A 50491-nucleotide genomic window follows, 5' to 3' on the forward strand; every position below is an offset into this window, starting at 1 on the left:
CCCCCTGAGGGGTGCCGCGCGACAGCGAGGAAAAGCGCGGAACTACGCGGAAGGGCGTGGGACGGCGCCGGTCAGAAGCGGAAGACGGCGCCCGTCGAATGGCCCATCTCGCAGGCGTTGCCGTAGGTCTTCTGCCAGCTGACCGGCTTGCCGCGATAGGTGCCCGTGGCGCTCGCGGTGACCGGGGCGTACTGCTTGGTGCAGATCCCCTTCTTCGCCGGCAGCTTGTCGAAGTCGCCCTTCGCCGCGTCGATGGCCGCACAGGCCTCGGCCGTGTGCGGATGATGCCCGGGCTGCTTGGTCGTGCAGTCGATGAGCACGCCGCGGACCCAGGCGTTGTCGTCCCCGGTGACGGTGAGGAAGATGCCGGTCGACCGCGCCGGAGCCGCCCCGTCGGCCGCGTGGGCCGCGTGGGCGGGCGCTGCCACGGCGAGGGAGACCAACGCGGCGGCGGTGGCCGCGACCGGGCGCAGGCGGGACGTGGGACGGGAACTCATGGGGACCTCCTGGGAGGGGGACGTGCCGTGTAGGAGAGAGGCCAGGCCACCCCCGCGCGCGCCGCTCACCGGGCCGACACGCCGGACAGTCACCCGTACGAGTCCGGGACACGGTCCGTACGGGCGTTGTCGCTGCCGGCAGGACCGAGGCCGCCCGGCTTCGATCCCTTCTCCCGTCGGGATGTCGCACCTAAACTGACCGCTGCGCGCGAGGACCCGTGACCTGCGACGACGCAGCACCAAGGCCGGTCCACCTACGTCAAGGAGCAACGGGTGTTCTACTACCTGCTCAAGTACGTCGTCCTGGGGCCGCTGCTGCGGCTCATGTTCCGGCCGCGCATCGAGGGGCTCGAGCACATCCCGGAAACCGGCGCGGCGATCGTGGCGGGCAACCACCTCTCGTTCTCGGACCACTTCCTGATGCCCGCCATCATCAAGCGGCGGATCACCTTTCTCGCGAAGGCCGAGTACTTCACGGGGCCCGGCCTCAGGGGCCGCCTCACGGCCACGTTCTTCCGCAGCGCCGGGCAGATCCCGGTGGACCGCTCCGGCAAGGAGGCGGGCCAGGCCGCGATCCGCGAGGGCCTCGGCGTGCTGCGCAAGGGGGAGCTGCTCGGCATCTACCCCGAGGGCACCCGCTCGCACGACGGGCGCCTCTACAAGGGGAAGGTCGGCGTCGCCGCGATGGCGCTCAAGGCGCAGGCGCCGGTGATCCCGTGCGCGATGATCGGCACGTTCGAGGCGCAACCGCCGGGCCAGAAGGTGCCCAACTTCCAGAAGGTCTCCATCCGCTTCGGGGCCCCGCTGGACTTCTCGCGCTATGCGGGCATGGAGAACGAGAAGGCGGTCCTGCGCGCCGTCACCGACGAGATCATGTACGCCATCCTGGGGCTCTCCGGACAGGAGTACGTCGACAAGTACGCCGCGGTCGTGAAGGCGGAGGAGGCCGAGCGGGCCGCCGCGGCGAGCAGGCGCAAATTCCCCCGGATGCCGCTGAGTTGACGCTCTGACGTACGGTCCTGCTGATGGGCGGCGACGCACGGGCGACGCCGCTCCGCCAGCACACGGGAGACACGGATGAGCGAGCACGGCCTGTACACGAAGCTGATCGGGCTGCTTGAGGAGCGGGGCGCGGCGTTCCGCGTCATCGAGCACGAGGCCCAGGGCGCCACGGAGGCGGTCAGCGCGCTGCGGGGCAACACGCTCCAGCAGGCCGCCAAGTGCATCGTGGTGATGGTGAAGATCGGCAAGAAGACGAAGCGGTACGTGCTCGCGGTGGTGCCCGGCGACCGGCGCGTCGACCTGAACGCGGTCAAGCAGCTCCTCGGCGGCACGTACGCGGGCTTCGCCACGCAGGAGGCGGCCGAGCGGCTCGCGGGCAGCGTGAGCGGCACGATCCTGCCGTTCTCCTTCGACCCCGAACTGGAACTGGTCGTGGACCCGGCGCTGCTCACGCACGACGAACTCTTCTTCAACGCGGCCCGCCTCGACCGCTCGCTGGCGCTGCGGACCGCGGACTACGTGGCGATCGCGGAGCCGCGTACGGCAGGGATCGCGCAGGAGGCGGCGGCGTAGAAGACGGGGCGGACGCAGAAGAAGGGGGCACCGGACTTCTCCGGCGCCCCCTTCCTTCCAGTACCTAACCGCTGACTGCTACGGCTTGGGCGTGGCGTGCGGGGTGCAGGTCACGTCCTTGCTGTCCAGCTTGCCGGTCAGCAGGTAGGCGTCGACGCGGTCGTTGAGGCACGGGTTGACCAGGTTCGTGATGCCGTGCGAGCCGGCGTCCTTCTCCGTGATCAGACGCGAGCCCTTGAACCGCTTGTGCAGCTCGACGGCACCCTCGTACGGGGTGGCCGCGTCGCGGGTCGACTGCGCGATGAGGACGGGCGGCAGGCCCTTGCCGGTCTTGACCTCGACCGGCTCGTGCTGCTTGCTCTTCCAGGTGGCGCAGGGCAGGTTCATCCATGCGTTGGCCCAGGTCATGAACGGGTTGTCGCGGTGGATGCGGGTGTTGTCGCGGTCCCACTTCTTCCAGCTGGTGGGCCACTTGGCGTCCGCGCACTCGACGGCCGTGTAGACGGCGTTGCCGTTCTCCGATGCGATGTTGCCCGCGGTGTCCGACAGGTCGGGGCTGGCTGCCTCGATCAGCGGCTTGGCGTCACCGGCGACGTACTTGCTGAAGTTCGTCGCGATCTCCACCCAGGCGGAGTCGTAGTACGGAGCGCTCTGGAAGTAGGCGATGAGCTCGGCGGGGCCGACCACTCCGCCCAGGGGCTCCTTCTTCGCGGCGGCGCGCAGCTTGTCCCAGTTCTTGGCGACCTTCGCCGCCGAGTCCCCGAGGTGGAAGGTGGCGTCGTACTTGGCGACCCACTTCATCCAGTCCTTGAGGCGGATCTCGAAGGCGATGTCCTGGTCGAGGTTGGCCTCGTACCAGATCTTCTTCTTCGAGGGGTTGACCACCGAGTCGACGACCATACGGCGCACGTGCGACGGGAACAGCGTCCCGTAGACCGCGCCGAGGTAGGTGCCGTAGGAGACGCCGAGGAAGTTCAGCTTCTTCTCGCCGAGCGCGGCCCGGATGACGTCCAGGTCACGTGCGGTGTTCGGCGTGGTCATGTGCGGCAGCATGTCGCCGCTGCGCTCGGCGCAGCCGTCCGCGTACTCGGCGGCCAGCTTGCGCTGGGCGCGCTTGTCCGCCTCGGAGTCCGGCACCGGGTCGAGCTTGGGGGCCTTGACGAACTCCTGCGGGTCCACGCACGAGATGGGCGCCGAGTGGCCGACACCGCGCGGGTCGAAGCCCACGAAGTCGTAGGCCTTGGCCGTCTTCTCCCAGAGCTTGGCCTTGGTGGCCACGCGGTTGGGGAAGCGGAGCCCGGAACCGCCGGGGCCGCCGGGGTTGTAGACGAGCGCGCCCTGGCGCTCCTTCTTCGTCCCGGTGTTGCCGATGTGGTCCACGGCGAGCTTGATCTTCTTGCCGTTGGGCTTGGCGTAATCGACCGGGACGGTCACCCAGCCGCACGTGACGGCCTTGTCCAGCCCCCAGTCGGCGGGGCACGCCTGCCAGTCGATGCCTGCCTTGGCGGCACGCTGCGCGGCGAGCGCGACACCGCGCGCCTCGGAGCTGGTCCGCTGGCGGGCGTCAGCGCTGCCGCTCCCCTGACGGGCGTCCGCATTGGCGACCGGCGCCATGATCGCGCCCGCTATGAGCGAGCCCGTGATCAGCGTGCCGGCTGCGCCGAATGCTGTGGTGCGTCTCAACTGGTTCCTCCCCCTGTCGATTTACCTGTCGATTTTCGAACAGTAGGAGGATCCTGTCGGTCAACGGGTTCAGTGCGACAGACCGGGCAGGTGTTTCTTTACCAATCCGATAACCGGGTCGGGGGAACCGGTGAGCGGTTTGTCCGGGTGAGGAGCTCTGGCCCCTCGGGCACCAGGCCTCGCCCACGGGCGCCCACGTCGCGCTCGCCTCAGGCGGCGAGCCAAGCGCGCCGATGCCGTGCGACGGCGTACAGCGCATCGATCTCCCCGGCATCAAGCACCCCGCCGAGCGGGCCGAGCGCGGACACTTCCCGCTCGCGATACACGCGCACGGTGAACTGCGTTGCCGCCTTGGTCAGTTCCGTCACGCCGACGAACGCGATGACCGGTTGCACTTGAACCAGGACCCATGCCCGCGCGCGATGTCGAGTCTCAGTTGATGGTTGACGGGTCGGCGTCAGAAGTTGCTTGACGTCCGACCTGGACATCGTGGCTTACTGGCCGGCATGGCGGACCGTTTCCCTGAGATCACCTCCGTGGAGGAGTTCATCCGGCTGCGCGAGAGCGAGGACCCGGCGGAGTACGACCGCGCGGCGTGGGCGACCATGCCGGTGCCCGTCTGGTGGGACCTTGTGCGCAATCATCCCGGCATGCGTTTCTGGGCCGCGCACAACAGGACTGTGCCGTCGGAGATCCTGACCGAGCTGGTCAAGGACCCGGACTGGCGAGTCCGGGACCGGGTGGTCAGCAAGCGCCGTTGCCCGCCCGAGGTGCTGGACCAGTTGGTCGACGATCCGCATGACGGTGTGCGCAGGCTCGTCGCGGGCCACCCTCGCTCCTCGCGGTCGGCAGTGGAGCGATTGGTTGATGACCCGTGGCCGGTCATCGCGCAGGAAGCCCGCGCCCGGCTGGCCGACTGGCCGTCCATGCAGCCGCCCGGGCCTTCCTGACGCAGCGATCACCCGACGGAGCAGGGAACACCGCCGAGCGGTTATGACCGTGCTCAGGTGAGTGTGCGCAGCGCCTCGTCCAGAGTGCGGCGTACCCGCAGGGCGTCGGGGGCGATGGCTGTGACGAGCACGGCGGGGCCTGCGAGTGGAGTGAGTGCCGCCGCGTCGCCGAGCAGCGCCGGTCCGGGACGGCTGTGCTCGAACTCCGGGCGTACGACGACGAGCTGGCCGATGGCGCGGTTTCCCGCGAGGACGGCCGGGCCGTCCCAGCCGCCGGGGGCGCCGGGGCCGCAGGAGAGTTCCTGGTCAAGGAGGAGGCGGCCGGCGCGGCGCACCGTGAGGCGGCTGGTGAGGCGGCCCGCTTCTTCGCCGGTCCTGCCGAGCACCTGCTCCTCCCGCAGGACAAGGCTCGCCCCGGCGTCGAGCTCGGCCCGCGTGGTGACCCGCAGGTCGCTGTCGCGTACGGAGATCAACTGCTCCGGCAGCCAGGTCAGTTCCGCGTCGTCACCGACCGTGAGGCGTACGTCGTAGCGTGCCGGCTCCTTCGACTGCCCGGGCAGGGCCAGCGTGGCGGCGGCCGAGTTGATGTGCAGCCGGGCCCCGTCGCGGGCTGCGGCCTCGACGGTGAGGTGATCGCCCCCGAGGGGGCCGCTCATCGCTCCGACAAGGGTGACGCGGGCGCCGGGTACGGCCGACCGGGTGCGGCGCGGCACGATCGGCCCCTCGCCGTCGAGCACGGGCAGGACGGTGCCGCCCCGCCCGTCACCTCGCGCGGTGATACGGGCGGTGCCGCGCACCCCGGATGCCACGACGGTGTGCACGGTCATGCGGACGCGGTCCAGGCGGCGTACTGGGCGCGCGCCCAGGCGGCGACGGGGCCGACACCCACGTCCGACCGCAGCGACTGGAAGATCACGGGCAGCTCGGCGCGCTGGGCCTTGGCGTCCGCGGCCATCCCGGCGAGGTCGGAGCCGACGTACGGGGCGAGGTCGGTCTTGTTGACGACGAGCAGATCGGCGGTGGTGACGCCGGGGCCGCCCTTGCGCGGGATGTCGTCGCCGCCCGCGACGTCGATCACGAAGATCTGCGCGTCGACGAGGCCCTTGGAGAAGGTGGCGGTGAGGTTGTCCCCGCCGGACTCGACGAGGATCAGGTCCAGCGGCCCGACCTCGTCCTCCAGGTCCTCCACGGCCTCCAGGTTGGCGGAGATGTCGTCGCGGATCGCGGTGTGCGGGCAGGCGCCGGTCTCCACGGCGGTGATCCGCTCGGGCGGCAGTACGGCCTCGCGCAGCAGGAACTCGGCGTCCTCGCGGGTGTAGATGTCGTTCGTGACGACGGCGAGGGAAAGCTCGGCGCGCAGCTCCTTGCAGAGCGCGGCGACGGTGGCGGTCTTGCCGGAGCCGACGGGCCCGCCGAGGCCGATTCGCAGGGCGCGCCGACGGCCGTCGGGGCGGTGGGCGTCGGCGCTCACGGCCTTGGACTCGTCGTGGGAGTGGTCGAGGTGCATGGTGCGACTCCTATGGTTCAGCAGTTTGTTTCGCCCTGTGGGGCAGGGCTGGTGGCCGGTGCGGGGAGGGCCGAGCGCCTTTACGACGCGAACAACCTCGCGGGCCACGCGGCATGCGCTTCCGCCCCGATCTCGAGCAGCGGTGCGGACGCCGCGGGCAACGCGTCGACCCCCGCATCGAGGGCCTCCCGCGCCGCGTCCGCCGCTGCCCGGGCAACGATGTCGAGCTCGGGCGCAAGGCGGGCAAGAACGCCCGTCGCGTCGAACGGGTCGAGGCTCAGCAACCGCACGGTCGCCGTCGCGGGCCCGCTGACGCACTCGTACGCGGAGCAGTACGCGGCATCCTGCGCCCCGAGCCCCGCAGCACGGGCGGCGAGCCCGAGCACGACGGGCTGGTGCGCGCCCTTGGGCCGGGCGGCGGCCAGCTCGTCCAGCGAAGGGTCGGGCCACGCGGCCCGCGCGGCCCGCATCATCTGGCGCCCGAGCCGCCGCCCGGCGACCCGCAGCGCGGCCGAGGGTGTCCGTGCGTCGGCGGCCTCGTCGAGCTCCAGCGGATCGAGTCCGAGCGCGGCTGCCGCCGCCAGTGCGGCCGACACCAGCCCCGTGGTGTGCAGCCGCCCCCGGCAGAAGTCCTCCAGGTCGGCGGCCCCGGTGATGCGCCCCGCCTTGACGGCCTCCTCGGCCCCGCCGGAGTGCGCGTGCCCTCCGGCGGGAAACCGGCCGTCGGCCAGGACGAGTAGTGCGGCTTGCGACATAACGGCGCCCGTCAGAACAGGAAGTACCGCTGCGCGAGCGGCAGTTCGGCGGCGGGGGCCGGCTCGACGAGCTCACCGTCGATGGTGACGGCGAAGCTGTCGGGGGCGACCTCCACCCTCGGCAGGGCGTCGTTCTCGCGCATGTCCGCCTTGCTGCGTCCGCGCGTCGAGCGGATCGCGGTGAACTCCTTGGCCAGGCCGAGCCGTTCGGGCAGCCCGTCGTCGAGCGCCGACTGGGTGACGAAGTTGAAGGAGTTGAGCCCCGGCGCGGTCCCGTGCGCGCCGAACATGGGGCGCGGAAGGACGGGCTGCGGCGTGGGGATGGACGCGTTGGCGTCGCCCATCTGCGCGTACGCGATCTGCCCGCCCTTGATGACCAGCTGCGGCTTGACGCCGAAGAACACCGGGTCCCACAGCACCAGGTCGGCGAGCTTGCCGCTCTCAACCGAGCCGATCACGTGGTCGACGCCCTGTGCGACCGCCGCGTTGATCGTGTACTTGGCGACATATCGACGCGCGCGGCGGTTGTCCGCGCGGTTGTCCCCCGGCAGGAAGCCGCGCCGCCGCTTCATCACGTGCGCGGTCTGCCAGGTGCGCATGACGACCTCGCCGATGCGCCCCATGGCCTGCGAGTCCGACGACATGATCGAGATGGCGCCGATGTCGTGCAGGATGTCCTCGGCCCCGATGGTGGTGGGGCGGATGCGCGACTCGGCGAAGGCGAGGTCCTCGGGGACCGCCGCGTTGAGGTGGTGGCAGACCATCAGCATGTCGAGGTGTTCCTCGATGGTGTTGACGGTGTGCGGCCGGGTCGGGTTGGTGGAGCTGGGCAGCATGTTCGGCAGGGAGACCGCCGTGATCATGTCCGGGGCGTGCCCGCCGCCCGCGCCCTCGACGTGGAAGGCGTGCAGCGTGCGGCCCGCGACGGCGCCGAACGTGTCGCCGACGAAGCCCGCTTCGTTGAGCGTGTCGGTGTGGACGGCGAGCTGGGCTCCCGTGTCCTCGCAGACGTTCAGGCAGGCGTCGATGGTGGCGGGCGTCGCGCCCCAGTCCTCGTGGATCTTGAAGCTGACGGCACCGGCCCGCAGTTGGGCGTGCATGGACTCGCTGGAGACCGTGTTGCCCTTGCCCAGGAAGCCGATGTTGACCGGGCTCGACTCCATCGCCGCGAACATCCGGGCCAGGTGCCACGCGCCGGGGGTGATGGTGGTGGCCTTGCTGCCCTCGGCCGGTCCCGTCCCGCCGCCGATGAGCGTGGTGACGCCGGAGGCGAGCGCCTCGTCGACGATGGTCGGCGAGATGAAGTGGATGTGGGTGTCGATGCCGCCGGCGGTGAGGATCTTGCCGTTGCCCGCGATGACTTCGGTCTCGGGGCCGATGACGAGATCGGGGTGCACGCCGTCCATCGTGTCCGGGTTGCCGGACTTGCCGATGCCGGTGATGCGGCCGTCGCGTATGCCGACGTCGGCCTTGACGATGCCCCAGTGATCGATGATCACGGCGCCGGTGATGACGGTGTCGGGGGCTCCTTCGGCGCGCGTCAGGCGCGACTGGCCCATCGACTCGCGGATGACCTTGCCGCCGCCGAACACCGACTCGTCGCCGGAGAGTCCGGGGCCGCCGGAGCGGTCCTCCTCGATCTCGACGAGCAGGTCGGTGTCGGCGAGCCGGATCCGGTCGCCCGTGGTGGGGCCGAACAGGTCGGCGTACGCGGCGCGGGACAGCTCAGGCATCGAGGGGACCTCCGGTCTCGCCACGGAGACCGGGCACGATGCGCAGACCGGCCAGGGGGACGAGTTCGACGTCGACGGGGATTCCGGGCTCGAAGCGCACCGCGGTGCCCGCCGGGATGTTGAGCCGCTTGCCGTGCGCGGCGGCGCGGTCGAAGTCGAGACCGGGGTTGGCCTCGGCGAAGTGGTAGTGGGAGCCGACCTGGACGGGGCGGTCGGCGGCGTTGAGGACGGTGAGGGGGGTGACCTCGCGGCCTGTGTTGTAGGCGATGGGTTCGTCGGCGAAGAGGATCTCGCCGGGGACGACGGGCTGCGCGGGACTCATCTGGCCGGCCCCCGTCAGACGATCGGGTCGTGGACGGTGACGAGCTTGGTGCCGTCCGGGAAGGTGGCCTCGACCTGGACGTCGTGGATCATCTCGGGGATGCCGCTCATGACGTCGTCGCGGGTGAGCACCTTGCGCCCCGAGGACATCAGTTCGGCGACGGTGCGGCCGTCGCGGGCGCCTTCGAGAATGTGGGACGTGATGAGCGCGATCGCCTCGGGGTGATTGAGCTGCAGCCCCCGCGCCCTTCGCTTCTCGGCCACGTCCGCGGCCACATGGATGAGCAGTCTCTCCTGCTCGTGCGGGGTCAGTTGCACGCGTCCCACCTCACAGTCCTCGCTCCGGACCGTGCGGGGTCCGGCTGCCGCGGCCACCGCGACGGATATAGATGTAACACACAGGCAGTACGCTCGATCTTGCGCACCCCGGTTACGAAAACCCCTGGTGGCGTGGCATTGCAGGCTAGTTGGGAGGAGTTTCAACGAGGTTAACCAGCGCTTGACCGCTTCATGACCATCAGCTGGGGTTCCCCATACCTGCCGGTACCCGCGGGGCTGGTTCGGCCATTTCCGTCAGCCCGGGTTCAGTCACTCGAGCCAGCTCGGACTCGTCCACTCCCGTCAGCTCGGGCCGACCACTTCCGTCAGCCGGGCTCGCTCATGCTCATCAGGCCGCGCAGCCCGTCCTGCAACGCCTCGATCGGAACCTCGTCGAACAGCGCGAGCTGGGCGGCGAACCCCTGGGCCGCGGCGATCATCACCCGCGCCACATGGTCGGCCGGGACGTCGGCACGCATCATGCCTGCCGCCTGATATCCCTCGACGATCTTCACCCAGGCCACCCGCACCTTGGCGTAGCCCTCGTTCATCACGGCGGCGAGCTCTTCGTTGCGCAAAGTCTCCGCCCACACCTGGACGATCAGACGCGGGAAGTACGAGACCTCCCCCTCCAGGACGCCGGGCTTGCGACTGAGCACCTGGGACAGCGCACGCCCGACCAGCTCGTCCGGCGGTGGCGGCGGGGTCTCCTCGGCGGCCGCCTCGAAGGTCGCCTGGATCCACTCGAGGACCTCGCCGACGATCGCCCCGATCAGCTCCTCCTTGCCCCGGAAGTAGCGGTAGACCGCTCCGGCCGAGAGGCCGACCTCCTTGAGCACGTCCTGCATCGAGGTGGCGTGGAAGCCATTGCGGGCGAAGCAGAGGGCGGCGCCGTCGATGATCTGGCGGCGACGTGCGTCTAGGTGCTCCTGGGATACGCGGGCCATACCGCCAAAAGTAAAACGAACATTCATTCTTGACAAGCGGCCGCGCCGGGCGGACAGTAAGGACATCCCGTAAAACGAACGATCCTTCTCTTTGAATCCGACCGCAAGCCTCCCGATCGTCGAGCCCTCGGACCGTCAAACCTTCCGACCATCAAGCCCAAGGAGCTCAGCTCATGTCCACGCCGGTCACCACCCCGCCTCCGCAGGGCCGCCGCATGGTGGCGGTGGCCATCCTGGTCTCCGCGCTGGTAGCCCTCGCCCTGTGGGCCTTCGCATGGCCCGCCACCAGGACCGCCCCGCGCGACCTCCCGCTCGGCGTCGCGGGGCCCGCCACGGCGACGGCTCCCCTCCAGGCTCAACTCAAGGAGAAGGAGGGCGCGTTCGAGATCCATCGGTACGCCGATGAAGCCGGGGCCCGCGACGCGATCGAGGACCGGGAGGTGTACGGGGCGGTCGTCGTCACGCCGCAGGGAATGGAGCTGCTCACCGCGACGGCGGCGAGCCCCGTGGTCGCCCAGCTTCTGGAGCGGGCGGTGGCAGGCCAGGCGCCGGAGGGCGCCCGGGTGACCACCACCGATGTCGTGTCCGCACCCGCGGCCGACCCGCGCGGCGCCGCCCTCGGCGCCAGCGTCCTGCCGCTCGCGATCGCGGGCGTCGCGGCCGGTGCGATCGTGACGCTGCTCGGCCTGCGCGGCATCCGAGCGGTGGCCTCTCTCGTACTGGCCGCCGCACTGGTCGGCGTGGTCGCCGCAGCCCTGACGCACAGCTGGCTCGGCGTGCTGACGGGCAACTGGTGGGCGGAGGCCGGAGTGCTGAGCCTCTCGACGCTCGCGGTCGGCGCCACCGTCGCCGGGTGTGCCGCTCTCCTCGGTCCTGCGGGCATCGGAGTCGGCGCACTGGCCATGGTCCTGCTCGGCAACCCCTTCTCCGGGGTGACGTCCGCGCCGCAACTCCTGCCCGAACCGGTCGGATTCATCGGCCAGTTGCTGCCGCCCGGCGCCGGAGGAACCCTGCTGCGCTCGGTGTCCTTCTTCGACGGCGCACGCGTCACGGCTCCGTTGGTCACCCTTGCCGTCTGGGCCCTGGTCGGCCTGACGGCCGTGCTGCTCGGCGCACTGCGCCGTCATCCCGCTCCGGTGCGCGACGAGGCTCCGGCCACGAGGGAAGCGGTTCCGGTCGCCTGACCCGGCGGCAGGCGCAGACAGCCGTACACCCCTGCTGTAGCGGACGGGGGTGTACGGCCTTCTCTGTCTTCTGTGCCTTCTCTGCGCTCAACTGCCTTAGGGCTTAGAACGGCTAGGACGGGTTGGGGCCCCGGTGTTCGGCGGCGATGCCGAAACGGTGCCGCTCCCCCGGTCCCGACGACGGGGACGACGGGGAGCGCAACGACGAGACGGAGCTGACCACCTGCTCCTGCTCCTGCCCCTCGCTCTCGTGCGCGACCGAGTGCGATTCCGCGTCCGCGTCCGGCAACTTCTCTAGTCGTTCCAGGTCGGCGGCGGAGACAAGGGCCACGAGCGGCTTGCCGTGACGGGTGACGACCACCCGCTCAGCGCCGTAGACGACGCGGTTGATCAGCTCGGCGAGCTCTGCACGGGCTTGCGTCACCGGAATCTCGTAGGCCATGCTCCCCAGCTTAACCGCCGCCCCGCACGGCCATCCGGCACGCGCGAAACGGATACGCCGCAGGTCAGAGGGGGAACAGTCGGCACTGCGGCGCCAGGCACCCGGTCATGTCACGCGCCGGCTTCCTGATCGCGGGCGCGTGGCGCCTCCTGCAACCGCCGGGGCGTATCACCGCGTTCGACGTCGTGCTGGGCCAGGAGCGTCAGCAGTTCCGCCACCGCGAGTCCCGAGTCGGCGGGGTGGCGCAGGATGGTGCCCGCTTCGATGCGGTACGTGTTGGACCTGCCCTGGCGCGTGTGAGACAGATACCCGCCCCCCTCCAGATCGGAAACGATCTTCTGTACGGCACGCTCGGTGAGGCGGCAGCGCGCGGCGATGTCCCGGATGCGGGTGGCGGGGTCGTCGGCGATCGCGGCCAGCACGCGGGCGTGGTTGGTGAGGAACGTCCAACCGCTGTGTGGTTCAGGTACTGCACCCATCACCCCACGATAGGGCGTTTGATTCACGCATTCAAAAGGACGAACAACGTTTCCGGTATCTCTTGACGGGTGAGCCTTGTCGGCCCGACGCTGAGTGAGGTGATGACGCACGGATGCCTACGGAGTGGCCGCCATGACAGAACGTGCACTTCCTGCGCAGCTCGCGGAGGACAGCGAAGCCGCCCCCACCGCGTCCCCCGGCTCGCCGGCCGAGAACCTGCGCGCGCTGCTGCCCGTCGAGGCGCCCCGCACCGGTGCCCGGCCGGGCACGCCGACCAGTGCCGACAGTGCGTACGGTGCGGACACCCCGGACACCTCGAACACCTCGGACATCGACGACGAGCAGAACCCGCACGCCCGGGCCGAGCAGGCCCCGGACGACGAACTCCTCCAGCTGCGGCGGGCCATGCGGACGCGACCAGTCATCGACATGGCGCGCGGCGTCCTGATGGCCTCCTTCGGCCTGAACGCCGAGGACGCCTGGAGCGTCCTGGTCTCGGTCTCCCAGAACACCAACACCAAACTGCACGCCGTGGCCGACGACCTGGTCAGTGCCGTCACGGGCGGAGAGATCCCGCCGCCTTTCCGACGGCAACTGGCCGCGACGGTCGCCCGCCTCCAGACGCCGCCGGCTCCGTCCGGCGCCGACGAGGGATGAGCCCGAAGCGACCGACGGGCCGCGGCTCAGTGCCTCGGCGCAGTACCGCGGCGCAGTACCGCGGCGCAGCGCTCTCAGTTCTGCAGAGCCGCGACCCGCAGCGCCATCGGCTGCACCACGGGCTGTGTCAGCCTCTCCCGTCCGCTGACCTCCGCCCACCACGCCCCGCCGTCCTCCATGTGCCGAAGGAGCACGCCCTCACGGATGGCCCAGGGGCAGATGGTGACCGTCTTGACGCCCGTCAGCTTCATCGCCGTATGCCCCACGATCGCTCCGGCCAGGCTCTGCACGGCCCGCGGCGCCGACACCCCCGGCAGCCGGGCACGTTCGGACGCCGGCAGTGCGGCGAGCCGGTCGCGGCAGTCGCGCAGTTCCGCGCGGGTCAGCTGCCGCGTCATGAAGGGACCGTGGCGTCCGGGGGCCGCGCCCCCGAGCCGCGCCAGCTGCTGGAACGTCCGTGACGTCGCCACCGCGGTGCGCGGTCCCTCCCAGCGGATCCGCGCGGCGACGTCCCGCAGCTGGTGGCGCACCTTGCGCCGCAGCTCCTTGACGCTCTGCTCGCTCGGCGGATCCTCGCCGTCGAAGAACTCCCGGGTCAACCGGCGTGCGCCGAGGGGCAGCGAGGCCACGTAGTCCGGCAGCCGGCCACGCCCGAAGGCCACTTCGAGCGAGCCGCCGCCGATGTCGAACAGCGCGAGAGGCCCGGCCCGCCAGCCCATCCATCTTCGGGCCCCCAGGAAGGTGAGTTCGGCCTCCACCTCGCCGGGCAGCGTGCACAGCCGTACGCCGGTCTCCTCGTCGATCGTCCGCAGTACGTCGAGGCGGTTGGGCGCGCTGCGTACGACCGTCGTCGCGAAGGCCAGCGGCTCGGCCGAGCCCCACCGCCGGGCGGTCGCGGCGGCAGCGGAGACCGCCGACACGAGCTGACCCATGGACTCTTCGGGGATCATCCCGCTCGGCCCGACCTGCTCGGAGAGTCTCACCTTCCACTTGGCGGTGTGGACCGGCAAGGGCACACCGTCCTCGGCGTCCACGACAACAAGCCGGACCGCGTTCGCTCCCACATCCATCACACTCATTCGCATGTGACTCTGAGTACCCATCAGACCAGCGAGCAGTCACCCGCTCTGATCAGAGCAGCCGAACAGAGCCACCGAACCGCGACACCGGCGGAGCCGGCTAGTCCCGTGGAAGCAGCGATCCCAGCGGCCCGAGGTCCAGGTTCAGGTCCTCGGGCCGCAGGCCGTACCGATTGCGCAGTTCGGCCATGCGGTCGTCGAGGAGCATGAGCGTGAGACCGATCCGCTCCTCCTGGTCCTCGTCGAGCTCCCCGGTGTCGAACCGGCGCACGGCCTGCCGCTCCATGAGCTGACGCAGCAGCTCCACGACCGTCAGGACGAGTTTGATCAGGTCGCGTTCCACCGTGTCCGGTTCGAGTTCGAGCCGGTTATTCCCCGTCGTCCGCTCACTCACAGGAACTCCTCGAAGGGGGAGGGAACTTGCTCGTTCACCGAGCTGATCAGTGCGTTCAGGTCGATACGGACGAGATCGACGTCTGCGATGCGCAGGGTGAGGTCGCCGGAGATGACGACCCCGCCCGCGAGCAACCGGTCGAGCAGGTCGACCAGGGCGACCTCCCTGCGTTCGACGACTGTCACAGTCCCGCCTCTCCCGCCGCACCGTCCGCGGCGTCGTCGGCGTCGGCCTCCAGGCCCGCGAAGGAGTACGCGGCCCACGGCCCGGTGAGGTCCACGCGCAGGCCCGCCTCATCGGCCTTCACGCCTTCCACCAGTTCGGCGAAGGCCTCGGACTCCGAACGCGGCACCAGATAGGACGCGTTGAGTACATTGCGGCCCGATTCCCGGGAGAGCGCGGAGTTCTGGGGCGCGTGCAGCCGTGCGTCCTCCGCGTATTCGCAGAGCATGCCGTGCAGCCGTTGCGCGAACTTCTCGGCGCTCTCCCACATCTCTTCGTGGGCCCGGTTGCGCTGTCGCCGCTGGCGCAAGTAGTCCCTGCCGCTCGCGGGCTTCCCCGGCTCCTGCGCCGGGCGCGCGGCCTCCGCCTCGGCATGGATCTTCACGCCCCATTCCACCCGGCCGTCGAGCCGGTCGAGCGTCCGCCGCAGGGAGTTCTCACGCTCCTCCATCATCGCGCGCACGCCCGCGTCGTCCCGGAAGACCGTGGCGAGCCGCAGCGGCAGCGGTGTGGTGACCGCGGTGAGCGCGTCGATCACGGCCTGGTGGGCGCGCGCCGTCTCGCTCAGCCAGTCCAGGTCCTCCAGATGGCGCTTGAGCGGCTCCTCGGCGAAGTCCTGCTCCGGCACCGTGCCGACCACGGCGATCAGGCCGTGGTGCGACAGCTGACCGGGGGGCGCGCCGTCCACCCCGGTCACCTGCGCCTGGAGCGCCGCGTCGAAGGGGCGGCAGATGGCGTAGACGTACCGCAGTCCGCTCATGTGCTTTCCTCCGCCTTGCTCTGCTTGGCCTTGCCGCGCGCTGTCCCGCTCTGCTCGCTCTTGCCTCGCTCCACCGTGCGCCGCTCCGCGGTGCCTTGCTCCAGCTCGGCGACCTGAGCCCGCAACTCGGCGTTCTCACGGGCCAGTTCATTGCGACGCGCGCCGGAGGACAGTGCGGGGTCGTCCTCCCACCAGTCGATCCCCATCTCCTTCGCCTTGTCGACGGAGGCGACGATCAGGCGCAGCTTGATGGTCAGGAGTTCTATGTCGAGCAGGTTGATCCGGATGTCCCCGGCGATCACGACACCCTTGTCGAGCACACGCTCCAGGATGTCGGCGAGGTTCGCACCGCCGCCCTGCCCGTACGGTTCGGGCATCCGGCTGGGCATCGTCATCGGCGACTCCCGCTCGCCGCGGGCTCTTCGTCGTACTTGGCGTCCTCTTCGTCCTCGGCCTCGTCCTCGTCGTACTTGGCCTCTTCCTCGCCCTCGTCCTCCTCTTCCTCGTCTTCGTAGGAGTCCTCGGGCTGCTCCTCGTCGCCCTCGCCCTCGCCCTCGTCTTCCTCTTCCTCGTAGGAGTCCTCGGGCTGTTCCTCGTCCTCGTGCTCTTCTTGCTCGTCGTCCTCGTAGGACCCTTCGGGCTGCTCCTCCTCGTCGCCCTCGTACTCGTCCTCGGCGACGTCCTGCGCTTCGCCCTCCTGCTCCTCGCTCTGCTCCTCTTCGAGGGCGTCCTCGTGACTGCGGACGACCTCGCCGTCGCGGATCTCACCGCGCCAGCCGTCCTCCGCCTCGCCCTTGATGGTGATGAACCGCGAGAAGTTCTTCAGGTCGAGCCGGGCCCGACGGCCCTGGGCGCGCCAGATGTTGCCGGTCTTCTCGAAGAGACCCTTCGGGTAGTACTCCAGAACCAGCAGGACCCGCGTCAGGTTCTCCGCAAGGGAGTGGAAGCTGACGACGCCCTTCGTCGTGCCCTTCGCGCCCTCCGAGGTCCAGGCGATCCGGTCGTCCGCCACCTGCTCGGTGGTGTGGGCCTTCCAGCTCCGGTTGGACCAGAAGATCTTGGCCTGCCAGTCGGACGTGGTGTCGTCGGCACGGTTCGCGCTCTTGACGCCCTTGGCGAAGGTGCTGAAGTCCTGGTACTGGGTCCACTGGTCGTACGCCGTGCGCAGCGGCACGCCGACGTCGATGAACTCCATGATGACCGTGGGCTTCTTGCCGGCCCCGCCCTTCTTGCGGCCCTTGCCGCCAGTCAGGTTCTTGAAGGCGCCGACCACGTTGTCCTTGGCCCGGCCCGCACCGACCTCGATGGCGGAGCGCAACGGCCCCTTGCCCTCGGCCATCTTGCGGCCGCCGTCGAGAGCCAGCTTGGCGAAGCCCGGGCTGTTGCCCTCGGCGATGTCGTTCAGCTTGTTCGTCGTCTGGCCGAGCTTGTGGCCCACTCCGGTCAGGAGCCGCTGGGCCTGGGCCCCGAGGTAGTCCTGGACCTCTGACTTGAGCCGGTCGGCGGCCTCGCTCTGGGCGAGGCTGCTGAGCGGATTCTCCTTCGCCCCGTCCTTCGCGGACTTCAGGGTGTCACTCATCACGACCGCCCTCCTTCGGCAACCGGGCTCCCGTGGTGCGGCGCGCGGACGTCTTCGCCGCGGCCCTGGCGGGCGCCTTCTTCGCCGTCTTCTTCGCAGGGCTCTTCTGCGCCGACTTCTGTGGCGCCGGCTTCCTCGCGGGGCTCTTCTTGGCCGCCGCCTTCTTGGGGGCGGGCTTGCGCTCGGGAGCCCTCTTCCTGGGCCGGGGCTTCTCCTCGGGCTCCGGCTCCGACTCCGCCTCGGCGGACTCATCGCCGTCCCGGTCGTCCCGGTCGTCGTCGTACTCCGCGTACTCCTCGTCCGAGCGCTCCGAGCCGTCCGAGTCGTCCGCCTCGTCCTTGCTGCCGCGGCCCGGTATGTCCGGTGTCACGCCCGCGAGTTGGTCGCGCACATCGGCCGTACGTCCGTGCAGCCGGTCGGCGAGACCCGACACCTGCCGCTCCAGCAGCGCGCCGGTGGCGGCCTTGCCGACTCCGCGGAGGTCACCGCGCAGCTGATCGCCGATCTCCTTGAACTGCGGGTTGTTCTGCAGCTGCTGGGAGAGCAGGTCGCCGATGGCGCGCGGGCTCAGGTTCATCCGCTTGCCGGCCACCATGGTGCCGACGGCGAACGCCAATTTCATCTTCTTCGTACGTCCTAGAACGTATCCGGCCCCTACGGCGAGGCCCATGCCAAGTCGATTCATCGTGTGGTCCCGTTGTCGGGTCCCGCACCGGAGTGCAGGCCTATTTCCAGGCGGTCGAGCAACTCGTCCTCCTGGCGGTCGAATTCCTCCTCGCTGAGCTCGCCCGCCTCGAGCTGCTGCTCGAGCTGGGCGAGTTCGGCGCGGACGGTGGCCGGGTCGTAGTAGAGGCGCTCGGCCTCGGCGAGTACCTGGTTCACCGCCCAGAGGCTGCCGCGCACGGGTGCGAACGGCAGCATCAGCACTTCGCCGATCAGTCCCATGGCGCTTACTCCTGCCCGATGTGCGAGCCCGTGGCCTCCGGCGTGGCGCCCGCGGGCTCGGAGGGCCCTGGCTCGACGAAGCTGTAGGGCGGCAGCGGGCCGTTGACGCGCAGCTCGATGTGCGGGTGGCTCTTGCGGGCTTCCTCGACGGCGTCGAGGAATGCCCCGGCCGCATCGCGCTCCACCAGGAGCGACAGGTTGGCCAGCCATCCCGTGGACTCCGGGCCCACGCTGACGGCGTGCGCCGTCGGCTCCAGGATGTGGTGAAGTTCCACCGCGTCCTCGGCCTCCCGGCCCTGCAGGGCTGCCACCACCATCTCGCCGAGCTGCAGCTTCTGTTCGTAACTGCCGCCGCCCGCCTGCCGGTTGGCTTCGGCGAGGGCCTGCACCTCCGGGTTGTCCGCCATCACGCGGTGCAGGGCGGCCTGCTCGTCGTGGCTGGCCTTGACGTTGTACTCGACCTTGCCCGCCAGCGTGGTGAGCCGTTCGCGGTAGTGCTCGGCGCGTTCCGCGAGCACGCTCGTGACGGACTCGTCGTCGGGGGCGACGTTGCCGAACCGCATGGGAAGGACCGGCCCTTCGGCGCCCGCCTCGTTCAGTACGTTCTGGTGGGCGAGGAGGTCATTGCGCTTGGGGCGCAGCCCCTCGGGCGCGTCACTGACGATGGCCGCCAGGTCGCCTTCCTTGAGGATGCGTACGGGGCGCGCCGGCTTTCCCACGCCTTCCATACCTTCGGGGAGCGGAGCGTGAGAGCTCGCGGTGATGCCATAGACGTACGTGCTCATTCCTGCTCCTCCTTCCTGCGCGCGGACGTGCTCTTGCGTGCGCGCGGACGGGACTCGGACTGGCCCTCTTCACGGGACTGCTTGAACGCGTCGGAGATGGTCTCGGCGGCACCGGACAGGGCGCCCTTGGACTTGCCGCGCGCACCGGATTCGGTTATTTCGCCGACCAGGTCGGGGAGCCCGGGGTCCTTGTGCGGGCCCGACTCCAGGTCGAGGCGGTTGCACGCCTCGGCGAAGCGCAGATAGGTGTCGACGCTGGCGACGACCACACGCACATCGATCTTCAGGATCTCGATGCCGACGAGCGATACACGCACGAAGGCGTCGATGACGAGGCCGCGGTCAAGGACGAGCTCCAGTACGTCATACAGGCCACTGGAGCCGCCCGAGCCGCCGGACTGTTGTGCAGGAACTACGGTCATGCCGACCGGCCCTCCTTGTCTGTGAAGTCTGTGGAAAGAACTGCGGAATCCCGCGCACAGGATTTGCGCTCAACGGCTCCATCGGCCGCCGCTCTATCGGCCGCCGCCCTTTTGGGAGTCGGCGCGGCCGCGTTCGTAGCGGCGGACACGCCGGTAGCCCATGAGTTCGCCCTGCGGGTCGCACTGCACCTGATAGCTCGCGAGGAGACTCATCGTGTCCGGCACCCTGGTGAGTTCCAGGACCTCGATCTCCAACGTCCAGCCCTCTTCGGTCTGTTCGAAGGACGACACGGACTCGGTGGTCATGCCGGTGAGCTCGGCGAGCTGGGTGCGCGCCGTGCGCAACACCTCCATGGGGCCCGGACGGCGCTTCGCCCTGCTGCTTTCCGCGCTTTCCGTGCTTTCCGCACTTTCCGCGTGTTCGGTTGAATTCTTCGAGTTCGGGTTCGAGTTCGCGCTTGATTTCGCGCTTGATTTCGCGCTTGCATTTGCGTTCGAGTTCGAGCGCTGTGAACTCGTCCGCCTCTTCGCTGGATCTGACGATGTGTTCAATATGGCCACCTCTTCTTCACGAGTGGCCCGTAATCCGTTGGCCAAACATCCACATCGAGGCGGCTTCGCTCATCGGCCGGGGCGGTGCGGCACATCGGGGTCCACACCGCCGGGACGCGTCGCGTCCACGGTCGGCGGCGTCACCGGGCGCTCGGGGGCCGCCACCGGCGGGGCCCCGGGCGCGGGAGCCGCGGAAGGCGTGTCAGGGGTTGGGCGGGCCGCGGAAGGGCGGGCCGCGTCACGCAGCAGATGGGCCACAACACCGAGTACCACCGCGGTGATCAGCGCGGCCGCCCAGTCGGGCAGGCCAAGGGCGATCACGAGGCCGATGGCGAGCGCGAGCGCGGCGCCCGCGTAGAGGCCGGCGGCGCCCGCCCCCGCGTACAGCGCGGCCTTGCGCCGCTGTTTTCTCGTCTGCTCCCTCAGTTCGTGGCGCAGTTCGTCGCGTACGGCCTCGCGGGCGGCACGCGTCAGTTCATCGACGAGGTTCTTGTCCAGATGCTCCAAGTGATTCATGGCGCCCGAGTACCCGGCCGCCCGGACGCGTAACGCCGGGCCCCGGCCTCCGCTCGCCGTGCCGGGTGGCTTGTTCGAAGGCGTGACCGATCTGCAGAACCCGTAGATCCGCACGATGCGGCCCCACGATCTGCAGCCCGACCGGCAGCCCTGCCGGGGTGAACCCGGCGGGCACGGAGAGCGCCGGACTGCCGGTCGCGGACACCAGGTACGCCGAGCGCATCCACTCCAGGTAGTCGGTCATCGCCACTCCGCCGACCGTGTCCGGATATTCCTGTTCGGCAGGAAACGGTACGACTTGACTGGTCGGCAGGATCAGGGCGTCGTACCGCTCGAAGAACTCCCGCACCCGGTGGAACAGTTCGCCGTGCAGCACGGTGGCGCGCTCCAGGTCGATACCGGTGAGCGTGCGCCCCTGTTGTACGTTCCGCACCAGGCTGGGCTTGATCCGGTCGGCCGCGGTCTCCGCGAGCGCACCGAGCGCGAGATGGAACTGCCAGGCACGGAAGGTCCGGAACACCTCGTCGGCGCCGGAGAGGTCGGGGCACGCCTCCTCGACCGTGCACCCGAGGTCCGCGAAGACCGTGACGGCGGGCGTGAGCACGTCGGTGACCTCGCGGTCGACCGGGACCGCCCCTCCCAGGTCCGGCGACCAGGCGATCCGCAGCCCCGTCAGATCCCGCTCCAGCGATCCGGCGAACGCGCTCCCCGGCGTCTCCAGGGAGATCGGCGAGCGCGGGTCGGGACCGGCGACGACGGAGAGTAGCAGGGCCGCGTCGGCGACGGTCCGCGCCATCGGCCCCTGCACGGCCATCGTCGACCAGGGGGTGGCGTCCGGCCAAGTCGGCACCCGCCCCGGCGAGGGGCGCAGGCCCACCACGTTGCAGAACGACGCGGGGTTGCGCAGTGAACCGCCCATGTCGCTGCCGTCGGCCAGGGGATGCATGCCGCAGGCGAGCGCGGCCGCGGCTCCCCCGCTGCTGCCGCCCGCCGATCGCCGGAGGTCGTAGGGGTTGCGGGTGGCGCCGAAGACCGGGTTGACGGTGTGCGAACCGGCCGCGAACTCGGGCACGTTGGTCTTGCCGATGGTGATCGCCCCGGCGCCGCGGATCCGCTCGACGATCAGTTCGTCGCGGTCAGGGACGTTGTCGGCCAGGAGCGGCGTCCCGTAGGTGGTGCGGATGCCGCGGGTGTCGTGCGTGTCCTTGTGGGCGACGGGCAGCCCGTGCAGCGGGCCCAGCGATGCGCCGCGCACCGCCTGTTCGTCGGCGGCGCGCGCCTCGTCGAGCGCGCGCTCGGCCACGAGGGTCACCACGGCGTTCACGTCGCCGTTGACCTGCTCGATCCGGTCCAGGTGCGCCTGGACGACCTCGCGCGCCGACAGCTCGCGGGCGCGGATCCCTGCGGCGAGTTCACGGGCGGTGAGGTGGACGAGCTCGGCGCCGTCGGAGATCTGACGGGTGCCGGGGGCTTGGTGGGCGGCGGGGGCCTGGTGGGCTTCAGGATTCATGCGGGGCTTTCGGCTCGGGGCGACTGACTGCTGACAACTGACAACCGACGCGAACACCTGGCAGCCGACGGACGGCCAACCGGACGCCGAGTTCGCGACGGTTCGCGACGGTTCGCGACGGGTTCGCGACGGGTTCGCGACGAGCCGGAGTATGCCCACGCCGCCGCTCCCGCCACCCGGCCCCGCACGCCGCGCCCCTGGCTTTCAGCGGGCGGCTGAAACGCGGCGCATCTGTTGACTCCGGCCGATCACCCGAACACGCTCCTCCCGACGACGTTACGTACGTCCTGTACATTTTTTACAGGAACCCTCGGGGAGCAGCCGCCCCCGGCAGAGGAGAGACGTGCCATGAACCGACCCTTCGCCCGCTATGTCCTGCCCGAGTTCACCGAACGCACCAGCACGGGGCAGCGGACCCTCGATCCGTACTCGAAGCTGCTCGAGGAGCGCATCGTCTTCCTCGGCACGCCGATCGACGCCACCTCGGCCAACGACGTGATGGCGCAGTTCATGCACCTCGAATACCTGGCGCCCGACCGCGACATCTCGCTCTACATCAACTCCCCCGGCGGCTCGTTCAGCGCCATGACGGCGATCTACGACACGATCCAGTTCGTCACCTGCGACGTGGAGACGGTCTGCCTGGGCCAGGCAGCTTCGGCGGCCGCCGTCCTGCTGGCCGCGGGCACCCCCGGCAAGCGGTGCGCGCTGCCCGGTGCCCGGGTGCTGATCCATCAGCCGTCGCTCGCCGAGCCGATCCACGGCCAGACGACCGATCTGGCGATTCAGGCCGACGAACTCCTGCGCACCCGAACGCAGTTGGCAGAGCTGCTCGTCCGGCACACGGGCCGGAGCCCCCAGCGCGTCGCCGCCGACATCGAGCGCGACAAGATCCTCAGCGCCCCCGAGGCCGTCGAGTACGGCCTGGTGGACCGGATCATCGCGAACCGCAAGTCATCCCTCGACACCCCGCACCTCGACGCCCCGCGTCCCAACACCCCGGAAGCGGGGTGAACCGCCGGTGCTGCCGCCCGAACTCCCCCCGTTGCCCGCACTCACCCGCGCCGAGGGCGAGTTAATCGACCGGTATCTCGAAGTGGTCGACCTGGTGGGCCGGATCAACCCCGCCCGCGCATCGGACACCTATGGCGGACTGCGCGCCGCCCAGGCCCTGGTCGGCAGCGCGACAGCCCTGCGGGACGCGCTGACGCTCATGCACCAGCGCGGCGAGAGCGCCGTGCACGCGCCGACGCTGGCCAGGGCGCTGCGCGTGCTTGACGGGGAGCGGCGAGCCGGGCGGGTCACCGTGCCGCCTCCGCAGGCGTCCTGAGCCCCCGTCACCACGGCCCTGACCCCCGAACCGTCCGGACCCGATTCCAAACGAACCAAACGGGCTACCTCGTTCGGCGTAGACATTCGTAGTCTTTCGAGCCGTCTTCGGTTGCGTCAGATGCGTACGCGTGGGCCGGAATTCTTCGTTCCGGTGCTGGTCGAACGATGCTCGGACCCCTTGGTCCGATCCCGGATCCGACCCTGTCCACCCGAACGGTTCAGTCGTGAGGAGGTTCACAAAACGCCGTTTCGGCTCGGAATTTGACCACTTGGCGGGTCAAGATCCCTTCCGACGACAAGCCCCCGCCACAGCGGCGGGGCGATCCGGGCGGACGCCGAGTCCTGCCGCCGCCCGGATGACCGGTCGACATCGGTGCATCGGCAGGAGTGGAGGACCCAGGCATGACGGGTCGGTCCGGAAGGTCCGGACGCCGACCCTTGGGGTGAAGCCGCACATCGCGGCCGGGCAACTTCGCCAGCCCGAATCCGACAGGTCATCCTTCACAGGCGGCTGACGAAGGGTTGCGCATGACTGCGCTGAATCATGTTCCGTCGCTGCTCACCAGGGCCGGTTCGGTATCCGCCCTCACGCTCGCCGTCGTAGGCGGCACGCTGGCGGCTCCGGGACTCACGTCGGAGGCCGAGGCCGCGACGCACGCGACCAAAGCGCTCAAGATCGCTGCCTCGAAGAAGGGCTCTCCGTACCGCTACGGGTCGACGGGTCCACATCGGTTCGACTGCTCGGGCCTGACCCTCTACTCGTTCAAGCGCGCGGGCAAGAAGCTGCCACGCACCGCCGCACAGCAGTACAACAAGACCCGTCACATCTCCGCGTCCAAGCGCGAACGCGGCGACCTGGTCTTCTTCCACTCCGGCCGGAACGTGTACCACGTCGGCATCTACGCCGGTAAGGGCCGGATCTGGCACGCCCCGAAGTCGAACACCGTGGTGCGGCTCGAGAAGATCTGGACCAAGAGCGTCTGGTACGGCAGGGTGCGCTGATCACCCGTCACCGATCTACGGCTGTCGGACGGTGGCGGCCTCACCGCCACCGCTCGACCGGCCCCCGTCGGGCGTTTTGACCGGCGCGTCCGTCAGGCGTGGAGAGCGTCGACGCGGATACTCGTGCGCCATGGCCGAAAACAACAGCTCCACCGCTGCGGGCGAGCCGTCGCGCAACGAGACGACCTTCGAACGCGCCGACCGCAACTTCTCGGAGATCCTCCAGGAGCTGCGCGTCACACAGGCCGGGGTGCAGATCCTCTTCGCGTTCCTGTTGACGCTCGCCTTCACCGAGCGCTTCCCGTCGCTCGACACGGTGCAGCGCGCCACGTACGTCAGCACGCTGCTGCTCGCCGTCCTCGCCGCGGCGCTGTTCACGGCACCGGCCGCCGTGCACAGGTCACTGTTCGGGCGGCAGGCCAAACCGCGGATCGTGCGGGTCTCGTCCCGCCTCGCCGGGTTCGGCCTGGTGGTCCTGGTGTTCGCGGTCGCCGGTGCCGTGCTCCTGGTCGTCGACGTGGCGGTGGGCAGGACCGGCGGGATCATCGCGAGCGCGGGCACGCTGGTGGTGTGCGCGGGCCTGTGGGGCCTGCTCCCGCTCCTGGTGCGTCGCGCGGCGGACAGGGACAGCGAATAGGCCACGCCGGACGATGTCAGCCGAGCAGCGCCTCGGTGAGGAGCACCAGGCCGAGCGCGCTGAGCACGACCCCGGTGCCGCCCTCGATGGCGCGGGCCACGCGCGGTTTGCGCAGCCGCCGGCCGAGGCGGTCCACCAGGAGCGCGACGACCGGGAACCACACCAGGGCCAGGGCCACGATGATGGACGCCAGCAGCAGGGTCCTTGGCATCGCGGGGCTGCCCGCGGGCACGAACTGGGGCAGCACGCTGAGGAAGGTGATGGGCGCCTTGGGGTTGAGGGCGTTGGTCAGAAAGCCCTGCCGCAGGCTGCCCCCGACCGCCGTCGGCTCGCCGCCCCCGCCGTGTGTGGCGGCGAAGTCCCGGAGCGGACGCGCCGCCGACCGCAGCGCCCGGTAGCCGAGATGGAGCACGTAGGCCCCGCCCGCGATCTGCAGCGCCCGAAAGAGCGTGGGCACCGCCGCGAGGACCGCCGCGACCCCGGCCACCGCGAGCGCCGTGTGCAGCACGAGCCCGCCCGCGACACCGACGGCGCAGACGACTCCGGCGCGGCGGGAGGCCAGCGCGTTGCGCACCACCACCGCGAAATCGGCGCCCGGTATGGCGACCATGCCCGCGGCGACCCCGGTGAAGGCGACCAGTTCTGCGTCCATGGCACCCAGCCTGCCGTTCTTCTGCCTTCAGCAGGTATGTGCAATATCCTGACTCTGCCTAAAGCAGGCGTTTAGCCCCACGCCGACGGACAGCGCCACGCGGTCCCACCGCCCGTCGGCCCCCTGCACCGGGAGAGACCATGTACGACCCGACACGGCTGGCCGCACTGGTGGCGGTCTCCGAGGCCGGGTCGATCACCCGTGCCGCCGAGCGCCTCGGCTACACCGTGCCCGCCCTCTCCCAGCAGCTGGCCAAGCTCGAACGCGAGGCGGGCACCGCACTTCTGGTACGGCATCACCGCGGGGCACGTCTCACCGGCGCTGGCGAGTTGCTGCTCGCCCGGGCGCGCCGGGTCCTGGACGAGATGGAGCAGGCCCGGCACGAACTGGCCCGGCTCGCGGGGCTGTCCGGCGGCAGGCTGAGCGTGGGCACCTTCACCAGCGCCGGGATCCATCTGGTGCCGCCCGCGCTGACCGCGTTCCGCCGCGCCCATCCGGACATCGATCTGACGGTACGGGGCTATGAACCGCCGCTCGGCGTCGCGGCCGTGGCGGCGGGCGAGGTCGATCTGGCCCTCACGCACACGTACGAGCCGATGGAACCGGTGCCGCTGCCCGCGTCCGTGACCGCGGAGCCGGTCCTGGTCGAGGAACTGGTCCTGGTGACCTCGCCCGGCCACGCGCTCGCCAGCGCCCCGGCACGGCTGCCCCTGAGCGAGCTCGCCGGTCACCCGCTGATCAGCATGGCGCCGGCGCATCGGCCCCGCCGGGCCGTGGAGTCCGCGCTCGTGGCGGCCGGAGCGACGCCCTCGGTCCTGGTGGAGACCCCGAACTACGCCCTGGTGTGCGCGCTGGTCAGCTCCGGCCTCGGCATCGCCGTCGTACCGGAGATGGTCGCGCGGACCGCGGTGATGCCGGTGGGGGTGCGGGCGCTTGAGCCGGGGAATCTGCGCCGTACGATCTCGGTCGTCCACCGCACCGACGAGTCGCATCCCGCGGCGGACACCTTCCGGGCGCTGCTCAGGGGCGCCTTCGGGCGCTCAGCGGGTTGAGGGCCAGGCCGGGGTCGCCGCGTCGCCGCGGACCTGCGCGGTCCACGGCAGCGCGATCCAGACCGTCTTGCCGCCCTCGGGGGTGGGCGTGACCGAGAGACGGCCGCCGCACTCCATGGTCAGCCAGCGGATGATCACCAGGCCGCGGCCGTTGTCCTGCTGGACGGCGGCGGGCAGCCGCTTGGGGTAGCGGGGGTGGCTGTCGGTGACACCGATGCGCAGTTGTTCCTCGCGGTCCAGTTCGATGTCCACCGTGAAGGTGGGCGACTGGCCGCGGGTGTGCTGGACGGCGTTCGTGGCGAGTTCGGAGACGATGAGCCGGATCGTGTCGGCCACTTCCGTGTCGTCCGGCAGACCCCATTCCGCGAGGACGTTCGAGACGTACTTCCGGGCCGCGGAGACCGAGGCAGGATCGCTCGGCAGGGTGACGGATGCTTCCTGAAGGTCGGCCATGGCGACGTGTCCCTTTCCCACCGGGGCTCGGCTCCGACTCGTAGCGGAAGGCACGAGGACAGTCCCGGAATGGTGCTTCGCGCCAGCCTGCCACTCCCGGGCCCCTCACAGGTGGTCATCCATCAAGATGTGCATATATCTGTCGCTCGAAGCGGTGAACTCTGCTACGGAAGACCGTATTTGGGCGCGGGGCCGACGCTTCCTCTACTGTCGCCGGTGAGCGGCCGGCGGAGGCCGGGGAAGAGGCTCCGTCGGGAAGGAGACGGACATGCGGTACGGTCCCGCGGTGCGCCGCCGGAAACTCGGTGCCGAGCTTCGAGCGCTGCGCACGCAGGCCGGGCTCACCAGTGGCCAGGCGGCGGACCGGGTCGGCTGGCATCAGTCGAAGGTCAGCCGGATCGAGACGGGGCGTAGCGGGGCCAAGGCCGCCGACGTACGCCTGCTGCTGGAGGCGTACGAGGCGAAGGACCCCCATCTGCGCCAGTTGCTGGTCGCGTTGGCGGGCTCGGAGGAGGACAGCGGGCGCGGCCACTGGTGGCACGCCTACCGCGACCTGCTGCCGCCCGCCTACCGCGACTTCATCAGCCTGGAGTCGCAGGCCTGCCGGGTCCGCACCCTTGAGACCACGGTCGTTCCCGGTCTGCTGCAGACCCCGGACTACGCGCGTGCGGTGACGCGTGCGGCACTCGACGGACTGCCGGACGAGCAGGTGAACGCGCTGGTCGAAGTGCGTCTGGCCCGCCAGGACGTGCTGCGCGCGGCCCCGCCGCTGCGGCTGAGCGTAATCCTGGACGAATCGGTGCTGCACCGGCAGGTGGGCGGCAGCGAGGTGCTCGACGGTCAGTTGAAACGGTTACTGGAGGCCGCACAACTCCCCCACGTGCGGCTTCAGGTGCTGCCGTTCGCCGCAGGCGAGCATGTGGGCCTCATCGGTTCTTTCGTTATTTTTTCGTTTCCGAACATTTCTGATCTGGATGTGGTTGTTCTCGACCACTTGACGAGTAGCCTCTACCTCGAACGGAGAGAGGACCTCCGGTCGTACACGGATGCCTTCAACTCCCTTCAGGCAAAGGCACTTTCACCCGAGGAATCAACGGACCACATCGCCGGGATACGTGACGGCGCGTAAGGGGGCACCATGACTGCACTCCCTCGGCACGTACCTTCCAGCACCTCTCTGCACGGCGCTCAGTGGCACCGCAGCAGTCGCAGCAACGGAATGAACAACTGCGTGGAGACAGCCTCGCTCGCTTCAGGGCCGAAGCAGGGGCTGCTCGCCGTGCGCGATTCGAAGAACACCGCAGGGCCCGCCCTGCTCTTCTCGTCCGCCACCTGGGAGGCCTTCGTCAACGGCCTTCGCTGACTACCATGGCGCGGTGCGGCTGATCACTCGTACGGCATCGGCGATCTGAGCGTCGGTGAGATCCGCACGGGCGGTCAGCCGCAACCGCGAGATGCCGTCGGGCACCGACGGCGGACGGAAGCAGCCGACGGCCAGGCCCGCGCCCCTGCAGTCGGCCGCCCATCGCACGGCCGCCTCGGGCGACGGCGCCCGCACGGAGACGACGGCGGCGTCGGGACGTACCGCCGAAAGACCCTCTGCCGTAAGGCGTTCATGCAGCTCGGCTGCGAGCGCGCGAGCCCGGGCGGCGCGCTCGGGCTCCCTGCGCAGCAGCCGCAGCGCCGCAAGTGCCGCACCCGCGGCGGCAGGCGCGAGCCCCGTGTCGAAGATGAAGGTGCGGGCCGCGTTGACCAGATGGTCGATGACCTCGGCGGGGCCGAGGACCGCGCCGCCCTGGCTGCCGAAGGACTTCGACAGGGTGACCGTGGCCACCGTGTGAGCGGTGCCCGCGAGCCCGGCCGCCTGCGGGGCACCACGCCCGCCGTCGCCGAGCACCCCCAGACCGTGGGCGTCGTCGACGATCAGACCGGCACCGGACTCCGCACAAACGGAAGCGAGTTCGGTGAGTGAAGCCGCGTCGCCGTCGACCGAGAAGACCGTGTCCGACACGACGACCGCCGGACCCCGATGACCGTCCAGCGTCTTGCGCACCGCTTCGGGATCGGCGTGCGGCACCACCTGCGTCGTGCCGCGTGCGAGGCGGCAGCCGTCGATCAGCGAGGCGTGGTTGCCCGCGTCCGAGACGATCAGCGAGCCGTGCGGGGCCAGCGCCGTGACCGCGGCGAGATTCGCGGCATATCCGGAGGAAAAGACCAGGGCGGCCTCGAAGCCGCAGAACGCGGCGAGTTCGCGTTCGAGTTCCGCGTGCAGTTCGGTGGTGCCCGTCACCAGACGCGAACCGGTCGCCCCGCCGCCCCAGCGCCGGGCCGCCGCCGCCGCGCCCTCGATGATCCCGGGGTGCCTGGCCAGGCCCAGGTAATCGTTGCTCGCCAGGTCGAGGAGGCCCCCGGCGTCGGCGGGGCGGGGGCGCAGGGTGCGCACGAGTCCGGCCTGTGCACGCAGGCTCGCCTGCTCGTCGATCCAGTCGAACGGCGAGCTCGCCATGGGGGTTCCTCCGGGTCGTAAGGACTGGCCGTTTTGTAGACAGTGCACAGACCCTAGCCGTCCGGCCACCGGGCCAGGATGTGGCAATACCCACACCTCTCAGCGTTTCTGTTGTGCGAAGTCTCCTTGGAAAGGGAGCCTCTCGTACGTAAGGATCGGCGCCATGGATCTGCTGAACACGCTGGTGGACAAGGGGCTTCGGCGCGAGCTGCCGACCCGCGAAGAAGCGCTGGCCGTATTGGCCACCTCCGACGACGAACTGCTCGACGTGGTTGCCGCGGCCGGGAAGGTACGGCGGCAGTGGTTCGGGCGGCGGGTGAAACTCAACTATCTGGTCAACCTCAAGTCGGGTCTCTGCCCGGAGGACTGCTCGTACTGTTCCCAGCGTCTGGGCTCGACGGCAGGCATCCTCAAGTACACGTGGCTCAAGCCCGACGAGGCATCGCAGGCCGCGGCGGCCGGGGTGGCGGGCGGCGCCAAGCGGGTCTGCCTGGTGGCCAGCGGCCGCGGCCCCACCGACCGTGACGTCGACCGGGTCTCGCAGACCATCGAGGCGATCAAGGACCAGAACGAGGGCATCGAGGTGTGCGCGTGCCTCGGACTGCTCTCCGCGGGCCAGGCGGACAAACTGCGCACGGCGGGCGCGGACGCCTACAACCACAATCTCAATACGTCCGAGGCGACGTACGGCGAGATCACCACGACCCACACGTACGCCGACCGCGTAGACACCGTGCAGCAGGCGCAGGCCGCGGGCCTCTCCGCCTGTTCGGGTCTGATCGCCGGCATGGGCGAGACGGATGAGGACCTGGTGGACGTGGTCTATGCGCTGCGCGACCTCGACCCGGACTCGGTGCCCGTCAACTTCCTGATCCCCTTCGAGGGCACCCCGCTGGCCAAGGAGTGGAACCTCACCCCGCAGCGCTGCCTGCGCATCCTGGCGATGGTCCGCTTCGTCTGCCCCGACGTGGAGGTGCGCATCGCGGGCGGCCGCGAGGTGCACCTGCGCTCGATGCAGCCCCTGGCCCTGCACCTGGCCAACTCCATCTTCCTGGGCGACTACCTGACCAGCGAGGGCCAGGCAGGCAAGACCGACCTGGACATGATCGCGGACGCCGGTTTCGAGGTCGAGGGCGCCGGCACGGTGACGCTGCCGGAGCACCGCGCGGACGCGATCGCGGCGGCGGGGTGCGGGTCGCACGCGGGCGGCGGGGGCGGCTGCGGCTCGCACGGGGACGGCGGGGGCGGCTGCGGGCCGTGCGGCTCGTCGGAGCCCGCCGGTTCCTCCGTGCCCTCGCAGGCCGAGGCCGCGCAGGACGAGACGTCCGAGGTGCGCACCGATCTGGTGGCCGTTCGCCGCCGGGGCGCGGGAACGGATCTGGCGCCCAATGCCTGACCTCTCCGCCCTCTCCGTGCCCGAACTGCTCGACCTTGACCGCCGCCACGTGTGGCATCCCTACGGCCCGATGCCCGGCCGCCAGGAGCCCCTGGTCGTCGAGTCGGCCGGCGGCGTACGGCTGCGACTCGCGGGCGGCGGGGACGAGTTGGTCGACGGCATGTCGTCCTGGTGGTCGGCGATCCACGGCTACAACCACCCCGTGCTCAACGACGCGGTGCGCGGTCAGCTGGACCGGATGAGCCACGTCATGTTCGGCGGGCTCACCCATGAGCCCGCCGTCCGCCTGGCGAAGCAGCTTGTCGACATGTCGCCAGACGGCCTGGAGCATGTCTTCCTCGCGGACTCCGGTTCGGTGTCGGTCGAGGTCGCGGTCAAGATGTGCCTGCAGCACTGGCGCTCGCTCGGCCGCCCGGAGAAGCGCCGGATGCTGACCTGGCGCGGCGGCTACCACGGGGACACCTGGCAGCCCATGTCGGTGTGCGACCCCGAGGGCGGCATGCACGAGCTGTGGCAGGGAGCGCTGCCCCAGCAGGTGTTCGCGGACGCGCCGCCCGCGGGATACGAGGCGTACGACGACGCGTACGCCGACCACCTGCGCGAGATGATCGGGCGCCACGCCGACGAGCTGGCCGGCGTGATCGTGGAGCCGGTGGTGCAGGGCGCGGGCGGCATGCGGTTCCACTCCCCTGCCTATCTGCGGGTTCTGCGGGAGGCTTGCGACGAGCATGACGTGCTGCTCGTGTTCGACGAGATCGCCACGGGGTTCGGTCGTACGGGCGCGCTGTTCGGCGCGGACCACGCGGGTGTCACGCCCGATGTGATGTGCCTGGGCAAGGCGCTGACCGGCGGTTATATGACGCTGGCGGCCACGCTGTGCACGCCGCGGGTCGCGGACGGCATCTCGCGGGGCGAGGTGCCGGTGCTTGCCCACGGCCCGACGTTCATGGGCAATCCGCTGGCCGCCGCGGTGGCCTGCGCCTCGATCGAGCTGTTGCTCGGGCAGGACTGGCAGACCGAGGTCAAGCGCATCGAGACGGGCCTGCGCGGCAGCCTTGCCGAGGCGGCCGAACTGCCGGGCGTCCGGGACGTACGCGTGCTCGGCGCGATCGGCGTCGTCCAGCTCGACCACGACGTGGACATGGCAGCGGCCACCCGTGCCGCGACGCGCGAGGGGGTGTGGGTGCGGCCGTTCCGCGACCTCATCTACACGATGCCGCCGTTCATCACGAGCGACGACGACGTGGCACGGATCGGACGCGCCGTGTGCGCGGCGGCGAAGGAGGGCTGAGCGCAGATGGCAGTCATCGTGGTGTCCGGAACCGGCACCGAGATCGGCAAGACCGTCACGACGGCCGCCGTCGCCGCCCTCACGCTCGCCGCGGGGCGCAGTGTCGCGGTGCTCAAGCCCGCGCAGACGGGGGTGGCGCCCGGCGAGCCGGGCGACGCCGAAGAGGTGACGCGGCTGGCGGGCGACGGGATCACCACCCTCGAACTCGCCCGCTTCCCCGAGCCGTTGGCACCGAACACCGCCGCGCGCCGGGCGGGCATGGCACCGGTCCGTCCGCACGAAGTCGCCGAGGCGGCGCAGAAGCTGGCGGCCGCGCACGACCTGGTCCTGATCGAGGGCGCGGGCGGGCTGCTCGTGCACTACGACGACGAGGGCGCCACCCTCGCCGACGCGGCCCGCCTCCTCGCGGCCCCGGTCCTGGTCGTCGCACCGGCGGGCCTCGGCACCCTGAACACGACCACGCTCACCGCGGAGGCCCTGCGCGCCCGCGACCTCACCCCCCTGGGCGTAACGGTCGGCAGCTGGCCCGCCGCACCGGACCTGGCGTCGCGCTGCAACCTCGCGGACCTGCCCAAGGCCGCGGGCGCGCCGCTCCTGGGCGCGATCCCGCAGGGCGCGGGCACGCTCGCCCCGGCCGATTTCCGCAGCCGGGCCGGGGGCTGGCTGGGTCCGGAGCTCGGGGGCGCCTGGGACGGCGCGGCGTTCACGGCGGCGGAGGCGCCGGGGGCGCTGGAGCGCTGAGACACGGGAGCACCGGGACACGGCAGGTGGGGCGGTTTCGGCGCCCGTACGGCTTCGGGCGGGTGCGCCTCAGTGCACGGCTGTCGCCCCGCCTGCGGACGCGCAGCTCACGGGCACCCTTCGCATCGTCGAGGGTGCCCGTGAGCCGTTCACTCGCGGGCCGTCACAGGAGGGAAAGCCCTCTCTGCGGGGCACCATTGCGGTATCCGCTCGCCCCGCCGAGGAGGGTCCATGTCACCTCGCTCCGCCAAGGCCGCGTCCCGTGACGCCGTCCACCATCCCGTCTTCGCCCGTTTCTACGCCCGCCAGAGCGTGGCCGCCGAGCGCGTGATCGCCGCGTACCGCAAAGAGCTGCTCGGCGGTCTGTCCGGCCGGGTGATCGAGGTCGGCGCGGGCAACGGCCTGAACTTCGCGCACTATCCGACGGCGGTTTCCGAGGTCGTGGCCATCGAACCCGAGCGCATCCTGCGGCAGTTGGCCGCGTCCGCCGCCGTGCGGGCCGATGTGCCGGTCGACGTCGTGCCCGGCGCCGCGGAGGCCCTGCCCGTCAAGAGCGAGGCCTTCGACGGCGCCGTGGCCTCGCTGGTGCTGTGCAGCGTGCGCGACGTGCCCCGCGCCCTGGGCGAGCTGCGGCGCGTCCTGCGCCCCGGCGGCGAGCTGCGGTTCTTCGAGCACGGCGTGGCGCCGGGCCCGGCGATGGCGACCGCTCAGCGCGCCCTGGACCGCACGCTCTGGCCCCTGCTCTTCGGCGGCTGTCACGTCGCACGGGACACGGTGGGCGCCCTGCGTGACGCGGGCTTCGAACTCGGCTCGTACCGGCGCCTGTTGGTGCCTCCTAAAGGGCCGCGGCTGCCCTCTTCGTACTGCGTGCTCGGCACCGCACGGCGACCGGAGAGCGACTGACCGGCGGCGGGGCGGGCGTCAGATCGCCTGCGTGAGGTTGACCGCGTTGCCGTCCGGGTCCTTGATGTGCGCGACGCGCTGCCCCCACGGCATGTCGTTGGCAGGACCGAGCGTCTCGCCGCCGAGGGAATCCACCCGTTTGAGGAGGTCGTCGACCGCCTCCACCGCCACGCTCAGCAAAATGCGCTGCGGCGTGTCGAGCGGCACGCTCGTGTCGGAGACGACCCCGAGTTCCGAGTCGCCGATGCGCAGGTCCACGAAGAACGCGGGCCCTTCCTCCGGGGTCCTGGACACCTCTTGCGCCCCGAGCAGCTCTTGATAGAACCGCAGCAGGCGGTCGAGATCCGGGGTGATGATCATCGGCAGGATGGCGGCGGGCATGGGCGTCCTCCTGGGGTGCGACTCTCTCACCCCGAACCTATCGCCGCCGCATGATCTAAAGGCTCCACTTGCGCAGTTCGTCCGCGATGGCCCCCACGCTCGCGCCGTCCTCCTTCACCAGGCGGGCCAGTTCGCGCACCTGCTCGGGCGAGGTGACGACCTTCATGCCGCTGGCGACCAGATAGGCGTAGGCGACGGACGAGGCGAAGAGGGCGTTGGAGCGTTCCAGGGCGGGAATGTGCAGGAGGACCTGGAGCAGGGCCGCCGCGCGGTCGTGCGGACTTTCGTAGACGGGTACGCCGAAGATCTCCGCCTCGTGCCGGCTGACGGCGGCCACCAGGGCACCCCAGTCGGTGACCTGCGGGTCTCCGGGTGTCTTGTGTTCGGCGATCATCAAAAGCCAGGCAAGATCGATTCTGAGGTTCAAGGGCTAACGTCGACCCTCGCGCTCGGGACCGAACTCTTCGGCGAAGACGGACTCGTACTGCTTCATGAAGTCGGCGGCGGCCTCGACGAAGGTGTGCCCGATTTCGCCGGCGTCCTGTTTGACGAGTTCTTCGATGTAGCGGTTCACGCTCATCCCGCGGGCGAGCGCGCGCTCGCGTGCGGCCCGGGCGGTGCCTTCGTCCACCCGCACGTTCAGCTGGGTCTTCGCCATTCCTTCAAGCTAGCGCCGTAGCGCTAGCACCGGCAAGAGGGCGCGGGAGAGCACGGAGGCGCACGGAGCGACCGCACGCACGGGCCGGGCGGCGCCGGTCCGGTGCCCCCTACATACGTATCCGGTTCACGACCTCGGAGGGATACCGGCACCCGCACCGACCCCCTACTCTCGGCAGAATCAAGGGAGTTGGAACGGCCACGACCCGGGAGGCGGCCTTGTCCACACCTGCTTCTGCATCGGCCACGGGCCTTGCGGAGCCCGCCGGGGTCGCCGCGCGCGCACGCGCCCTGACCAAGGCGTACGGCTCCGGCGAGACCACCGTGCTCGCCCTCGACTCGGTCGACGTGGACATCGCACGCGGCCGCTTCACGGCGGTCATGGGCCCGTCCGGTTCGGGCAAGTCCACGCTCATGCATCTGCTCGCCGGGCTCGACACGGTCTCCGCGGGCCAGGTGTGGCTGGGCGACACCGAGATCACCGGGCTCAAGGAGCGGGAGCTGACGCAGCTGCGGCGGGACCGCATCGGATTCATGTTCCAGTCCTTCAACCTCATCCCCACCCTCAACGCCCTCGAGAACATCACGCTTCCGATGGACATCGCGGGCCAGCGCCCCGACCGCGAGTGGCTGGAGTACGTCATCGATACGCTCGGCCTGCGCGACCGCCTCAAGCACCGGCCCGCCCAGCTCTCCGGCGGCCAGCAGCAGCGCGTGGCCTGCGCGCGGGCGCTCGCCTCGCGCCCCGAGCTGATCTTCGCGGACGAACCGACCGGCAACCTCGACTCGCGCGCGGGCCTTGAGGTACTCGGCTTCCTGCGCGACGCCGTGGACAAGCTGGAGCAGACCGTCGTCATGGTCACCCACGACCCGGGCGCGGCAGCCCACGCCGACCTGGTGCTCTTCCTCGCGGACGGCAGGATCGTCGACGAGATGCCGCGCCCCACGGCGGACTCGGTCCTGGAACGCCTCAAGCGGTTCGACTCGATGCAGGCCAAAGAGCAGGGGGGTCACGCCGAGGCCGGCGGCGCTCCGGGCGTCGCTGAGACCGACAGCGCCCGGGGCGTCGGCATCGACAGCAAGCCCGACCAGGACTGAGACGGGAGCGCGGCCATGCTCAAGGCAACGCTCCGCAGCTTCCTCGCGCACAAGGGCAGGCTGCTGCTCTCCGCACTCGCCGTGATCCTCTCGGTGGCGTTCGTCGCGGGCAGCCTCATCTTCTCGGACACGGTGGCCCGCACCTTCGACCGGCTCTTCGCGTCGACGTCCGCCGATGTGACCGTCGAGCCGAAGGAGGACCTCGACGAGGCGGTGCCCTCGGGGCAGACGCCGACGATCCCCGCGAAACTCGCGGGCCGGATCGACGGGGTCGACGGAGTCGCCCGTACCCGGATCGACGCGGCCGTCGAGAACATCACGGTCGTCGACAGCGAGAACGACCCGGTGGGCCCCACCACCGGCGCCCCCACCATCGCCACCAACTGGCAGGTCACCGACCGCAGCCCCGTCGAGCTGACCTCGGGGCACGCCCCGCGCGGCAAGGACCAGGCGCTGCTCGACAAGGACACGGCAGACAAGAAGGACGTGCAGATCGGCGACACCCTCACGGTGCTCGCCGCGCCAGGATCGTTCAAGGTGAAGGTCGTCGGCATCGTCACCTTCACCACCACCAACCCCGGCGCCGCCCTGGTCTTCCTGGACACTCCGACCGCCCAGCGCGAACTCCTGGGCAACAAGAACGCGGCGACCGGCATCTCGGTGGACGCCGCCCCCGGCGTGAGCGACACCGAACTCAAGGGACGTATCGCCGCCGAACTGGGCTCGGGCTACGACCTGAAGACCGCCGACGAACAGGCCGACTCCGCCGCCTCCGAACTCGGCGGATTCCTGGACGTCATCAAGTACGTGATGCTCGGCTTCGCCGGGATCGCCGTCCTGGTGGGCATCTTCCTGATCGTCAACACCTTCTCGATGCTGATCGCGCAACGCACCCGCGAACTGGGCCTGCTGCGCGCGCTCGGCGCCGACCGCAGGCAGGTCCGCCGCTCCGTGCTCACCGAGGCGGTCCTGCTCGGCGTGGTCGGTTCGACGGTGGGCCTCGCGGCGGGCATCGGTCTCGCGGCCGGGCTCATCGAGCTCATGGGCGTCTTCGGGATGAACCTGAAGTCCACCGAGATGGTCATCGGCTGGGGAACTCCCGTCGTCTCGTACGTCGTCGGGGTCGGCGTCACGTTCGTCGCCGCGTATCTCCCGGCCCGGCGCGCCGCCCACGTCTCGCCGATGGCTGCCCTCGCCGACGCGGAGATCGCGGGCACGGGACGGCCGTTGAAGATCCGCGCGACGGTCGGCGTGGTCGTGGGGGCGGCGGGCGCCGCGGCGCTCGTGGGCTGCGCCACCGCCGAGGAGACGTCATCGGCGGCGTCCCTGCTCGGGCTCGGCCTCGTCCTGACCCTGATCGCCACCGTGATCGCGGGACCGCTCCTGGTCCGCCCGGTGATCCGGGTCCTCGGCGGCGCGTTCCCCGCCGTATTCGGCTCGGTCGGCCGGATGAGCCAGCGCAACGCCCTGCGCAACCCGCGCCGCACGGGCGCCACGGCCGCCGCGCTGATGGTGGGCCTCGCGCTGGTGAGCGGCATGTCGGTGGCGAGCGCTTCGATGACCAAGTCGTTCGACGAACAGATCGACAAGACCCTGGGCGCCGACTTCGTCGTACAGAACAGCAACTTCATGCCGTTCGCGCAGGAGATCACCGAGAAGGTGCGGGACACCGACGGCGCCGGACTCGTGGTGCGTCAGCGCTTCGCGCCCGTCAAGGTGTCCATGCCGGACGGCAAGAGCGTGGAGACGACCGCGGCGGGCTACGACCCGCGCCTCGACGACGTCGCCCGCGTCACGTACGTCACGGGCGACACCTCCACGGCGCTCGCACCCGGAAGCATCGCCATGCAGCGGGACTTCGCGCGGGACCACAAGGTCCGGACGGGCTCGAAGCTGCCCGTGGAGTTCCCCGGCGGACGCAAGACGGAGCTGACCGTGGGCGCGCTCACCGACCAGCCGGGAGCCGAGGGGTTCGGCGTCGAGGGCGGGCTCTTCCTCGGCCTGGCGACGGTCGAGGAGTTCGTGCCCGGCGGGCAGGACTCCGCGCTGTACGTGAACGCGGCCCCTGGCACGGACGACGACACCCTGCGCGACCGCCTCGAGAAGACCCTCGACCCGTATCCGCAGGTGCAGGTGCGCGACCAGGCCGACTACAAGGAACTGATCCGCGAGCAGATCGCCGTGATGCTCTACCTCGTCTACGCGCTGCTCGGCCTGGCGATCATCATCGCGGTCCTCGGCGTGGTCAACACCCTCGCCCTGTCGGTCGTCGAGCGCACCCGCGAGATCGGACTGCTGCGCGCCATCGGACTCGCCCGGCGCCAGCTGCGCCGGATGATCCGCCTGGAGTCGGTGGTGATCGCCGTGTTCGGCGCGCTGCTCGGGCTCGCGCTCGGTCTGGTGTGGGGCGTCGCGGCCCAGCAGGTCCTTGCCCTGCAGGGCATGACGGCGTTCGCGATCCCCTGGACGACGGTGATCGCGGTCCTCGTCGGATCGGTGATCGTCGGTCTCGCGGCGGCGCTGCTGCCCGCCCTGCGCGCATCACGCATGAATGTGCTGGCGGCCATCGCCCACGAGTGAGAAGTCAGTGGCCCGCGGCCCGGCTCGCGTGCTTGGCTCTCGGGCGTGACCGAGATGCGCATACGTACGGCCGAACTGTCCGACGCACAGAACGTGCTCGACTTCTGGGAGGTGGCCGCCGAGGGGACGTCCATCACGGACGACGTCGACGGGGTGAGCCGGCTCATCGCTCGTGACCCCGACGCCCTGATCCTCGCTGAGTCCGGCGGGCTCCTCGTGGGCTCCGTCGTGGCCGGTTACGACGGATGGCGGTGCAGCTTGTACCGGCTTGCCGTGCTCCCCTCCCACCGGCGGCAGGGCATCGCGTCCGCCCTCCTCGACGCGGCCGACCGCAGATTTCTCGCCGTGGGAGGCCGCCGCGGGGACGCCATGGTCCTGGACCGCAATGAGCGGGCCCATCACGCCTGGCGGGCCGCGGGGTACGTGGCGCAGCCGGAGTGGAGCCGCTGGGTCAAGCGCCTCGGCGACTGAGCGGCCGGGGCGGGGGTACCCGTGGACAATCCGCAGGAGTGGCCCTCACTGATCCTTTAAAATGGACGGACCACTCGAACGCCAACGAAAGGTGTGAGCGTCCGCCGATGGGCGAGCCCGTCAGTACCCGACATCGCGCATTCCCCCGTTCCCTGCCCGATCATGGGACGGAGGTGACCCGATGACCGAAGTGCTCCTGCTCCTCGTGGCGGTGCTGCTCTCGCTGGCCTGCGGCGTCTTCGTCGCCGCCGAGTTCTCCCTCACGACGGTCGAACGCAGCGAACTGGAGCGTGCCTCCGAACGCGGCGAGCGCGGCGCCGCCGGCGCCCTGAAGGCCGTCAAGAACCTCACCTTCCAGCTCTCCGGGGCCCAGCTGGGCATCACCGTCACCAATCTGGTCGTCGGCATGCTCTCCGAGTCCTCCATCGCCAAGCTCATCGCGGGCCCGCTGCGCGCCATGGGCATCCCCTCGTCGGCGTCCTCGTCGATCGCCCTGGTCATCGGCACGGCCCTGTCGACGGTCTTTTTGATGGTCGTCGGCGAGCTGGTCCCCAAGAACTGGGCGATCTCCTCACCGCTGGCCGTCGCCAAACGGGTGGCGACACCGCAGCGCCTGTTCAGCTCCGTGTTCCGCCCCTTCATCGCGCATCTGAACAACACCGCGAACCGCTCCGTACGACGCTTCGGCATCCAGCCGACCGAGGAGCTGGCCTCCGCGCGCAGCCCCAAGGAGCTGGTGGCCCTCGCCCGGCACTCCGCCAAGGAAGGCTCTCTGGAGCCGGACACCGCCGAGCTGTTCGTCCGCACCCTGAACCTCGCCGACCTCACCGCGGAGAACGTGATGACGCCCCGCGTCCAGGTCATGGCCCTGGACGTGATGGCCACCTGCGAGGACGTCGCGAACGCCACCCGCGCCACGGGCCTGTCCCGCTTCCCCGTCTACCGCGGCAGCCTCGACTCGGTCGTCGGCGTCGCGCACATCAAGGACGTCCTGGCCATACCGGCCGAGCGCAGGGCCCGCTATCCCGTCGCCGAGCTGATCCGCGAGCCCCTGCTCGTACCGGAGACGCTGACCGTCGACCGGCTGCTCGACCGGCTCTCCGGCAAGCGCACGATGGCCGTGGTCATCGACGAGTACGGCGGCACGGCCGGCGTCGCGACCCTGGAGGACATCGTCGAGGAGGTCGTCGGCGAGGTGCGGGACGAGCACGACCCGCACGAGACGTCCGACATCGCCGCCGCGGGCACGGACGACGACGGCCGGACGCAGTACTCCGCCGACGGCTCGGCCCGCACCGACCAGCTGGCCCGCGTCGGCCTGCGCGTGCCGGACGGCCCTTACGAGACCCTGGCCGGGCTCGTCGCGACCGAGCTGGGCCGTATCCCGGCCGAGGGCGACAGCCTCGATGTGGGCGGCTGGCGGCTCGACGTCGTGGACGCCCGGGGCCGCCGCGCGGCCCGCGTCCTGCTGCACGCGCCCCCGCACGACGACCACCAGGAGGAGGAGCGATGATCGCCGTCCAGTTGCTGATCGGCCTTGCGACCCTCGTGGTCAACGGCTTCTTCGTCGGCGCCGAGTTCGCCCTCATCTCCGTACGCAGGAGCCAGATCGAGCCGTACGCCGAGGAAGGCGACCGGCGTGCCAAGAGCGTGCTGTGGGGTCTGCAGCACGTCTCCGCGCTGCTCGCCGCCGCGCAGCTCGGCATCACGCTGTGCACGCTGGTTCTCGGCATCGTCGCCGAGCCCGCGATCGCGCATCTCCTGGAGCCGCTGTTCGACGGCGTCGGAGTGCCGCACGGCATCGTTCACCCGATCTCGTTCGTCATCGCCCTGACCGTGGCGACGTATCTGCACATGCTGCTCGGCGAGATGGTCCCCAAGAACATCTCGCTGGCCGAGCCGGTGCGCACGGCGCTGCTGCTCGGCCCGCCCCTGGTCGCGATCGCGCGGGCCCTTCGCCCGGTCATCTTCGCGATCAACGCGTTCGCCAACGGCCTGCTCAAGCTGCTCAGGGTCGAGGCGAAGGACGAGGTCAGCGCGTCCTTCTCGGACGACGAGCTCGCCCGGATGGTCAAGGATTCCGGCGACGCGGGCCTGATCGACGACCGCGCCCAGGAGCGGCTGCACGACGCGCTCGAACTGGGCCGCCGCCCCGTCAGGGATGTGGTGCTCCCGCTGGAGAGCGTGGTCTACGCCCGGGTGGGCGTGACGCCGGAGGAGCTGGAGCGGCTCTCGGCGGAGTCCGGCTTCTCGCGCTTCCCCGTCGTGGACGACGGCCGTCGCATCGTCGGCTATCTGCACGTCAAGGACGCCCTTGACCGGATGCCGCGCGATCTGCCGTTCCGGGTGCCGGACATGCGCAAGATCGCGCAGGTCCGCGAGACCACGCCGCTGGACGACGTACTGACCGCGATGCGCCGCAGCCGCACCCATGTGGCGGCGGTGCTCGGCTCGGACGGCAGGCTGGCCGGCATGGTCACCATGGAGGACGTACTGCGGGAGCTGTTCGGTCAGCCCGTGTGACCGGGAGCCCGGCCCGCCGGACCCAGGGGGATGCGCACTGTGAGTCAACTCGTCCTGCGCGACGTGTCGTACGGATATCCGGAGCGGCCCGTCCTCGACCAGGTCTCCCTGTCGGTGCGGCCCGGCGAGAAGGCGTGTGTCATCGGTGAGAACGGCTCGGGGAAGTCGACGCTCCTGCGTCTGATGGCGGGCGAGTTCGAGCCCGCCGACGGCGAGGTGGCCGTCGTCTCGGACGGCGGCACCGGCTATCTCGCCCAGACCCTGCGCCTTCCGCCGCACGCCACCGTGCAGGACGCGGTGGACGACGCGCTCGCCGAACTGCGGGATCTGGAGCGGCGGATCCGGCGGGCGGAGGAGTCGCTCGGCGCGGCCGGGGAGTCCGAACTCGCCGCGTACGGGGACCTCATCGCCGCGTTCGAGGCCCGTGACGGCTACCGCGCCGACGCCCGCCTCGACGCGGCCCTGCACGGTCTGGGCGTACCGCACCTGGAGCGTTCCCGGACCCTGGGATCGCTGTCCGGCGGCGAGACCGCGCGCCTGGCGCTCGCCTGCGTCCTTGCCCCGCAGCCCGAACTGCTCCTCCTGGACGAGCCGACGAACCACCTGGACGACCAGGCGCTCGGCTGGCTGGAGGAACGGCTGCGCGCCCACCGGGGCACGGTCGTCGCCGTCACCCACGACCGCGTCTTCCTCGACCGGGTCGCCGAGGTGATCGTCGAGGTCGACGGCGACCGCAGGTCCGTGGCCCGCTTCGGCGGCGGCTGGCACGGCTATCTGGAGCAGCGCGCCACGGCCCGGCGGCGCTGGGAGGAGCGCTACCGGGAGTGGAGCGAGGAGGTCGAACGCCAGGAGCGACTGGCCGAGGGCGGCAGCAAGCGCCTTGCGGTCGGCTGGCGGATGAGCGAGAGCCCGCGCTTCGCGAGCAACAACCGGTCGGTGGAGGGCCAGCTCTCCGGCATCGTGCGCAACGCCCGCGAGCGGCTGCGCAGACTGCACGCGGAGCCGGTGCCGCGCCCGCCCGACCCGCTGCACTTCACGCCGGGCGAGGGCATCGAGGGCGGCGACCACCCCTTCGTACGCCCGGCGGAGCTGACGGACGTCACCGTGGGCGAGCGCCTCACCGTCGGGAGCCTGCTCCTCGAACCGGGGTCGCGCACGCTGGTGACCGGGGTGAACGGCGCGGGCAAGTCGACGCTGCTCGGCGTCCTGGCCGGCGTGCTCGCCCCGGACCGCGGGGAGGCCCAACTCCCCTCCCGCGTGGGCTACTTGCCGCAGGAGATCGAGTACAGCACCTACGAGGACACGGCGAGGCCACTGCTCGACGCGTTCGCTGCGGGTCTCGCGGGCCTCCCCGAGGACCACGCGGATGCGCTCCTTTCCCTCGGCCTCTTCCGCGAGGAGGACCTGGTGGTACCGGTCAAGGGCCTCTCCGTGGGCCAGCGCCGCCGCCTGGCCCTGGCCCGCCTGGTGACGCGCCCGGCCGACCTCCTCCTGCTCGACGAGCCGACGAACCACCTCTCCCCCGCCCTGGTCGAGGAACTCGACGAGGCACTGGCCGGATACCGGGGCACGCTGGTCGTGGTGTCCCACGACCGGCGGCTGCGGGAGCGGTTCCGGGGAGAGCGGGTTTCGGTGGAGGCCGGACGGCTGGTCAGGCCCTGACCACGGTCAGAGCCGTACGGGCCGGTCATAGCCGTACGGGCCGGTCAGACCCTGCTCCCGTCAGGGCGTGGCCCGACCCCCGCGGGTCCTGGGTGTCTCCGTGATGCCGGGCCCCCGGCCCCCGACGTTCGCGGCGCCGACCGCCGTGAGGACGGCGAGCAGCGTCGCCATCCCCGCGGTGGCGAGCGCCGCCTTCCAGTCGACGTCCAGGAGGGTGGTCGCCCCGGCGACCAGGACGGCGGCGAGCGACTGCGCGAAGGTACGGAGCGCGCGCTCCGTAGTGGCCTTCCAGAATCCAGCGGTCCACATGCTTGACCCCACCTCTCATGGTCGACGGGTCCACACCTGGCATACCGCTGGCGCGTACCGGTGCCCAGAGGGTTGACCAGGGCATTCTCAGAGGTTCAGGCTGTGGCCCGTCGTCTCGTCGACGTGGTCGGGGATCTCGTCGTGCCGGTCGCCGACCGTAGGGGTGCCCGTCGGCTCGAAGAGAAGGATCTTGGCACCGGACGGGGCCGACGGCTTGTGTTCCGTGCCGCGCGGGACCGTGAAGACGGCGTCCTTGGGAAGGGTGACCGTGCGTTCGCCGGCCGACTCGCGCAGGTGGATGCGCAGTTCGCCCTCCAGAACCAGGAAGAACTCGTCGGTGTCGTCATGCACGTGCCACAGATGGTCGCCTTCCACCTTGGCCACGCGTACGTCGTAGTCGTTGACGCGGGTGACGATGCGCGGGCTCCACAGGGCGTCGAAGGAGGCAAGGGCCTTGCCCAGGGCGATGGGTTCGTTGCTCATGGCTCAAGCGTCCGGCGTTCGCCGCCGTCACCGTGAGTGGTAGAAATAGCGTATGTCGCAAGGATCCTCTCAAGCTGCCGCGGCAGGGGCCCTGCACCGTGTCGTCGTCATCGTCGACGCCAACTCCAACCCCTTCGAACTCGGCTGCGCCACCGAGGTTTTCGGACTCCGCAGGCCCGAACTCGGGCGTGATCTGTACGAGTTCGGTCTCTGCTCGCCCGATCCGCACACCCTGATGCGGGACGGCTTCTTCACGCTCACGGGCGTCGCCGGACTCGACGCGGCGGACTCGGCGGACACCCTGATCGTGCCCAACCGGCCCGACATCGAGGTCCCGCGCCGCCCGGCCGTCCTTGACGCCGTTCGCCGCGCGCACGCCCGCGGGGCCCGGCTCGTCGGGTTCTGCAGCGGTGCCTTCACGCTCGCCGAGGCCGGAGTGCTCGACGGGCGCCGGGCCACCGCGCACTGGCAGTGGGCGGACGACTTCCGGGCGCGTTTCCCCGGCGTACGGCTCGAACCGGACGTGCTCTTCGTCGACGACGGCGACATCCTCACCGCCGCGGGCAGCGCCGCCGCCCTCGACCTCGGGCTGTATCTGGTCCGCCGGGACCACGGCGCCGAGGTAGCCAACGCGGTCAGCCGACGCCTGGTCTTCGCCGCCCACCGGGACGGCGGCCAGCGGCAGTTCGTGGAGCGTCCGGTGCCCGACGTGCCGGACGAATCCCTGGCCCCGGTCCTCGCCTGGGCCAGGGAACGGCTCGACTCGCCCCTCTCCGTGCCGGGCCTCGCGACGCACGCCGCGCTGAGCCCCGCGACCCTGCACCGCCGCTTCCAGGCCCAGCTGGGCACCACGCCCCTGGCCTGGCTCACCGGCGAGCGTCTCGCCCTGGCCTGCCGGTTGATCGAACGGGGCGTGGCCCCCTTCGAAACGGTCGCCCGGCGCAGCGGCCTCGGCACCACCGCCAACCTGCGCGCCCTGATGCGCCGCGACACGGGCCTTACCCCTTCGGCGTACCGGCGCCGGTTCGGGCCCGCGCCGGAGTGAGGCGGTCCGCGTCCAGGCGTCGGCCACTGCGCGTACGGCGTCCGCCCAGTACGTACCGCCCGGCATCTCGCACTGGTGGACGAGAGGTGAGATCAGGGTCCGGCAGGTGTCAGCGCTATCTCCTGCGGTGCGCGCCCCGCCCGCGGGCCAGCGCCTTCGCGTCCTTCTTGAACGCCCACTCCATCTCGGGTTCCATCGCGAACTTGAAGAGGCGCTGCACCGGCGGCGTGCACAGCGCGGTGATGAGGGCCGCCGCGCCGATGGTGACCGTGATCTCGCCGAGCGGCGTGTGCAGCCAGTCCAGTTCGTACCAGTCCCAGAAGCGGGAGCCCTTGGCGACGAAGCCGTGCAGCAGATAGCCGTAGAGCGTGCCCGCGCCCAGGGCGGTGAACCAGAGCCTGCGCCCCGGGACCCAGGCGAAGAAGCAGGCGACCAGGACCACCGAGCAGCCGAACATCGCCAGCGTCATCACGCCACCGGCCCAGCCGGGCGCGGCAAGCTCCTGTGCGCTGTCGCGGCGGTAGAACCACGCGGCGTTCATGCGCGGCGCAGCCCAGTACGCGAACAGCAGGGCCAGCGCGAAGACGGGCAGCGCCAGGATCCGGGCCTCTCGGCGGCGCACGATCTGGAAGTGCTCGGGCTTCAGGCACAGGCCGAGGACGAAGAAGGGCAGGAACTGCAGCACGCGTTGCAGGTCCAGGTCGTCGCCGATGTCCGGCGAGACGGAGGCGAGTATGGCGATGGCCAGCGCGATCGGCAGCGGCCAGCGCACCACCTTCCACAGCGGGGTGGTCAGCCGCCAGACGAAGAGCGCGACCAGGAACCAGGTGAGGTACCAGGGGTCGAGCAGACTGATCGGGTATGTGGGGTCGTCGCCCGCCCAGCGCTTGAAGAAGGTGTACGCGACTTCGAAGATGACGTACGGCACGGCGATGCCCGTCACCAGGCGCTTGAGGCGGCCGGGGCTCGCGTCGAAACTCCGCGAGAAGTAGCCGGAGATGACGATGAACGCCGGCATGTGGAAGGTGTAGACGGTGATGTAGAGCGCGGCCGCCGCCCGGCTGTCGCCTCGCAGCGGCTCCCACGCATGGCCCATCGCGACCAGCACGATCGCCAGGTACTTGGCGTTGTCGAAGAACGAGTCGCGTTGCTTGACCGGCGGCTTCGGCGCCACGGTGGGGACCGTGGGCGCCGCCGGAGGGGCACTGCGCGCGGCGGGCAGCGGCGCCCGCAGTGCCCCGGCTTGATCCATCGAGCGGACAGGCTCACTCACGGGACCTCCCGGGGGAACCCGGGCCCGCGGTCTCGCGTCTTACGTCAAATGCGGGTGCTACACCTGTGTAGAACATCACCGGCACCCTAGCCACCGGAGCCCCCGCACGTACAGTCGCGCCACCTGTGAATCAGCCGAGCACCCCCGGTGGATCAGCCGGGTGCACCCGATGAATCAGCCGAGCGCCGCCGGTGAGGGACCGACCAGCTCGGTCAGGACGTCCTCCATGGTGACGAACCCGAGCACGGTTCCGCTCGCGCCGGTGACCGCGGCAAGGTGGCTGCCCGCGGCCCGCAGCGCGGTGAGGGTGTCGTCCAGCGGGGTGTCGATGTGCACCCGGGTGACCGCGTGCAGGGCGCCGCGCGGGAAGGGCCGGTCCCGCTCGGTGATGCCCAGGGTGTCCTTGATGTGCAGGTAGCCGAGCAGGGTGCCGTCCGGCCCGGTCACCGGGAAGCGGGAGAAGCCGGCGTCGGCGGCCACCCGCTCCAGGCGCGCCGGGGTCACGGAGTGCTCGACGGTGTGCATCTTGGCCATCGGCACGAGGATCTCGCCGACGGGCCGGGTGCCCAGCTCCAGGGCGTCGCGCAGCCGCTCGCCGTCGGCGGCCGACAGGAGCCCGGCGGCGCTGGAGTCGACGACCATGCGGGCGAGCTGGTCGTCCGTGTAGACGGACTCGACCTCGTCCTTCGGTTCGACCCTCAGGAGCTTCAGGAGGGTGTTGGCGAAGGCGTTGATGCCGAAGACGACCGGCTTGAGGGCGCGGGTGAGGGCGACCAGGGGCGGGCCGAGCAGCAGGGCGGTCCTGGCGGGCGCGGCGAGCGCGATGTTCTTGGGGACCATCTCGCCGATCAGCATGTGCAGATACGTCGCCACGGTCAGCGCGATCACGAACGCGATCGGGTGCACCAGTGCGTGCGGGATGTGGACCGCTTCGAAGCCCGGCTCCAGGAGGTGCGCGATGGCGGGTTCGGCGACCGCGCCGAGCACCAGCGAGGAGACGGTGATGCCGAGTTGGGCGGTGGCCATCATCGCGGAGATGTGCTGCAGGCCCCACAGCGTGATGCGGGCGCGCTTGTCGCCCTCCTGGGCGCGGGGCTCGATCTGGGAGCGGCGTACGGAGATCAGGGCGAACTCGGCGCCGACGAAGAAGGCGTTGGTGAGCAGGGTCAGGGCGCCGATGGCGAGCTGGAGCGTGGTCATCGTGCCTCCTCCACGGCCTGGCGGGGCACCTGGAGTGCCGGTTCGGTGATGCTGATCCGGTCGGCGCGGTGGTGCTCGACGGTCAGGACGGCCAGTTGCCAGCCGTCGAGGTCGAGGGAGTCGCCCTTGGCCGGGATGCGGGACAGGCGGGTGGCGATCAGGCCCGCCACGGTCTCGTACGGTCCTTCGGGCGCGGTGAGGCCTATCCCCGCGAGCTGGTCGATGCGGACGCCGCCGTCGGCCTCCCACACGGTGCGGCCGTCCGAGGAGGTCTGGGCGGGCAGCAGGTCGGGGACCTCGACGGGGTCGTGCTCGTCACGTACTTCGCCGACGACCTCTTCGACGATGTCCTCCACCGTCGCCACTCCGGCCGTGCCGCCGTACTCGTCGATGACCACGGCCATCGTGCGGGTCTCGCGCAGCCGCTCCAGGAGCCGGTCGGCGGGCAGGCTGTCGGGCACCAGCAGGGGCTCGGTGGCCAGGTCGGTGACCGGGGTAAGCCGGCGCTCGCCGGGGGGCAGGGCGAGTACGTCGCGGATGTGCACGGTGCCGATGACCTCGTCCAGGCTGTCGCGGAAGACGGGGAAGCGGGACAGGCCCGTGGCGTGCGTCAGGTTCGCGGCGTCGGCGGCCGTGGCGTGCGCCTCCAGGGCGCGCACGTCCACGCGCGGGGTCATCACGTTCTCCGCGGTGAGCTCGCTCAGGTGCAAGGTGCGCACGAACAGTTCGGCGGAGTCCGCCTCCAGGGCGCCCTCGGCGGCCGAGCGCCGGGCGAGGGCGACCAGCTCCTCGGGGGTGCGCGCGGAGGCCAGCTCCTCCGCGGGCTCCAGGCCGAAGCGGCGTACGACGTGGTTGGCGGTGTTGTTCAGATGCCGGATGAAGGGTCCGAAGGCGGCGGTGAAGCCGCGCTGCGGGGCGGCCACCACCTTGGCGACGGCCAGCGGCCGGGAGATCGCCCAGTTCTTCGGCACCAGCTCGCCGACGACCATCAGGATCACGGTGGAGAGAACCACGCCGAGCAGGGTGGCCGTGGCCGGGGCGGCGCCGCCGAGGCCGGCCGCCTCGAGGGGGCCGCGCAGGAGCGCCGCGAGGGACGGTTCGGCGAGCATGCCGATCACCAGCGAGGTGACGGTGATGCCCAGCTGCGCGCCGGACAGCTGGAAGGTCAGGCGCCGGACGGCCTTCAGGGCCCCCTCGGCACCTCGCTCCCCCGCCTTGGCGGCGCGCTCCAGGTCACCGCGCTCGACGGTGGTCAGGGAGAACTCGGCCGCGACGAACAGCGCGCAGGCGAGCGTGAGGAGCAGGGCGAGCAGCAGAAGCAGGATCTCGGTCACCGTGCCACCCCCGTTCCCTCACGCTCGGACAGCGGGCGGGAAATGGCACGGTTCGTACTGGGAGGCTCACCCATTGCGGGTCCGTGGCTCCTTCTCGTACTCGTACGGGTGTCGTACGAGGGCGGTGGCGGGGAAGCGGTACTGCTTCTACAGCCACTGTAAAGGAACGGCAAACCGTACCGGCAGGGTCCTGTCGCCTCAGAGCGGGGTGGCCGCGTGCAGGATGAGGACCATGGTCACGGCCGAGTTGGCCGATGACATGGCGGAGATCGCCGCCCCCGCGGTCGCCGCCCAGGCCGCGAGCCCCACCGCGGTGAACAGCGACGGCCAGCTGCGCGCCGCGGGAGCGGGACCCAGCAGGGCCGCCACCCGGCGGGGCACGGGCCCCGGTGCGGCGAGACCGGCCAGGGTCGGGGCCGGGGCGCCGCGGGAGTGCAGGGCCGCCTTGCCGATCGCGCGGGCGACGGTCTTGCGGTCGCCGACGACATGGGCGGCGTCCTCGTCCGCCCACCGCTCGGTGGTGTAGGACACGGCCGTGCGCAGGGGGCGCAGGAAGGGATTGGCGCGCGCGGCAAGCTGCACCGCCAGGAGGTAACGGTGGTGCCGGGTCGCCAGGTGGGCGCGCTCATGGGCGAACAGGGCGCGGCGTTCGGCGGGCCCGAGGCAGTCGAGCAGGGCGGTGGTCACCACGACCCGGTCGCGGGCGCCGCCGGGCAGCGCATAGGCGTAGGGCTCGTCGTCGGGCAGGACGGCCACGGAGGTGCCGGGAAGGCCGGCGAGGGCGCGGTGGGCGCGGCGGCGTACCTGGCGGTGGCGCCACAGGGTTCGGCCGCAGGCCACGGCCACGGCGAGCAGGCCGGGGATGGCCAGGCGTCCGGCGATCCCGTCGTAGGGGACGGCGGCGCGCACCTCGGGGTCCGACCAGCCGTCAGGCAGGGGGTTTCCGGGCAGCTGGGCCGTGCCGACGACCATGAGCAGGCCCAGGCACAGGGTGCTGCAGAGCGCCATGACGGCGGCGACCACGGTGAGCAGCCGGGTGGCGGTCCGCGGGTGCAGGCGCTGCTCGGCGAGCCGGGCGACGGGCCAGGCAGTCAGCGGCAGCACGAGCGGCAGAAGGACGAACATCCCCATGGCGGTTCAGGTGTCCCTCTCCGCCTCGGCCTGGCTCAGGAGCTCGCGCAGCAGGCGCTCGTCGCCGGGCGGCAGCGCGGTGAGGAAGCTGGCGAGGACCGCCTCCCGGTCGCTCTCGCCGTCCAGGACCTTGCGCATCTTGCGGGCCGCGAGGCCCGCCTCGTCGGACGACGGCGTCCACGCGAAGGAGCGGCCCGCGCGTTCACGGGTCACCGCGCCCTTGTCCAGGAGCCGGCTCAGGATCGTCACGACGGTCGTGTACGCGAGGTCCCCGCCGAGCCGCTCCTGCACCCAGCCCGCGGTCGCGGGGCCGTCCGCCTCGCGCAGGGCCGAAAGGACCTGCGCCTCCAGCTCACCCTGCCCCCGCCGCCGGGAACGCCGCTCCTGCTCCGCCACGCCCGTCTTCCTTCCGCCGTCTTGTCGTACTGGACGAGGCTAACGCGCGCGCCGGGGCCGGTCGGCCCGCCCGCCCCTGCCGCCTTCGTCCGGAACGGCACGCTCAGGAATCTGCCCGTGCGTTCCGGACGCGATTGAGGCACCCGTGCCCCGCCCGCGCCCGCTGCGGG

61 protein-coding genes and 1 riboswitch are annotated in these 50491 nt (G+C 70.8%); of the genes, 23 read left to right on the forward strand and 38 right to left on the reverse strand.

The window, feature by feature from the left end:
- Positions 1 to 71 precede the first annotated feature (71 nt).
- Positions 72 to 497, reverse strand: a complete 426-nt coding sequence (locus ACWFR3_RS34990; RefSeq protein WP_453738721.1) for an SSI family serine proteinase inhibitor — start codon at positions 495 to 497, stop codon at positions 72 to 74.
- A gap of 273 nt (positions 498 to 770) precedes the next feature.
- On the opposite strand from ACWFR3_RS34990, the gene ACWFR3_RS34995 reads away from it, so the two are divergent.
- Together ACWFR3_RS34995 and ACWFR3_RS35000 are read left to right on the forward strand one after the other, a co-directional pair.
- Positions 771 to 1499 carry a lysophospholipid acyltransferase family protein gene (locus ACWFR3_RS34995; protein WP_453738722.1) on the forward strand — a complete coding sequence of 243 codons (729 nt, stop codon included), beginning with the start codon at positions 771 to 773 and terminating at the stop codon, positions 1497 to 1499.
- A gap of 75 nt (positions 1500 to 1574) precedes the next feature.
- Positions 1575 to 2072, forward strand: a complete 498-nt coding sequence (locus ACWFR3_RS35000) for a YbaK/EbsC family protein (protein WP_453738723.1) — start codon at positions 1575 to 1577, stop codon at positions 2070 to 2072.
- Positions 2073 to 2150: 78 nt separating this feature from the next.
- On the opposite strand, the gene ACWFR3_RS35005 is transcribed toward ACWFR3_RS35000, so the two are convergent.
- Positions 2151 to 3686, reverse strand: coding sequence for an alpha/beta hydrolase (locus ACWFR3_RS35005; RefSeq protein ID WP_453738777.1), 1536 nt, complete (start codon positions 3684 to 3686; stop codon positions 2151 to 2153).
- Between the two features lie 278 nt (positions 3687 to 3964).
- Positions 3965 to 4150 carry a hypothetical protein gene (locus ACWFR3_RS35010; RefSeq protein ID WP_453738724.1) on the reverse strand — a complete coding sequence of 62 codons (186 nt, stop codon included), beginning with the start codon at positions 4148 to 4150 and terminating at the stop codon, positions 3965 to 3967.
- 111 nt (positions 4151 to 4261) lie between these two features.
- On the opposite strand from ACWFR3_RS35010, the gene ACWFR3_RS35015 reads away from it, so the two are divergent.
- Positions 4262 to 4705, forward strand: coding sequence for a HEAT repeat domain-containing protein (locus ACWFR3_RS35015; protein WP_453738725.1), 444 nt, complete (start codon positions 4262 to 4264; stop codon positions 4703 to 4705).
- A 53-nt stretch (positions 4706 to 4758) separates the two neighbouring features.
- Here ACWFR3_RS35015 and ACWFR3_RS35020 read toward each other — a convergent pair whose 3' ends face one another.
- The 7 genes from ACWFR3_RS35020 to ACWFR3_RS35050 form a co-directional block, all read right to left on the reverse strand.
- On the reverse strand, positions 4759 to 5532 hold the full coding sequence (locus ACWFR3_RS35020; RefSeq protein ID WP_453738726.1) for an urease accessory protein UreD: 774 nt from the start codon (positions 5530 to 5532) through the stop codon (positions 4759 to 4761).
- Positions 5529 to 6212, reverse strand: a complete 684-nt coding sequence (gene ureG, locus ACWFR3_RS35025) for an urease accessory protein UreG (protein WP_453738727.1) — start codon at positions 6210 to 6212, stop codon at positions 5529 to 5531. The genes ACWFR3_RS35020 and ureG overlap by 4 nt, the downstream gene beginning before the upstream one ends.
- A gap of 80 nt (positions 6213 to 6292) precedes the next feature.
- Complete coding sequence (locus ACWFR3_RS35030) at positions 6293 to 6967, reverse strand: urease accessory protein UreF (RefSeq protein WP_453738728.1); 675 nt, start codon at positions 6965 to 6967, stop codon at positions 6293 to 6295.
- Between the two features lie 11 nt (positions 6968 to 6978).
- Positions 6979 to 8700 (reverse strand): urease subunit alpha, encoded by a 1722-nt coding sequence (locus tag ACWFR3_RS35035; protein WP_453738729.1) that lies wholly within the window; start codon positions 8698 to 8700, stop codon positions 6979 to 6981.
- Positions 8693 to 9022: an urease subunit beta gene (locus ACWFR3_RS35040; protein WP_453738730.1), complete on the reverse strand. Its 330-nt coding sequence runs from the start codon at positions 9020 to 9022 to the stop codon at positions 8693 to 8695. The genes ACWFR3_RS35035 and ACWFR3_RS35040 overlap by 8 nt, the downstream gene beginning before the upstream one ends.
- Before the next feature lie 14 nt (positions 9023 to 9036).
- Positions 9037 to 9339 carry an urease subunit gamma gene (locus ACWFR3_RS35045; RefSeq protein WP_361184827.1) on the reverse strand — a complete coding sequence of 101 codons (303 nt, stop codon included), beginning with the start codon at positions 9337 to 9339 and terminating at the stop codon, positions 9037 to 9039.
- A 326-nt stretch (positions 9340 to 9665) separates the two neighbouring features.
- Positions 9666 to 10286, reverse strand: coding sequence for a TetR/AcrR family transcriptional regulator (locus tag ACWFR3_RS35050; RefSeq protein ID WP_453738731.1), 621 nt, complete (start codon positions 10284 to 10286; stop codon positions 9666 to 9668).
- A gap of 173 nt (positions 10287 to 10459) precedes the next feature.
- Here ACWFR3_RS35050 and ACWFR3_RS35055 point away from each other — a divergent pair, with 173 nt between their 5' ends.
- Positions 10460 to 11470, forward strand: a complete 1011-nt coding sequence (locus tag ACWFR3_RS35055) for an ABC transporter permease (protein ID WP_453738732.1) — start codon at positions 10460 to 10462, stop codon at positions 11468 to 11470.
- A 112-nt stretch (positions 11471 to 11582) separates the two neighbouring features.
- On the opposite strand, the gene ACWFR3_RS35060 is transcribed toward ACWFR3_RS35055, so the two are convergent.
- Positions 11583 to 11912, reverse strand: coding sequence for a type II toxin-antitoxin system Phd/YefM family antitoxin (locus ACWFR3_RS35060; protein WP_453738733.1), 330 nt, complete (start codon positions 11910 to 11912; stop codon positions 11583 to 11585).
- A 110-nt stretch (positions 11913 to 12022) separates the two neighbouring features.
- Positions 12023 to 12391, reverse strand: coding sequence for a helix-turn-helix transcriptional regulator (locus tag ACWFR3_RS35065; protein ID WP_453738734.1), 369 nt, complete (start codon positions 12389 to 12391; stop codon positions 12023 to 12025).
- Between the two features lie 133 nt (positions 12392 to 12524).
- On the opposite strand from ACWFR3_RS35065, the gene ACWFR3_RS35070 reads away from it, so the two are divergent.
- Positions 12525 to 13049, forward strand: a complete 525-nt coding sequence (locus ACWFR3_RS35070) for an ANTAR domain-containing protein (RefSeq protein WP_453738735.1) — start codon at positions 12525 to 12527, stop codon at positions 13047 to 13049.
- Positions 13050 to 13123: 74 nt separating this feature from the next.
- Here the strand turns inward: ACWFR3_RS35070 and ACWFR3_RS35075 are convergent, their stop codons facing one another.
- From ACWFR3_RS35075 to ACWFR3_RS35135, 13 genes are all read right to left on the reverse strand, one after another.
- The gene (locus ACWFR3_RS35075) at positions 13124 to 14134 is read right to left on the reverse strand and encodes a Ppx/GppA phosphatase family protein (protein ID WP_453738736.1); all 1011 of its coding nucleotides are present in this window, start codon (positions 14132 to 14134) and stop codon (positions 13124 to 13126) included.
- Between the two features lie 94 nt (positions 14135 to 14228).
- On the reverse strand, positions 14229 to 14522 hold the full coding sequence (locus tag ACWFR3_RS35080; RefSeq protein WP_453738737.1) for a gas vesicle protein K: 294 nt from the start codon (positions 14520 to 14522) through the stop codon (positions 14229 to 14231).
- Positions 14519 to 14707, reverse strand: coding sequence for a gas vesicle protein (locus ACWFR3_RS35085; RefSeq protein ID WP_453738738.1), 189 nt, complete (start codon positions 14705 to 14707; stop codon positions 14519 to 14521). Before ACWFR3_RS35085 ends, ACWFR3_RS35080 begins: the two co-directional genes overlap by 4 nt.
- Positions 14704 to 15504, reverse strand: a complete 801-nt coding sequence (locus ACWFR3_RS35090; protein ID WP_453738739.1) for a GvpL/GvpF family gas vesicle protein — start codon at positions 15502 to 15504, stop codon at positions 14704 to 14706. Before ACWFR3_RS35090 ends, ACWFR3_RS35085 begins: the two co-directional genes overlap by 4 nt.
- A complete protein-coding gene (locus tag ACWFR3_RS35095) occupies positions 15501 to 15899 on the reverse strand; it encodes a gas vesicle protein (RefSeq protein WP_453738740.1) in 399 nt (132 codons plus the stop codon). Before ACWFR3_RS35095 ends, ACWFR3_RS35090 begins: the two co-directional genes overlap by 4 nt.
- Complete coding sequence (locus ACWFR3_RS35100; protein WP_453738741.1) at positions 15896 to 17083, reverse strand: SRPBCC family protein; 1188 nt, start codon at positions 17081 to 17083, stop codon at positions 15896 to 15898. The genes ACWFR3_RS35095 and ACWFR3_RS35100 overlap by 4 nt, the downstream gene beginning before the upstream one ends.
- Positions 17076 to 17768, reverse strand: coding sequence for a DNA primase (locus tag ACWFR3_RS35105; protein WP_453738742.1), 693 nt, complete (start codon positions 17766 to 17768; stop codon positions 17076 to 17078). Before ACWFR3_RS35105 ends, ACWFR3_RS35100 begins: the two co-directional genes overlap by 8 nt.
- On the reverse strand, positions 17765 to 18028 hold the full coding sequence (locus ACWFR3_RS35110) for a gas vesicle protein GvpG (RefSeq protein ID WP_453738743.1): 264 nt from the start codon (positions 18026 to 18028) through the stop codon (positions 17765 to 17767). The genes ACWFR3_RS35105 and ACWFR3_RS35110 overlap by 4 nt, the downstream gene beginning before the upstream one ends.
- Positions 18029 to 18033: 5 nt before the next feature.
- A complete protein-coding gene (locus ACWFR3_RS35115) occupies positions 18034 to 18813 on the reverse strand; it encodes a GvpL/GvpF family gas vesicle protein (protein WP_453738744.1) in 780 nt (259 codons plus the stop codon).
- Positions 18810 to 19235: a gas vesicle structural protein GvpA gene (locus ACWFR3_RS35120; RefSeq protein WP_453738745.1), complete on the reverse strand. Its 426-nt coding sequence runs from the start codon at positions 19233 to 19235 to the stop codon at positions 18810 to 18812. The genes ACWFR3_RS35115 and ACWFR3_RS35120 overlap by 4 nt, the downstream gene beginning before the upstream one ends.
- Before the next feature lie 93 nt (positions 19236 to 19328).
- Complete coding sequence (locus tag ACWFR3_RS35125) at positions 19329 to 19787, reverse strand: gas vesicle protein GvpO (protein ID WP_453738778.1); 459 nt, start codon at positions 19785 to 19787, stop codon at positions 19329 to 19331.
- 69 nt (positions 19788 to 19856) lie between these two features.
- A complete protein-coding gene (locus ACWFR3_RS35130; protein WP_453738746.1) occupies positions 19857 to 20303 on the reverse strand; it encodes a phage holin family protein in 447 nt (148 codons plus the stop codon).
- Complete coding sequence (locus ACWFR3_RS35135; RefSeq protein ID WP_453738747.1) at positions 20263 to 21813, reverse strand: amidase; 1551 nt, start codon at positions 21811 to 21813, stop codon at positions 20263 to 20265. The genes ACWFR3_RS35130 and ACWFR3_RS35135 overlap by 41 nt, the downstream gene beginning before the upstream one ends.
- Before the next feature lie 348 nt (positions 21814 to 22161).
- Between ACWFR3_RS35135 and ACWFR3_RS35140 the strand changes: the two genes are divergently transcribed.
- The 4 genes from ACWFR3_RS35140 to ACWFR3_RS35155 all read left to right on the forward strand — a co-directional run bounded on the left by ACWFR3_RS35140 (position 22162) and on the right by ACWFR3_RS35155 (position 24784).
- Complete coding sequence (locus tag ACWFR3_RS35140) at positions 22162 to 22827, forward strand: ATP-dependent Clp protease proteolytic subunit (protein ID WP_453738748.1); 666 nt, start codon at positions 22162 to 22164, stop codon at positions 22825 to 22827.
- Between the two features lie 7 nt (positions 22828 to 22834).
- The gene (locus ACWFR3_RS35145) at positions 22835 to 23143 is read left to right on the forward strand and encodes a hypothetical protein (RefSeq protein WP_453738749.1); all 309 of its coding nucleotides are present in this window, start codon (positions 22835 to 22837) and stop codon (positions 23141 to 23143) included.
- Between the two features lie 363 nt (positions 23144 to 23506).
- Positions 23507 to 23670: riboswitch (cyclic di-AMP (ydaO/yuaA leader) on the forward strand.
- Between the two features lie 3 nt (positions 23671 to 23673).
- A complete protein-coding gene (locus ACWFR3_RS35150; RefSeq protein ID WP_453738750.1) occupies positions 23674 to 24147 on the forward strand; it encodes a C40 family peptidase in 474 nt (157 codons plus the stop codon).
- Positions 24148 to 24277: 130 nt separating this feature from the next.
- Positions 24278 to 24784, forward strand: coding sequence for a DUF6328 family protein (locus tag ACWFR3_RS35155; protein WP_453738751.1), 507 nt, complete (start codon positions 24278 to 24280; stop codon positions 24782 to 24784).
- 16 nt (positions 24785 to 24800) lie between these two features.
- On the opposite strand, the gene ACWFR3_RS35160 is transcribed toward ACWFR3_RS35155, so the two are convergent.
- Complete coding sequence (locus tag ACWFR3_RS35160; RefSeq protein ID WP_453738752.1) at positions 24801 to 25436, reverse strand: LysE family translocator; 636 nt, start codon at positions 25434 to 25436, stop codon at positions 24801 to 24803.
- Positions 25437 to 25576: 140 nt separating this feature from the next.
- Here ACWFR3_RS35160 and ACWFR3_RS35165 point away from each other — a divergent pair, with 140 nt between their 5' ends.
- Entirely contained in the window at positions 25577 to 26488 is a 912-nt protein-coding gene (locus ACWFR3_RS35165) for a LysR family transcriptional regulator (RefSeq protein ID WP_453738753.1), read from the forward strand.
- Here ACWFR3_RS35165 and ACWFR3_RS35170 read toward each other — a convergent pair.
- The gene (locus tag ACWFR3_RS35170) at positions 26477 to 26941 is read right to left on the reverse strand and encodes an ATP-binding protein (RefSeq protein WP_453738754.1); all 465 of its coding nucleotides are present in this window, start codon (positions 26939 to 26941) and stop codon (positions 26477 to 26479) included. The genes ACWFR3_RS35165 and ACWFR3_RS35170 overlap by 12 nt on opposite strands.
- A 268-nt stretch (positions 26942 to 27209) precedes the next feature.
- On the opposite strand from ACWFR3_RS35170, the gene ACWFR3_RS35175 reads away from it, so the two are divergent.
- Positions 27210 to 28070 (forward strand): helix-turn-helix domain-containing protein, encoded by an 861-nt coding sequence (locus ACWFR3_RS35175; protein WP_453738755.1) that lies wholly within the window; start codon positions 27210 to 27212, stop codon positions 28068 to 28070.
- 9 nt (positions 28071 to 28079) lie between these two features.
- Complete coding sequence (locus tag ACWFR3_RS35180; protein ID WP_453738756.1) at positions 28080 to 28304, forward strand: DUF397 domain-containing protein; 225 nt, start codon at positions 28080 to 28082, stop codon at positions 28302 to 28304.
- Here ACWFR3_RS35180 and ACWFR3_RS35185 read toward each other — a convergent pair whose 3' ends face one another.
- Positions 28305 to 29447: an 8-amino-7-oxononanoate synthase gene (locus ACWFR3_RS35185; protein WP_453738757.1), complete on the reverse strand. Its 1143-nt coding sequence runs from the start codon at positions 29445 to 29447 to the stop codon at positions 28305 to 28307.
- Positions 29448 to 29610: 163 nt separating this feature from the next.
- Between ACWFR3_RS35185 and bioB the strand changes: the two genes are divergently transcribed.
- The 4 genes from bioB to ACWFR3_RS35205 all read left to right on the forward strand — a co-directional run bounded on the left by bioB (position 29611) and on the right by ACWFR3_RS35205 (position 33778).
- Positions 29611 to 30843: a biotin synthase BioB gene (gene bioB / locus ACWFR3_RS35190; protein WP_453738758.1), complete on the forward strand. Its 1233-nt coding sequence runs from the start codon at positions 29611 to 29613 to the stop codon at positions 30841 to 30843.
- Positions 30836 to 32134, forward strand: a complete 1299-nt coding sequence (locus ACWFR3_RS35195; protein ID WP_453738759.1) for an adenosylmethionine--8-amino-7-oxononanoate transaminase — start codon at positions 30836 to 30838, stop codon at positions 32132 to 32134. Before bioB ends, ACWFR3_RS35195 begins: the two co-directional genes overlap by 8 nt.
- A 6-nt stretch (positions 32135 to 32140) precedes the next feature.
- Positions 32141 to 32875, forward strand: a complete 735-nt coding sequence (gene bioD / locus ACWFR3_RS35200; protein WP_453738760.1) for a dethiobiotin synthase — start codon at positions 32141 to 32143, stop codon at positions 32873 to 32875.
- 231 nt (positions 32876 to 33106) lie between these two features.
- Positions 33107 to 33778, forward strand: coding sequence for a class I SAM-dependent methyltransferase (locus ACWFR3_RS35205; RefSeq protein ID WP_453738761.1), 672 nt, complete (start codon positions 33107 to 33109; stop codon positions 33776 to 33778).
- An 18-nt stretch (positions 33779 to 33796) separates the two neighbouring features.
- On the opposite strand, the gene ACWFR3_RS35210 is transcribed toward ACWFR3_RS35205, so the two are convergent.
- Genes ACWFR3_RS35210 through ACWFR3_RS35220 form a run of 3 tightly spaced genes read right to left on the reverse strand, consistent with a single transcriptional unit; the run spans position 33797 to position 34817 of the window.
- Positions 33797 to 34159 carry a VOC family protein gene (locus ACWFR3_RS35210; protein ID WP_453738762.1) on the reverse strand — a complete coding sequence of 121 codons (363 nt, stop codon included), beginning with the start codon at positions 34157 to 34159 and terminating at the stop codon, positions 33797 to 33799.
- A 55-nt stretch (positions 34160 to 34214) separates the two neighbouring features.
- Positions 34215 to 34553, reverse strand: a complete 339-nt coding sequence (locus tag ACWFR3_RS35215; protein ID WP_453738763.1) for a fic family toxin-antitoxin system, toxin component — start codon at positions 34551 to 34553, stop codon at positions 34215 to 34217.
- A 36-nt stretch (positions 34554 to 34589) separates the two neighbouring features.
- On the reverse strand, positions 34590 to 34817 hold the full coding sequence (locus ACWFR3_RS35220) for an antitoxin (RefSeq protein ID WP_383272256.1): 228 nt from the start codon (positions 34815 to 34817) through the stop codon (positions 34590 to 34592).
- A 218-nt stretch (positions 34818 to 35035) separates the two neighbouring features.
- Here ACWFR3_RS35220 and ACWFR3_RS35225 point away from each other — a divergent pair, with 218 nt between their 5' ends.
- The 6 genes from ACWFR3_RS35225 (at position 35036) to ACWFR3_RS35250 (ending at position 43150) form a co-directional block, all read left to right on the forward strand.
- Positions 35036 to 35914, forward strand: a complete 879-nt coding sequence (locus ACWFR3_RS35225; RefSeq protein ID WP_453738764.1) for an ABC transporter ATP-binding protein — start codon at positions 35036 to 35038, stop codon at positions 35912 to 35914.
- A gap of 15 nt (positions 35915 to 35929) precedes the next feature.
- Entirely contained in the window at positions 35930 to 38494 is a 2565-nt protein-coding gene (locus ACWFR3_RS35230; protein ID WP_453738765.1) for an ABC transporter permease, read from the forward strand.
- A 45-nt stretch (positions 38495 to 38539) separates the two neighbouring features.
- Positions 38540 to 38965 carry a GNAT family N-acetyltransferase gene (locus ACWFR3_RS35235; RefSeq protein ID WP_453738766.1) on the forward strand — a complete coding sequence of 142 codons (426 nt, stop codon included), beginning with the start codon at positions 38540 to 38542 and terminating at the stop codon, positions 38963 to 38965.
- 181 nt (positions 38966 to 39146) lie between these two features.
- Positions 39147 to 40478 (forward strand): hemolysin family protein, encoded by a 1332-nt coding sequence (locus tag ACWFR3_RS35240; RefSeq protein WP_453738767.1) that lies wholly within the window; start codon positions 39147 to 39149, stop codon positions 40476 to 40478.
- On the forward strand, positions 40475 to 41488 hold the full coding sequence (locus ACWFR3_RS35245) for a hemolysin family protein (RefSeq protein ID WP_453738768.1): 1014 nt from the start codon (positions 40475 to 40477) through the stop codon (positions 41486 to 41488). Before ACWFR3_RS35240 ends, ACWFR3_RS35245 begins: the two co-directional genes overlap by 4 nt.
- A gap of 30 nt (positions 41489 to 41518) precedes the next feature.
- Entirely contained in the window at positions 41519 to 43150 is a 1632-nt protein-coding gene (locus ACWFR3_RS35250) for an ABC-F family ATP-binding cassette domain-containing protein (protein ID WP_453738769.1), read from the forward strand.
- Positions 43151 to 43210: 60 nt separating this feature from the next.
- Here the strand turns inward: ACWFR3_RS35250 and ACWFR3_RS35255 are convergent, their stop codons facing one another.
- Together ACWFR3_RS35255 and ACWFR3_RS35260 are read right to left on the reverse strand one after the other, a co-directional pair.
- Positions 43211 to 43459 (reverse strand): holin, encoded by a 249-nt coding sequence (locus tag ACWFR3_RS35255; RefSeq protein ID WP_453738770.1) that lies wholly within the window; start codon positions 43457 to 43459, stop codon positions 43211 to 43213.
- An 87-nt stretch (positions 43460 to 43546) separates the two neighbouring features.
- A complete protein-coding gene (locus ACWFR3_RS35260; RefSeq protein ID WP_453738771.1) occupies positions 43547 to 43942 on the reverse strand; it encodes a cupin domain-containing protein in 396 nt (131 codons plus the stop codon).
- A gap of 52 nt (positions 43943 to 43994) precedes the next feature.
- Between ACWFR3_RS35260 and ACWFR3_RS35265 the strand changes: the two genes are divergently transcribed.
- Complete coding sequence (locus tag ACWFR3_RS35265; RefSeq protein ID WP_453738772.1) at positions 43995 to 44987, forward strand: GlxA family transcriptional regulator; 993 nt, start codon at positions 43995 to 43997, stop codon at positions 44985 to 44987.
- 115 nt (positions 44988 to 45102) lie between these two features.
- On the opposite strand, the gene ACWFR3_RS35270 is transcribed toward ACWFR3_RS35265, so the two are convergent.
- The 5 genes from ACWFR3_RS35270 to ACWFR3_RS35290 all read right to left on the reverse strand — a co-directional run bounded on the left by ACWFR3_RS35270 (position 45103) and on the right by ACWFR3_RS35290 (position 50321).
- Entirely contained in the window at positions 45103 to 46239 is a 1137-nt protein-coding gene (locus tag ACWFR3_RS35270; RefSeq protein ID WP_453738779.1) for an acyltransferase family protein, read from the reverse strand.
- Between the two features lie 195 nt (positions 46240 to 46434).
- The gene (locus tag ACWFR3_RS35275) at positions 46435 to 47460 is read right to left on the reverse strand and encodes a hemolysin family protein (protein WP_453738773.1); all 1026 of its coding nucleotides are present in this window, start codon (positions 47458 to 47460) and stop codon (positions 46435 to 46437) included.
- The gene (locus tag ACWFR3_RS35280) at positions 47457 to 48794 is read right to left on the reverse strand and encodes a hemolysin family protein (protein WP_453738774.1); all 1338 of its coding nucleotides are present in this window, start codon (positions 48792 to 48794) and stop codon (positions 47457 to 47459) included. Before ACWFR3_RS35280 ends, ACWFR3_RS35275 begins: the two co-directional genes overlap by 4 nt.
- Before the next feature lie 198 nt (positions 48795 to 48992).
- Positions 48993 to 49925 carry a M56 family metallopeptidase gene (locus tag ACWFR3_RS35285; RefSeq protein ID WP_453738775.1) on the reverse strand — a complete coding sequence of 311 codons (933 nt, stop codon included), beginning with the start codon at positions 49923 to 49925 and terminating at the stop codon, positions 48993 to 48995.
- A 6-nt stretch (positions 49926 to 49931) separates the two neighbouring features.
- On the reverse strand, positions 49932 to 50321 hold the full coding sequence (locus ACWFR3_RS35290) for a BlaI/MecI/CopY family transcriptional regulator (protein ID WP_453738776.1): 390 nt from the start codon (positions 50319 to 50321) through the stop codon (positions 49932 to 49934).
- Positions 50322 to 50491 lie beyond the last annotated feature (170 nt).

It is taken from the genome of Streptomyces sp. NPDC055189 (genome assembly GCF_053606765.1).

Excerpts from the sequence above, each read along its gene's own strand:
- ACWFR3_RS34990 (WP_453738721.1), bottom strand. The coding sequence starts at position 497 with ATGAGTTCCCGTCCCACGTCCCGCCTGCGCCCGGTCGCGGCCACCGCC.
- ACWFR3_RS35000 (WP_453738723.1), top strand. The coding sequence starts at position 1,575 with ATGAGCGAGCACGGCCTGTACACGAAGCTGATCGGGCTGCTTGAGGAG.
- ACWFR3_RS35005 (WP_453738777.1), bottom strand. The coding sequence starts at position 3,686 with ATGGCGCCGGTCGCCAATGCGGACGCCCGTCAGGGGAGCGGCAGCGCT.
- ACWFR3_RS35015 (WP_453738725.1), top strand. The coding sequence starts at position 4,262 with ATGGCGGACCGTTTCCCTGAGATCACCTCCGTGGAGGAGTTCATCCGG.
- ACWFR3_RS35020 (WP_453738726.1), bottom strand. The coding sequence starts at position 5,532 with ATGACCGTGCACACCGTCGTGGCATCCGGGGTGCGCGGCACCGCCCGT.
- ureG (WP_453738727.1), bottom strand. The coding sequence starts at position 6,212 with ATGCACCTCGACCACTCCCACGACGAGTCCAAGGCCGTGAGCGCCGAC.
- ACWFR3_RS35030 (WP_453738728.1), bottom strand. The coding sequence starts at position 6,967 with ATGTCGCAAGCCGCACTACTCGTCCTGGCCGACGGCCGGTTTCCCGCC.
- ACWFR3_RS35035 (WP_453738729.1), bottom strand. The coding sequence starts at position 8,700 with ATGCCTGAGCTGTCCCGCGCCGCGTACGCCGACCTGTTCGGCCCCACC.
- ACWFR3_RS35040 (WP_453738730.1), bottom strand. The coding sequence starts at position 9,022 with ATGAGTCCCGCGCAGCCCGTCGTCCCCGGCGAGATCCTCTTCGCCGAC.
- ACWFR3_RS35050 (WP_453738731.1), bottom strand. The coding sequence starts at position 10,286 with ATGGCCCGCGTATCCCAGGAGCACCTAGACGCACGTCGCCGCCAGATC.
- ACWFR3_RS35055 (WP_453738732.1), top strand. The coding sequence starts at position 10,460 with ATGTCCACGCCGGTCACCACCCCGCCTCCGCAGGGCCGCCGCATGGTG.
- ACWFR3_RS35060 (WP_453738733.1), bottom strand. The coding sequence starts at position 11,912 with ATGGCCTACGAGATTCCGGTGACGCAAGCCCGTGCAGAGCTCGCCGAG.
- ACWFR3_RS35065 (WP_453738734.1), bottom strand. The coding sequence starts at position 12,391 with ATGGGTGCAGTACCTGAACCACACAGCGGTTGGACGTTCCTCACCAAC.
- ACWFR3_RS35070 (WP_453738735.1), top strand. The coding sequence starts at position 12,525 with ATGACAGAACGTGCACTTCCTGCGCAGCTCGCGGAGGACAGCGAAGCC.
- ACWFR3_RS35075 (WP_453738736.1), bottom strand. The coding sequence starts at position 14,134 with ATGCGAATGAGTGTGATGGATGTGGGAGCGAACGCGGTCCGGCTTGTT.
- ACWFR3_RS35090 (WP_453738739.1), bottom strand. The coding sequence starts at position 15,504 with ATGAGCGGACTGCGGTACGTCTACGCCATCTGCCGCCCCTTCGACGCG.
- ACWFR3_RS35095 (WP_453738740.1), bottom strand. The coding sequence starts at position 15,899 with ATGACGATGCCCAGCCGGATGCCCGAACCGTACGGGCAGGGCGGCGGT.
- ACWFR3_RS35100 (WP_453738741.1), bottom strand. The coding sequence starts at position 17,083 with ATGAGTGACACCCTGAAGTCCGCGAAGGACGGGGCGAAGGAGAATCCG.
- ACWFR3_RS35105 (WP_453738742.1), bottom strand. The coding sequence starts at position 17,768 with ATGAATCGACTTGGCATGGGCCTCGCCGTAGGGGCCGGATACGTTCTA.
- ACWFR3_RS35110 (WP_453738743.1), bottom strand. The coding sequence starts at position 18,028 with ATGGGACTGATCGGCGAAGTGCTGATGCTGCCGTTCGCACCCGTGCGC.
- ACWFR3_RS35115 (WP_453738744.1), bottom strand. The coding sequence starts at position 18,813 with ATGAGCACGTACGTCTATGGCATCACCGCGAGCTCTCACGCTCCGCTC.
- ACWFR3_RS35120 (WP_453738745.1), bottom strand. The coding sequence starts at position 19,235 with ATGACCGTAGTTCCTGCACAACAGTCCGGCGGCTCGGGCGGCTCCAGT.
- ACWFR3_RS35130 (WP_453738746.1), bottom strand. The coding sequence starts at position 20,303 with ATGAATCACTTGGAGCATCTGGACAAGAACCTCGTCGATGAACTGACG.
- ACWFR3_RS35135 (WP_453738747.1), bottom strand. The coding sequence starts at position 21,813 with ATGAATCCTGAAGCCCACCAGGCCCCCGCCGCCCACCAAGCCCCCGGC.
- ACWFR3_RS35140 (WP_453738748.1), top strand. The coding sequence starts at position 22,162 with ATGAACCGACCCTTCGCCCGCTATGTCCTGCCCGAGTTCACCGAACGC.
- ACWFR3_RS35150 (WP_453738750.1), top strand. The coding sequence starts at position 23,674 with ATGACTGCGCTGAATCATGTTCCGTCGCTGCTCACCAGGGCCGGTTCG.
- ACWFR3_RS35155 (WP_453738751.1), top strand. The coding sequence starts at position 24,278 with ATGGCCGAAAACAACAGCTCCACCGCTGCGGGCGAGCCGTCGCGCAAC.
- ACWFR3_RS35160 (WP_453738752.1), bottom strand. The coding sequence starts at position 25,436 with ATGGACGCAGAACTGGTCGCCTTCACCGGGGTCGCCGCGGGCATGGTC.
- ACWFR3_RS35165 (WP_453738753.1), top strand. The coding sequence starts at position 25,577 with ATGTACGACCCGACACGGCTGGCCGCACTGGTGGCGGTCTCCGAGGCC.
- ACWFR3_RS35170 (WP_453738754.1), bottom strand. The coding sequence starts at position 26,941 with ATGGCCGACCTTCAGGAAGCATCCGTCACCCTGCCGAGCGATCCTGCC.
- ACWFR3_RS35175 (WP_453738755.1), top strand. The coding sequence starts at position 27,210 with ATGCGGTACGGTCCCGCGGTGCGCCGCCGGAAACTCGGTGCCGAGCTT.
- ACWFR3_RS35180 (WP_453738756.1), top strand. The coding sequence starts at position 28,080 with ATGACTGCACTCCCTCGGCACGTACCTTCCAGCACCTCTCTGCACGGC.
- ACWFR3_RS35185 (WP_453738757.1), bottom strand. The coding sequence starts at position 29,447 with ATGGCGAGCTCGCCGTTCGACTGGATCGACGAGCAGGCGAGCCTGCGT.
- bioB (WP_453738758.1), top strand. The coding sequence starts at position 29,611 with ATGGATCTGCTGAACACGCTGGTGGACAAGGGGCTTCGGCGCGAGCTG.
- ACWFR3_RS35195 (WP_453738759.1), top strand. The coding sequence starts at position 30,836 with ATGCCTGACCTCTCCGCCCTCTCCGTGCCCGAACTGCTCGACCTTGAC.
- bioD (WP_453738760.1), top strand. The coding sequence starts at position 32,141 with ATGGCAGTCATCGTGGTGTCCGGAACCGGCACCGAGATCGGCAAGACC.
- ACWFR3_RS35205 (WP_453738761.1), top strand. The coding sequence starts at position 33,107 with ATGTCACCTCGCTCCGCCAAGGCCGCGTCCCGTGACGCCGTCCACCAT.
- ACWFR3_RS35210 (WP_453738762.1), bottom strand. The coding sequence starts at position 34,159 with ATGCCCGCCGCCATCCTGCCGATGATCATCACCCCGGATCTCGACCGC.
- ACWFR3_RS35215 (WP_453738763.1), bottom strand. The coding sequence starts at position 34,553 with ATGATCGCCGAACACAAGACACCCGGAGACCCGCAGGTCACCGACTGG.
- ACWFR3_RS35220 (WP_383272256.1), bottom strand. The coding sequence starts at position 34,817 with ATGGCGAAGACCCAGCTGAACGTGCGGGTGGACGAAGGCACCGCCCGG.
- ACWFR3_RS35230 (WP_453738765.1), top strand. The coding sequence starts at position 35,930 with ATGCTCAAGGCAACGCTCCGCAGCTTCCTCGCGCACAAGGGCAGGCTG.
- ACWFR3_RS35240 (WP_453738767.1), top strand. The coding sequence starts at position 39,147 with ATGACCGAAGTGCTCCTGCTCCTCGTGGCGGTGCTGCTCTCGCTGGCC.
- ACWFR3_RS35245 (WP_453738768.1), top strand. The coding sequence starts at position 40,475 with ATGATCGCCGTCCAGTTGCTGATCGGCCTTGCGACCCTCGTGGTCAAC.
- ACWFR3_RS35250 (WP_453738769.1), top strand. The coding sequence starts at position 41,519 with ATGCGCACTGTGAGTCAACTCGTCCTGCGCGACGTGTCGTACGGATAT.
- ACWFR3_RS35255 (WP_453738770.1), bottom strand. The coding sequence starts at position 43,459 with ATGTGGACCGCTGGATTCTGGAAGGCCACTACGGAGCGCGCGCTCCGT.
- ACWFR3_RS35260 (WP_453738771.1), bottom strand. The coding sequence starts at position 43,942 with ATGAGCAACGAACCCATCGCCCTGGGCAAGGCCCTTGCCTCCTTCGAC.
- ACWFR3_RS35265 (WP_453738772.1), top strand. The coding sequence starts at position 43,995 with ATGTCGCAAGGATCCTCTCAAGCTGCCGCGGCAGGGGCCCTGCACCGT.
- ACWFR3_RS35270 (WP_453738779.1), bottom strand. The coding sequence starts at position 46,239 with ATGGATCAAGCCGGGGCACTGCGGGCGCCGCTGCCCGCCGCGCGCAGT.
- ACWFR3_RS35275 (WP_453738773.1), bottom strand. The coding sequence starts at position 47,460 with ATGACCACGCTCCAGCTCGCCATCGGCGCCCTGACCCTGCTCACCAAC.
- ACWFR3_RS35285 (WP_453738775.1), bottom strand. The coding sequence starts at position 49,925 with ATGGGGATGTTCGTCCTTCTGCCGCTCGTGCTGCCGCTGACTGCCTGG.